The following is a 57671-nucleotide window of genomic DNA, read 5'->3' as shown; positions in this document are numbered from 1 at the left end:
TCGTTACCGTCGCCGCCATCGACGCTGTCATCGCCGGAGCCGGCCTTCAGCGTATCGTTGCCGATGCCGCCGGACACCACGTCGTCACCGGAACCACCGTCGATCGCGTCGTCACCCACGCCGCCGCTGAGTGCATCGTCACCCGCACCGCCATTGATGGTGTCGTTGCCGGCACCGCCGTCGAAGGTGTCGTCACCGTTGCCGCCGGTGATCTGATCATTCCCCGTACCGAACAGGATCGACTCGATGCCGGTGAAATGATCGGTCCCGATCCCGGCACCCGTCACCGTTCCGGCCGCGTAGTTGACCGTCAACGCTCCGGTCGCATCCGACAGGTCGAGCACATCATAGCCCGCTCCGCCGTCGATCGTGTCGTTGCCGGCACCGCCGCGCAGGACGTCGTCGCCGTCGCCGCCGTTCAGAACGTCGTTGCCCGCGCCACCAATCAGCGTGTTGGCACCGCTGGTTCCGATCAGAAGATCGTCATAGCCGGTCCCGATCGCATTCTCGATATTGCTGAAGTGATCGGCGCCGGCAAGATAGCCGGGGTAGTAAGCGAGCCCGGAGGCAAGATCGACCGTCACCTTGAATGTGATCTGGCTGTAGTCGATCGTGTCGGCGCCGTCGCCGCCGTCATAGGTATCCAGCCCGCCGGTACCGAGGAAAGTATCATTTCCGCTGCCGCCGAACACGAGATCATTGCCGGCAGAACCGGTGATCGCGTCGTCGCCGTTGGTGCCGACCACTAGCTTCCAGGCCCCATCGACAAAATTGAGCTGCTCGACATTACGCAGCGTGTCGAGCCCGTCCGGCGCACCATTGCGCAGGTCGGTGACCTTGATGGAGCCGTCCGTGTTCAACGCGTAGCCGTGGTTGTTGAACGTTCCCGTGTAGAAGACGGTATCGTTCCCTTCGCCACCATCGATGCTGTCATTGCCGCCATCACCATGAATGGTGTCAGCTCCAATGCCGCCGGCGATATCGTCATTGCCAGATCCGCCCTTGATCAGGTCATCGCCGTCATTGCCATAGAGCGTATCGTCGTCAGCTCCGCCATCGACCTGATCGTTGCCTGCACCGGCATAGATGTAGTCGTTGCCGTTTCCGCCGCTGAGGATGTCAGCACCGCCATATGCGTAGTCCATGGCCATCGTATCGCTGCCGTCGCCGCCATCGATCTCGAAGCCGCCAGCCGAGGTCGAGAGAGCGACGTCGTCACCGGTCCCGAGCAGGATCTTGCCGGTCACCGACGCACCGACATAGAGGTTCACCTGGTCGTTGCCGGCGCCCATGTCGATCGCCGATCCACCGGTCGCAACGATCGAACCGGAGTTGTTCAGGGTGTCCCTGGCTCCGCCCATCGATACGCCGCCGATGATCCGGCCCGTGCTGTTGTTGCCGACGAAATCCTCATAGTCACCGACCAGATTGATCGCCTCGTTGCCGCGCAGGTCGAAACGAGCGGCATCAGCTGGAGCCACGCCTTCCGGACCGTGCCCGTCGCCCTTGATGAGACCATCATTGACAATCGTGCTGGCGCCGAACGCGGCGGCATTGCCGGAATTGTCCACCTGGATGGCGCGACCGTAACCGTAGATCTCGCCCGTGGCGCTGTTGACGACAGAGCCTCCACCCATGGCGATGGCCTCGGAGACGTTCGGCTCGCCGTCATGATACCCTTCGGCACCGAGACCGGAGATACGGCCGTAATTGAGGACCTGCACCAGACCATCGACATCGATGGCGTCGCCATCGGAGTCGGTGAGTTCGGCAGAGCGGCCTTCCATAATGCCGTGATTGGTGATGAAGACCTTCTCGGCCTCGGAGCCGCCATTGTCGATGTTCACCGCCGAGCCGTTGCGACCGATCATCGTGCCTGAGTTGACAACGGTCACGGCATTGTCGCCGGTCACGACATGGCGCGAGCCCTCCATCAGACCACCGGCATAGTTGTTGACCTTGCCGCCGGTATCGCTCTGGAAGTCGATCAGGTCGCCTCCGCCGACGAAGGTCGGATCGGTCGTGATCGTGCCCCAGTTGTTGACAACCCCGTCATTGCCGGGGCGGATCACATCGGTGTCGCTGCCGTACTGGCGGATGATGCCGCCGGCAAGGTTGTTGATGACCGCCGAGGCTCCGGCGCCATCGAAGTTGCGGAAGTCCAGGACACGACCGCCCGCTTCCATGACGCCGGCATTGTTGATGGTGATGGTCGCATCGGCGTGTCCCGCCTGTTGCGGGTTCAGCGCTCCGCGCACGGTGCCGCCCGTTGCGTTGTTGAAGACCAGCGACCCCGTCGCACCGGACGTGGTGTTGAGCACGCGGCTCGATCCTTCGATCAGGCCGGCATTGTCGACCACAGCGGCGCCGCCACCCGACCAGAGGATGGCGGTACCGGCGATCAGCTTACCGCCTGCGGCGATCACCAGCGTGTCGGCACCGTTGCGCGTCACGCCGGATTCCAGCGTCGCTCCGTCTTCCACAGTGACATGGTCGTAACTGACCGTGGAGCCCACGGTCCAGGCGCCACCATGGACCAGCAGATTCTCGACATTGATCACCGTCGAGCCATCCAGCGAACCGGTGCCGCCGCCGACCAGCTTGACCGTGTCGTTGCCTGCACCGCCATCGATCGATGCCGGCGCGTAATCGTCGGTCGAGACTTCGATGACGTCGTCGCCGTCGCCGCCGGACGCGATATCGCCGGCTCCGGCAATCAACCGGTCGTTGCCTGCGCCGCCATCCAGCGTATCGTACCCCTCGCCGCCGTCGAGAACGTCGTCACCGGCGCCACCAGAAAGCGTGTCGTCACCTTCGCCGCCTGCGAGAACATCGTTGCCAGCATCGCCGCTGAGGGCGTCGTCACCCTCGCCACCGGCGAGCGTATCATTCCCCGCACCGCCGAGCAGCGTATCGTCGCCTTCGCCGCCCTCGAGGTTATCATCACCGCCAAGACCTGTCAGCGTGTCATCGCCCTCGCCGCCGGAGATCGTATCGTTGCCGAGTGCGCCGGTGAGGATGTTGTCATCGTCGTCGCCGACCAGCACGATCGGCTGCACGGAGAGCACCGTATCCGACCGATAGTCGAGGTTTTGGATCCGTGTGTCATGCGCGCGGTCGGTATCGAGGACATCGTAGGCCGTTTCGGAATAGTGCGCCGCGAGATATTCGGCGAACGCGTCCTGTTCGGTGCCTTCAGCCGCGAAGTTGGCCACCTGACCGGCATCGGGCACGAGATTCGGAGACAGGTTCACAACATTGGCAAAGGCCGGATTCGCCGCAATGAAGCTCGCGAACGGATAGCCGTCGCCGCCCGTGAGCAGGAAGCTCAGCGTCACGACCCGGATCGCCATATTGGCATCGACAACGAGCTCACCGTTCTCGACCAGAGCAAGAACGGGATTGCCGTTCTCGTCGATCAGCGCGGCCGACTGAATACGGTTGCCGGCCGGGCTATCCTTGTCGAAGGAGTAAGCGATCCCGCCGACCTGTGCGAACTGACCGGGGGTGGCGCCATTCGCAGTCGCGGCCACCGCATGCTCCAGCACTGTCAGCAACTGCGTTGCCGTCACGGTCACCATGGACAGGGCATTGTTGAAGCGCAGCGAGTTGGCGATGTCGAGCTGCGAGATGTCGCCCTCTTCCTTGCCGACACCGGGATTGGCCGATGGCGGATTCTCTTGGGCGACGCCGCCCACTGCGGAGACGCTGCCGATCGAATCGCGGACACCGCCGCCATTCTTGATCGAGACCATCACCGTCGCATCGGCCTTCTGGGCGTACCAGAGATTGGCGTCGGCCGTGAGGTCGCCCAGATTGGTCTCCTCGGTGCGGACCTCGCCGCGACGGCCTTCCAGATAGACATTGGTGCTGCCAAACAGATTGCCGTCCTGAGCGTCGATCACATTGCCGACGCCCTGGGCGATGTCGTTGACGAGATCACCCTTGCTGCCCTCGGCAAACGGATTGGCATCCGCCGCATCGATATCGCCGTCGCCGTCGACATCGATGACGTCGTCATAGAGATCGGCGACCCGTCCGTCGGTGGTCGCATAGGCACCGCTGACATTCGGATCGACGCTGCCCGCGATGACATTGCCATTGGCGTCGAAATCGACCACCAGGCGGCCGACATAGGAGTATTCGCCATCGGTATTGACAATCAGCGTGGTGTTGCCATCGGCATTGTGGGTCACGATCGGGTAAGTGCCATCGGCGGTGTCGCCTGGACGCAGCGTATCCTGTGCATCGGCAAGCAGCGTGTTCGATCCGCCCGAGATGATGATGTCGACGCCGTGCAGCAACGGTGCAAGCGCCTGCTCGAACGCGATCTGCTGGAGATGGCTGACCAGGATGATCTTGTTGATACCCTGGGCGATCAGACTGTCGATGGTCGGCTGCAGGATCGCAGCAAGTGCGACCATGTCGTCAACATCGTCGCCGATCACTTCGACGCCGCCCGTCGAGGAAATGCTTTCGACGATCTGGGTGGTGGCACCCACCACGCCGATCTTTTCGCCGCCCTCCTCGATGATGGTCGCAGGCGCGATCTTCTTGCCGATACCGACGGCCGGCGGGAAGCCGGAATAGTTGTCAGCGTTCTGGATGAGACTGGTGTAGAGGCCGGCGAGATTGGGATCGCCCGAGAAATCCAGATTGGCAGATAGAAACGGGAACTGTGCGCCCGGGAAGCCGGCAGTCTGCCGCATGATCGCTGCGAGCGGGTTGGTGCCGGCGTCGAATTCGTGATTGCCGATCGCCGAGGCCTGCACGCCGATGATGTTCAGCATCGAGATGTCGGCGCTGCCGAAGCCGGGCGTGATGTTCAGCGTGCCGCTGGCAAGACCGTAATAGGTCTCGAGGGCGGTCTCATATACTTCCTTCAGCGAAGCGTCGCTGCCAGCACTGAAGAACGGGCTGGGGATGAAGTTGTCGCCCGACGACAGCGTGATCGAATTCGCCTGTGTCTCTTCGAGGTAATCGACGATGGCGGCAAAATTGCCGGCACGATCGACCGCATCGAGACCGGCCTCGAAATCCGACGCATGCAATATCTGCAGCCTGTAGGTCGACGGCGTCTGGTTCTGGTTCAGATCGAGGCCAACGATGACCGGATCGTGGTCGGAAACGCGGACATTCGTATCGGCATCGAAGATCGCCGGATCGCGCGAAAAGTCGGTGTTATAGTCGAGGGCATCGGCCTCATCGGCATTGATGTGCCAGGTAGTCACGCCAGTAACCTGCGACGACAGGCTGTCATTCGCGAAAGCATAGTCTAGGGTGCCGGTCTGACCGTCGAAGACATAAGAATAAGCATCACCCTCGCGATCATGCAGGTTCTCATAGCCTGCATTCTCGATGATGCCCGTTGCCTGCTCCTTGGCGTAGCTGTTGAAATCGCCGAGCATCAGCACGTCGCTGTCGCCGGAACCGGTCGGGTCGCTATTGGCCCAAGCGGTGAGCGCAGTCGCCGCGAGTTCGCGCTGGTTCTGCCAGTTACCCTGACCGTCACCCTGGTCAGCGTCGAGGCCGGTGCCGGTGCCGCTCTTGGATTTGAGGTGGTTAGCGATTGCGGTGAAAGTTTCTCCGGTGGCGATCTGCTCGAACGTCACCGCAAGCGCATTGCGGCTGGTATTCGCGCCGTCGAAGATATGCCCGACGGAGCTCTGGCTCAGCAGGCCAGAAAGCCCGAGTCCAGGCAAATCGGCATCGTTGAGGATCGCGACCGTCGTCCCGTCCGCGATTTTCACATCCGCGGTCTTGTAGATGAAGCCGACAGCGATGGCATCGCCACCAACAAATTGCTGACCGGGATTGACCCAGGCATAGGTGCCGGGACCCGCAGCGGCATTGAGCTGGCCGACCAGATATTCGATCGCATTGCCAGACGAACCCGGCAGAAAATCGTTCTCAAGCTCGGTCAGCGCCAACACGTCGACATCCATTGCAAGAATGGTATCGACGAGCTTGCCAGTCTGGCGGGAGAATTCGACGGCGTCGTTGGCGCCGCGCGGCTCCTGGCCGATGGCGGTGCTGGCGCCATTATCCAGCGTCTTGAAGAAATTCAGGACGTTGAAGCTTGCGACCTGGAGCGTACCGCCGACGTCATCGGGCGCAGCAGTCCGCGGCGCGGCGCCGTCTTCGAACGTATTAATGCCGTTCTCGACCGAGCGGACCCGCCAGGTCGCGCCCGATGCGGCATTGCCAGCCCACTGATAGTCCAGCACGCCAGTCAGCCCGGTGATCGTGTCTCCCATCCGCGGCGCAGTGGCGGTGTTGTAGGTCGAGCCGAAACCATCGAGATTGCTGATGGCCGCGTTCTGCGCGTTCAGGCCGTCATCGTAGGTGATGGTGCGCGAGCCGAGTTCGGCCAGATAGGCCTGGTAGGCTGCAGCGTCCGGCGCATTTTCCTGAGTGAACTGGGCCGGGCGATCGCCTGCTACCAGCTTGATTTCATTGAAGCGATCGAGGTTGAACTGCTCGGTGATCACGAGCGTCTCTGGCAGCGTGACCAGCATACCCTCATAGGCTTCGAGGTTCGGCTGATAGTCGCCGTCCTGGCTCAGCGTGGTGTCGGCACCCGGCAGATCGATCACGGTCGCCATCGTGCTGATATCGGCAACTGCCCCCGCTTCAACCACGGAAATGTTGGTCGCGGTGAGTTCGGTGAGACCGAAATACTCGCTGATCGAGCCGGTGACACGGACACGGTCGCCGACGGCCACGTCGCCGTTGCCGCCGAATACGAAGATGGCTTCGGAGGTCAGGACATTACCGTCGGAGTCGGTCACCTCTTCCTGAACATAGAAGCCGTTCAGGTTGCGGCTGTTATCGCCGTCCCCGTTCTGGAAATCGCCAACGACGATGGCTTCGACGGTGACCGTCTGGCCGACCATTCCGCTGGTGGCGCCCGCGCCCTGGATGGCGCTGATCTTGGTAATCGCAACATCATCATTGACGATGGTGCCGGTGGCTTGTGCAATGCCAATCGTGGTCGCCACGGCGGCGGAATTGGAAGCGCTCTGAAGCGTCAGCGTGAAATTTTCATTCGGCTCGCTGGTGGTGTCACCGGCGACCACAACGGTCACCGTTGCCGAGCCCTGCCCAGCCGGAATCACGCCGCTAAAGCTACTCGGCACGCTTCCGACGAAGTCCGATGCGTCGGTCTGCGCGGAGGCGATGGTTCCGGAGAACGAGACATCGCCATCGGCGCCACCGCTGCGCTCCACGGTGAATTGATAGACGGTCGAGCCGTTATTGCCCTCGTCATGCGAGACCGACACCGTGCCTGCGGAAAAGCCGACAGTCTGGCCTACGACCGGGGTGCTGGCATTGCTCGTAACGCGGATATCGTCGATCCCGACCCACTCGTCATTGCCACCGGCATTGGTGGTGAGAATCCGGACCTGCAAGTCCGCGTGCCCATTGACTTCGGACGGCAGCAGCAAATTGAAAGGCGTCACTTGAGTAGCGGCATTCGCGGTAGTCACGTCGGCAGCGTAGCCACCCGGCACATTCGTCCAGGTCCCGGTGGAACCCATCCGGTACTGCACCGCAATTGGCTGGGACGCATCGTCTGCGCTGCCGTCGAGATCGCGCGCATTGAAAGTCAGCCGCACATTATCGCGGCCGCTCGCATCGAGATAAAGCACGAGGCTCGGCGCGTCGGCAGTACCCGAGCCGTTCAGCGCAATGGTCGGATTGGCAACAGCGAATTCCGCAACGCCGCCATTGGTAAGAGAATTCGGGGCGGTCTGATTGGCGATCACATCGACGGCGCCGAGCCCAGCGCCGGTCAATGTCCGCGGATCGGTGCCAGTTGGCGAACCAGCGTTGATGTCACCGAGATAGCCGACGATCGATGGAACGGAAGACCAATTGTCATCGGCGTTGATCGCGCCGGCATTGGACCAATCCTGCACGAGATCGCTAACGGCAAGAGCGTGATATGTCGTTGACATGAAATCTGCTTCCATCATTGAGGCGCGCGTCGAACATCGCTCGCTCCGCAAATGCGAAGGCGCGCGACCGACCGCCTGTTGGTTAACGAAAAGTTAATGCGCCGGATGTAGCCACGTCGATTTAACAGCCGCGTGACTGGTTTCTAACGTCGCAGTGAAGCCCCGCGCCGACAGCTCTTTTTGCTCGACTCTACAAAGGCGACACAGAAAATCGCGACATCGTGCCACACCAGCAAAAGTGCAAAGCGTTGCGCATTGCTCCACCTCGGATTGGTAGCAGCTCGCATCGAAGGACGATGGAACTGATCGAGCGACACTGAATTCGAAATCTCCAACGATCACGCGACAGACAACGGTCGAAGTTCACGCACACGATGCGCAAGAACAAATATGTTTGCTGTTGCAGTGTCTTGCCGCGCAACATCGCTCGTAATTCGTGTGGCCGATCGAGCGACTGCATCGTCGCACGCGCACGCAGTCCACGCGCTGTCACGTAGTTGACGCTGAAGCCAGATAACGAACTCGATCGGCGCGCATCGCTGTCGCTTACTGGCCCAGGTGAAATATGACCACAGCATTTTCGGCAGACAGAGCAGCCGGATCGAGACACCGAGACCTTCCGAGCGCTGCTCTCGCTTCTTGTCGCAGCGCATTCCTGTCTGTCGGGTTGTTCTCCGCCGTGGTCAACATCCTGATGCTGACCGGATCCATCTACATGCTGCAGGTCTATGACCGCGTCATTCCCTCACGCAGCATTCCTACTCTCGTATCGCTGTCGGTTATCGTAATTGCGATCTACGCCGTGCAGGGCGTATTCGACTGGCTGCGCCAGCGGATCCTCACACGCATCGGAGCTGCACTTGATGGTGCACTGTGGGAGCCAGTGAATTCCGCCATTCTGCGATCACCGTTGAAGTCCAGCCGCGGCGGCGGTGTTCAACTCGCGCATGATCTGGATTCAGTGCGCGGGTTCCTGTCCGGCCTCGGGCCGACAACGCTGTTCGATCTGCCATGGATGCCGCTATATCTCGCCGGGTGCTTCCTACTGCATCCGTATCTTGGATGGACCCTGGTCGGCGGCGCAACCATTCTGTTCGGCATTGCTCTTCTCACGGAAATTCTGACGCGGAAGCCCACGCGAGAAGCATCCCGAAATGCCGCCATACGCAACATCCAGCTGGAGGCCGGACGCCGCAATGCCGAGGTCGTCGCCGCCCTCGGCATGGAGCGACGCGTCATCTCACGCATCGGCGCAGCCAATGCCGATCAGATCGCCGCTCAGCAGAACGGTTCCGACATTGCTGGTGCACTTGGCACGCTGTCGAAGACCCTGCGGTTCATCTTGCAATCGGCATTGCTCGGATTAGGCGCTTGGCTGGTAATCGAAGGACAGGCCAGCAGTGGTGTCATGATTGCCTCCTCGATCATGGGCAGCCGTGCGCTGGCTCCCGTCGAACTGGCGATCTCGGTTTGGCGTCCTTTCGTCGGCGCCCGCCAGGCCTGGCAGCGGCTACGCGAAGCGCTGTCGTCTCAAGACGAGAGCCCTTCTGCCGTTGCGCCGGAACGTGCTCAACACATTCTCACGGTCGATCAGGTTTTCGTCGCCGCGCCGGGTGGCACCAAGGCCATCGTTCAGAATGCCACGTTCCAGCTCAAGGCCGGCCAGGCTGTTGGAATCATCGGACCGTCAGCGTCAGGCAAATCCACGTTGGCGCGTGCGCTGGTCGGGATCTGGCCTGCTGCGCGCGGCGAGATCCGCCTCGATGGCGCAACCCTCGACCAGTGGCCCGCGGAAGTTCGGGGCGGCTTGATGGGCTACTTGCCGCAAGATGTCGAACTGTTCGACGGCACGGTGGCTGAGAACATTGCCCGTTTCGATCCGGAGATGGATGGACCGACTGTCATTGCCGCCGCGAAAGCCGCCGGCGCCTATGACATGATCCTCAACCTGCCAAAGGGCTTCGAAATGCGGATCGGCGAAGCCGGCGCTGCCCTCTCTGGTGGGCAGCGGCAACGGGTAGCGCTTGCACGCGCGCTCTATAGGGACCCGTTCATGGTGGTGCTCGACGAACCGAATGCTAATCTCGACGTCGAAGGCGACGCTGCTTTGACTCAGGCAATCAAGGGCGTACGTGAGCGCGGCGGAATCGCCATCATCGTCGCGCACCGCCCGGCGGCTCTCGCAGGGGTCGATCTCGTGATGACGCTCGCCAATGGCCAGGTCCAGGCATTTGGTCCGAAAGATGAAGTCCTGCGCAAGGCGCTTGCTTCGCAACACCCTGCAAACCAGGTGGCGCCACAGCCGGTGCACGAAGTTCGCATGACCGCTGACGGCCGAAGCTGAGGAAACCTGATGCCAAATTCTGCAGCGTCCAACCCAAGCCGCCCTGATCCCTTCCGCGATATCCGGCGCACTACATATGCGGGGCTGGCTATACTCGCCGTGGCGATCTCCACCGCTGGCGTCTGGGCGGCAACCGCGCCACTCGCGAGCGCGGTGATAGCGCCCGCACAGATCGTCGTCGATAGCAACGTGCGCAGGATTCAGCATCCGACCGGCGGGGTGGTCGCCGAAATTCTTGTCAATGACGGGGACCGCGTGCGCGCAGGCGACGTTCTGGTCCGGCTTGACGAGACCATGACGCGAGCCAACCTGGCGCTGATCAAAAACCAGCTCAACCAGTTCTGGACGCGCCGAGCGCGGCTGCGCGCGGAACAGGATGGCCGCGACGCTTTCGTGATACCGGGCGAGCTTGCGGACCGTATCGAGTTGCCTGCGATCGCCGAGATCGTCGCCGGTGAGACAAGCCTGTTGCTCAGACGACGCGAAGCCGTCAGCGGCCAACAGTCGCAACTGCGCGAGCGCACGTCGCAGATCGGTGAGGAGATCCATGGCCTTGCCGCTCAGATCGAGTCGAAGCGCGAACAGATCCGGCTGATCCAACGCGAACTCGAAGGGGTTCGCCAGCTCTTCGAGAAAAACCTAATTCCCTACGCACGGCTGACCACACTCGAACGCGAGGCTGCGCGATTGATCGGCGAGGAAGGGCAATTGATCGCCGAAACGGCGCGGGCCAAAGGCCGCATCACCGAGACAGAACTACAGACCTTGCAGGTCGTGCAGGATCAGCGACGCGAGATCGCGACCGAGCTACGCGAGGTGGAGATCAAGATAGCCGATCTCTCCGAGCGCCGGATCGCGGCGGTCGATCAACTCGCGCGCGTGATGCTGCGGGCGCCACAGGACGGGATGGTTCACCAGAAGACGATTCATACGGTGGGCGGCGTTATTACCGCGGGCGAGCAGTTGATGCTCATCGTTCCGGAGAAAGATTCTCTCGTGGTCGAGGCGCGGGTCGATCCGCAAATGATTGACCGCCTCCGATTAGGTCAATCCGCGAAGCTGCGTTTCACCGCATTCGATTCCGCTGTCACGCCGGATCTCAACGGAAGACTTACCCGCATAGCGGCCGATCTCACAAAAGACCCGCAGTCCGGTGTGTCCTATTATGTCGCGCGTATTGCCCTCGTCGACGGAGAACTCGCCAAGCTCGGCCAGAAGGCACTTGTCCCGGGTATGCCGGTCGAAGCCTATATTCAGAATGGCTCCCGTACGGCATTCGCCTATCTCCGCAAGCCAATCGAGGACCAACTGGCTCGCTCGTTCCGTCACGACTAAATCGAATCGCATCGGCCTCAACGCGGAAGCATCGAAGAACTGGCGAATGGTTGGCGGACTTGCTCTCGTTTTCATCGTCGCGACCGCATTCCTTCTCATTCGCTGACGCCCGCTTTGGCGAAGACAAGCTGAAGTCGCCGCTTTCGCCGGCGATCGTCGCCGCGGCCAGGTATTTGCGGGGATATCACGAGGGACCGAGGCCGATGCAGATCGAGGAGCTGCGCACTGTCGTCGAAGTGTTCGGCAAGATGCAGTCCGCCCTGCGTCGCAGGCAACTGGGTGACGATCAGATCGCCACCGACTGCACAACTGGCAACGACAAGCCAAGAATGATGAAGGCCGCCTGACAGCCTAATCCACCGCTCTTGCTGCTCTACTGAACCCAAGCCGCGCTATCTGCGACTAATCGGCATGCCACATGCCCTGACACGCGCCTGGACGAGATTGATGGACTGGATCGAAAATGCCGTCCACTTCGTGGACTGGCTGACGGACGACCCATCCCCGACCAACAAATTTCTGGAAGAGCCGCCAATCAAGGAACGAGCCACCCTCGACAAACGCTCGACGCGCTAGCGCGCGATGTCACACGGATTTCAGTTGACCGAGACCGATCGCCGGCCACGGGAGCCGCGCCAGCTTGCTGGCGCATAGGGTAGCGCCGTGTATGACGATGAGCGCCTCACCGCTGCGGCACCACGCGACACGCGGTTCTTCGGCGCAAACATCCATCCGATCAGGCCAAGCGTCGTTTTGCACGCCGCAGGCGCGGACGCTGCCATCGGTGTCGCCTTCAGTCCAAATTGTCTGGGCATTCAAACCTCCATCCCTAGATTCCGATTACGCCAAAAGGGCGTTCCGAATCCCAGCCGAGATTGAATTTATACACCGCGAATCTTGTGGCGCACTTGCGCTGCATCAAGTCACCAATCAGTGCAGAACGGCGTGCACCATCTGGTCATCGGACGGACGTGCGGCCATCTGCGCGCGCAGCTCGGCCAGTTCGGTCTCGAGCTGCTGGTTGACGAGAATGAGCGCAGCAACGGTGCCACGGGTGTCGCCGTGGCAGGCGGCGATGAGATCGTCGACTTCTGCGTCCAGCTTGGTCATTGAAAAAATCTCCTGCCGCGCTTTCGGTTGCCTTCAATAATCGGCTAAGCGTTGCGTCAATATTAAACGATACCGGAGTCCTCGGCGTCATCGCCAACGTGCATGAGTACCGGTTAAGAGCGCCTTTCCGGGCTCAAAGAATCCACAGGCGACTTTCTGCAATCGGTTTCAGCGATCCGCTTCAATCACCGCGCTGCAACCGCGCGTTGATCGCAAAATCACCTGTTTCTGATTAGTCATAGTCCGCCGAAGCGGCTACCGCCGTCAGGCCGATCACGATGCAAATTCAAGGACATGCCAATGATGAACGATGGTCGCCCGTTCGGGCTTTATATCGATGGCCGGTTTCAACCAGCCTCGACCGGCCGCACCATCAGGATCGAGAACCCGAAGGACCGCAGCCATCTGGCCGATGTCGCCGAGGGCCACGAGAAGGATATCGACCTGGCCATCGACGCCGCCGAACGCGCCGGCAAAATCTGGGCGGCGACGCCTGGCGCAGTCCGCGGCGACATCATGCACCGGGCCGGCGAGCTGCTGGCCAAGAAGCTCCCTGAACTGGTGACCATCGAGGTCGACCAGATCGGCCGCGCCCGCCGCGAGATGAGCGCGCAACTTGGCCGGCTGCCGGAATGGTTTCGCTATTTCGGCGCGCTGGCGCGCACCCATGAGGACACCGTCCCGCCCTTCGGCGGCAACTTCCTGAACTATACCCGCCGTGTCCCGCTGGGCGTCGTCGGCCATGTGACGCCATGGAATCATCCGCTCCTGATCCTCACCAAGAAGATCGCGCCGTCGATGGCAGCCGGCAATACGATGGTGGTGAAGCCGAGCGAACTGGCACCGATCACGCCTCTGCTGCTGGGCGACATCTTCAAGGAAGCCGGCGTGCCCGACGGCGTCTATAATGTCGTGCCCGGCTACGGCGCCACCGCCGGCAAGGCGCTGACCACCAGCAAACGCATCAAGAAGATCGACCTCACCGGCGGCACCGAGACCGGCAAGATGGTGGCATCACTGGCCGGCGCCAACCTCACCAAGGTGGCGGCCGAGCTCGGCGGCAAGGCCGCGGTCATCCTGTTCGACGATACGCCCATCGAGCGCGGCGTCGCGGCTGCACTGTTCGCGTCCTTCATCGCTACCGGCCAAACCTGCGTGCAAGGTGCTCGCCTGTTGGTGCAACGCTCCGTGCATGACGCCGTCGTCGCAGAGCTGGTGAAGCGCACCAATGCGATCCGCATCGGCGATCCGCAGGACATGGCGACGCAGATGGGACCGCTGGTCTCAGCCAAGCAGCGCGAGCTGACCGAACGCTACGTCAAGATCGGTCTGGAAGAAGGCGCGACGCTCGCCGCCGGCGGCAAGCGACCGGACGGCAAGGCCTTCGAGAGCGGCTACTATCATCAACCGACCATCTTCACTGGCGTGACCGGCAATATGCGGATCGCGCAGGAAGAGATCTTCGGACCGGTGGTCGTCGTCATTCCGTTCGATACCGAGGAGGAAGCGATTGCGCTGTCCAACGGCACCGAATTCGGGCTGGCGACCTCGATCTGGACCCGCGACGTCACCCGCGCCCACCGTGTGGCGCATCAGCTCGAGAGTGGCATCGTCTGGATCAACGACCACCACCGCATCGACCCCTGCTCGCCCTGGGGCGGCTTCAAGATGAGCGGCATCGGCCGCGAAAACGGCATCGTCGCCTATGAGGAATACACCCAGATCCAGAACGTGATCGTCAATCTCTCGGATGAGACCTTCGACTGGTATGCCGATGACGGGCAGGAGAAGCGGTATAGCTGAGCGATGCCCGCGCAGCTTCGACACACATAAATAAATGTCGTCACCCGGCTTGACCGGGTGACCCAGTACACACTGCCATCAACAGGGACACGACGCCGTACACGACCGGCGCCATCGCTTACTGGATCGCCCGGTCCAAGCGCGCAATCGCGCGCCAGGCCGGGCGACGACAGCCGGTGTGAGTGGCGACGACGATACGCTCGTCTAACCGAACCCCGCCACCCCATGCGGCACATAGGGCGCTTCGAGCGCCGCGATCTCCTCACTCGTCAGCTTCAACGACAGCGCCGCCACCGCATCGGTCAGATGCCCCGGCTTCGATGCACCGATGATCGGTGACGTGATGCCCTTTTTCTGCAGCAGCCAGGCCATCGCGACCTGCGCCTGCGGAACGCCGCGCGCCTTGGCGACGGCAGCAACCTGCTCGACGATCTTGCGATCGGAAGCCTCGGACTGCACATAGAGCGTCTTGCCGAACTCGTCCGTCTTCTGGCGCTCGCTCACCTCATCCCACGCGCGCGTCAGACGCCCGCGGGCGAGCGGGCTCCACGGCATCACAGCGATCTTCTGATCGGCGCAGAGCGGCAGCATCTCGCGCTCTTCCTCGCGATTCAGTAGATTGACGTGGTTCTGCATACTAACGAATTCGGTCCAGCCGTTCAGGCGCGACGTATAGAGCGACTTGGAGAATTGCCACGCATACATGCTGGACGCACCGATATAGCGGACCTTGCCGGCTTTCACGACGTCGTGCAGCGCCTCCAGCGTCTCCTCGATGGGTGTGGTCTTGTCCAGACGATGGATCTGATAGAGATCGATATAGTCGGTGCCAAGCCGGCGCAGGCTGTGATCAACCTCGGACATGATCGCTTTGCGCGACAGGCCTGCCCCGTTCGGCCCCGGCCGCATCCGGTTGAAGACCTTGGTCGCCAGCACCACATCGTCACGGCGCGTGAAATCCTTCAGCGCACGGCCGACGATTTCCTCCGACGTGCCATCCGAATAGACATTCGCCGTGTCGAAGAAATTGATGCCGAGCTCAATAGCCTGCTTGATCAGCAGCCGGCTCTTCTCTTCATCGAGCGTCCATGCATGCGCGCCGCGATCGGAGATGCCATAGGTCATGCACCCCAGACACAGACGCGAGACATCCAGACCGGTATTTCCAAATTTGACGTAGTCCACGGCGTTTCTCCCTCGTTGTTTTATTTGCGTTTCACGAATTCGGCGAAGGCATCGGCATAATCGGGATGCCAGCGCGATAGCGCCGGCCTGTTCTCGACGACATCGCCGATGGCCCACAACATGCGGCGCTCGTCGAGCGCGCGCGGCACGTCGTTGTCCGGGCACAGGATATAGAAGTCGCCGGCTTCGAGCCGTTGCATCATGAAGTCCACGGTCTGCTCGGCTGTCCACGCTGCCTCCGGCTTCTCGCTGCGCCCGCCAGCCGCGAGCGGCGTGAAGACAAAGCCGGGGATCAGCAGATGCGCGGAGACCTGACAGCCATCGGTGTTGCGCAGCTCGTGCGCCAGCGCCTCGGTATAGGCCTTCACGCCGGCCTTGGAGACATTGTAGGCGGGATTGCCCGGCGGCGTGGTGATCCCCTGCTTCGAGCCGGTATTGATGATCAGGCTCGGCCGCTTGCGCGCAATCATCTCCGCCGCGAAGGCCTGACAGCCATTGACGACGCCCCACAGATTGACGCCGATGAGCCGCTCCCAATTGTCGCGCGGGCCGAGCGCCGAGGTCGGCACCTGGATGCCGGCATTGTTCATCAACACGTCGCAGCCACCGAAGTGCGCCTGAACATCGGCGGCTAGTCTGGTCATCGCGCCGACGTCACTGACATCGACAGCGGCCGTCATCACATCGTCACGCCCGCCGCGCGCCACACCGGCGATCTTGCCAGCCGCATCAACCAGACGATCTTCGCCCAAATCTATGATGCAGATGCGCAGGCCGAGCCGCGCAAACGCAATTGCTGCGGCAAGGCCGATGCCGGAGGCGCCTCCCGTAATGACGGCAACAGAACCGGGGGACAGAGCAGCGTGGGGCATGGTGCACTCCAGCAATTCGGGATTTTAGAAGGCGTCCAATCGATCGGGATCGTGATCGGGACAAATGAGCGTGGCGCTCTCAATATCACGCACGACACTAATCCGCATTCACGACACCGCGAACGAATTCACGATCATGAATTGGTCGCGAAGACCTCCCATGCAAGTCGTTTCGGGTTCCCCGCCTTTACCCGTTTCGCGAAAACGATATATTCCGCGCGCTACAACGGCACTTCAAACAAACGTCCGGGAGGATCACAATGGGCTTGATGCAGCCAATCTCTGCCACCGCGCACCCTTACGCGAACGGCTCCTACAAGCAGATGCTGATCGACGGCAAATGGCAGGACGCCCAATCCGGCAAGAAGTTCGAAACGCATAATCCCGCCACCGGCGAACTGCTTGCCACCGTCGCCGAAGGCGATGCTGGGGATATCGACCTTGCGGTCGCCGCCGCCCGCCGCGCCTTCGAAGGCCCATGGAGCAAGGCCAAGCCTTACGAGCGCCAGGCGCTGCTGCTGAAATTCGCCGAGCTTGTCGAGAAGCATTTCGATGAACTCGCAATGCTCGATACGCTCGACATGGGCGCGCCGGTCATGCGCACTTTCGCTGGCAAGCAGCGCATCCTCGGCATGCTACGCTTCTATGCCGGTCAGGCCACGCTGATCTACGGCGAAACCATCGAGAATTCGCTGCCGGGCGAGATCTTCTCCTACACGCTGAAGGAGCCCGTCGGCGTCGTCGGCGCAATCATTCCGTGGAACTCGCCGCTGTCAGCCAGCATCTGGAAGATCGGCCCTGCCATTGCCACCGGCTGCACCATTGTGCTGAAGCCGGCGGAAGAAGCGCCGCTGACCTCGCTACGCCTCGGTGAGCTGGCATTGGAAGCCGGCTTCCCGGCCGGCGTCATCAACGTCGTGCCAGGCTATGGCGAAACCGCCGGTGCCGCGCTGGCCTCGCATATGGACGTCAACAAGGTCGCCTTCACCGGTTCCCACTTCACCGGCCAGTCGATCATCCGCGCCTCGGCCGGCAATCTCAAGCGCGTGTCGCTCGAGCTCGGCGGCAAGTCGCCGAACATCGTGTTTTCGGATGCCGACCTCGATGCCGCCGTTCCCGGCGCCGCCATGGCGGTGTTCGCGAATTCGGGCCAGATCTGCAGCGCCGGCACCCGCCTGTTCGTCGAAAAGAAGATCTATGACGAATTCGTCGGCCGCGTCGCCGAATTCGCCAAGAAGCTGAAAGTCGGTAATGGTGCCAATCCCGACACTCAGCTCGGGCCATTGGTCTCCAAGGAACAGCTCGATCGCGTCACCGGTTATCTCACCACCGGAAGCGGCGAAGGCGCCAAGGCGCTGTCCGGCGGTGGCCGCCTGATGGACGGCGAACTGTCGAAGGGCTTCTTCGTGCAGCCGACCGTGTTCGCCAATGTCCAGGACACCATGAAGATCGCGCAGGAAGAGATCTTCGGGCCGGTGATTTCGGCGATCTCCTTCACCGACATGGACGAACTGGTGCAGCGCGCCAACAACACGACATTCGGTCTCGGCAGCGGCGTCTGGACGAGGGATGTCAGCAAGGCGCATCGCCTCGCGAAATCCCTGCAGGCAGGCTCGGTCTGGATCAATTGCTATCAGGCGATGGATCCCGCGGTGCCGTTCGGCGGCTACAAGATGAGCGGCTATGGCCGCGAGTCCGGCGTCCATCACATCGACGAATATCTCAACATCAAGGCGGTCTGGATCAACACCTGATCGCCGCTGTCATCGAAAGAGAAAAGGCGCCGAGCAACGAGCTCGGCGCCTTCTTTTGCGCCGGCATTGCAAGGAGCCCTTGCAACGACCATTGGCGATTAAGCGACCGGCGCGGCACCGTATCGATCGCGCAGCTTGCGCTTGAAGATCTTGCCGGTCGACTCGCGCGGCAACGCAGTGTGGAAGTGGATTTCCTTCGGCACCTTGAAGTTGGCAAGCCGCTGCTTGAGATAGGCTTGGATCTCGGACGAGGAGAGCTGCGCATCATCATCGAGTTCGACGCAACCCACCAGTCGTTCGCCGAATTCGTCGTCGGGCACGCCGAACACCGCGCAGTCCCGCACGCCATCCATGCCGATCAACGTGTTCTCGATCTCGGCGGGATAGATGTTGACGCCGCCGGAGATGACCATGTCGCGCTTGCGATCGCACATGAACAGATAGCCGTCCTCGTCGAGATAGCCGACGTCGCCAACGCTAATCAGGCCCTCACGACCGGCTTCCGCCCGTGCGTCGGGGCGGCCTTGATAGTCGAAATCCGGCACAGAGGTCTGCCGCATGAAGATTTCACCGGGCACGTTGACCGGACATTCCTTGCCATCGGCGTCGAAGATCTTGACCACGCCGCCCTCGATGGTGCGGCCGACCGTGCCCGGCTTCCTCAGAGCTTCCTCCGACGAATGCCAGATCGGCACGCCGGTCTCGGTGGAACCAAGATATTCGTTGATGACCGGTCCCCACCAACTGATCATTGCCTGCTTCACATGGATCGGGCACGGCGCCGCGCCGTGGATGATGAAGCGCAGCGATGACAGATCGTAGCCCGACTTCACTTCGTCCGGCAGCCGTAGCAGCCGCACAAACATGGTCGGCACCATATGCATGTTGGTGATGCGGTGTTGCTCGGTCAGTTGCAGCAGATCTTCGGGATCGAAGCGCGGTTCGAGAACGATCGTGCTACCATGGCGGAAGGCCATCAGCCCGTAGGAACTCGGCGCCGAGTGATACATTGGCCCGTTCATCAGGATGATCTGATTCTCGTTCGGCTTCAGTCCATAGGCGATGCCACCGACGCGTTCGGAAGCCGCCGCCTGTTCGGGCGTCATCGGCGCACGCGTCACGCCCTTCGGACGACCGGTCGTGCCCGACGTGTAGAACATGGTCAGGGCGCGCTTCGGCACATTGTCCATCGGCGCGTATTGGTCGCGCCACGCATCGAAGTCCGTATGACCGGCAGGCACCTGCGTCGCGGCTTCGCTAATACCATAGGCCGCTGCGATTTCCGCCGGCGTGCGAACGATCAGAAGCGGCAATCCCTTCGGCAGACTTTCCGCGATCTGCGGCAGCAAGTCGGCGTGGCAGACCAGCAGCTTCGCGCCGCTGTCAGCAAGAATATAGCTAACCTCTTCACCTTTCAGATGCCAGTTGATCGGCACCACACGTGCGCCGAGCGCGCCAGCGCCAAAAGCCGTCTCGAACAGGGCGAAATCGTTACGCAGCATCATGCCAACCGGCGCATCGGCGCCCGCACCGAGGCTCTTGAAGCCGGTGGCCACCCTGGCGATGCGCTGCATGATGTCCGGATAGCCGATCGCCCGATCGCCGCTGATAATCATAGTCCGCCCTTACTCTGTTCTTCGACGAAGCCATTGCCGGCTTCGATCTCTTTTCTGTCGATGTGATGGCACGGTCGCTCACTGATCGTCGAGCAATTCGCCAAAGCCTTCCCAGTTCTTGCCGTTGAAACGGCGCAGCCGCAGCTGCTGGAACGAAAGATAGTCGTCCTTGTCAGTATTGACTGTGACACCTGACAACAGCAGCGGCAGCTTGACGTTCTTCATTGATGTCGCTTGACGCAGAATGTTCTCCCGGCTGACATCGTCGCCACACGCCTTGAGGATGTGCGTGATAAGGTGCGCGTTCAGGAACCCCGTCGCATAGTTGGTATTGCGCGGGTCAGCCGACGGCAGGCTTTCCTTCATGAAAGCGAAATAGGCCTTCACGTCCTCGTCGTTGGCCCATGAAGCGTCGTTGATGTCTTTCTGATAACTCGACGTGATCAGGCCGGTGGCGTTGTCCAGACCTGCCGGTTCCAGAAAGGTGATCGACGAAGCGGACGTGGGGACGAACATCAGGTCAGGCTTCCAGCCGATCTCGGCGACGCCCTTGATCATCTGCGACGAGAATTTTCCGACGACCGCGCCGAACAACACATTCGCACCGGACGACTTGAGCGCCGCGAGCTGCGATGAGATCGTCGGCGCGCTGGTCTCGTAGGTCGCCTCGGACACGATCATCTTCGCGGCCTTGTCGCCTAAGGCCCGTTTGAAGCCGGCCACATAGTCTTTTCCGAGATCGTCGTTCTGCGCGAGAATGGCGATCTTCGCATCCGGCTGGGTTTTCAGAACGTGCTTGGCATAGACGACGCCTTCCGATTCATAGGCGGCCATGCCCGGCATGGTCCACGGGAACGCCTTCGGGTCGGCCCATTTGGTCGCGCCTGATAGCACGAACAGTTGCGGAATCTTCTTGCTGTTGAGATAGCGATGCACCGCATTGTTGGTCGCGGTGCCGAGCGTCCCGAACATCATCAGGACCTCATCCTGCTCGACCAGCTTGCGGGTCTGCTCCACGGTCTTCGGCGGCGAATAGGCGTCATCGAGGCTGATGAACTTGATCTTGCGCCCATTGATGCCGCCGTCCGCATTCAGCTTGGCGAAATAGGCCTCCTGCGCGCGGCCGATCACGCCGAAGCCCGACAGCGGACCGCTATAGGGAAGCGTCTGCCCGATTTTTATTTCTTCCTTGGTGTTGGCGGTCGCCTGCGTCGTTGCATGCAGACCTATGGCAAGAGCAAACAGCCCAAGCGTCTTCAGCATCACTGATGCCATGATTGCTCACTCCCGTTTTGTTTTTATCGGGCCGCGCTTATGCGCGTGCTCGTCTCGCAAAGTCCGAGGTCGCCTCCGCATATTCGTTCTTCAGACGGTCGACGAGTTCAGCCACCGACGGTGCATCGGTAATCTGGCCGATGCCCTGGCCACAGCCCCAGATATCCTTCCAGGCCTTGACCTTCATGTTGCCGCCGGAACCGAAATTCATCTTGGTCTTGTCGGCCACCGGCAGATTATCGGGATCGAGACCGGCGGCTGCGATGGACGGGCCGAGATAGTTGCCGTGAATACCGGTGAACAGGTTGGTGTAGACCGTGTCATGCGCGGCGAATTCGGTCAGCGCCCTCTTGTAGGCCGGGTCGGCATTGGCTTCTTCGGTCGCAATGAAGCGCGTACCCATATATGCGAGGTCCGCGCCGAGCGCGAGCGCCGATGCAATCCCGTAACCGTCCGAGATTGCACCAGATACCAGCACAGTCCCCTTGAACCACTGCTTCACTTCGCGCACCAGCGCAAAGGGCGACAGCGTGCCGGCATGGCCACCCGCACCGGCGCAGACCAGGATCAGTCCATCGACGCCCTGCTCGGCTGCCTTGCGCGCATGCTTGACGTTGATAACGTCATGAAACACGACGCCGCCATAGGAATGCGCGGCCTCGACGATTTCTGACGGCGGGCGCAACGAGGTGATAATGATCGGAACCTTGTGCTTCACACAGGTCTCCATGTCCTTCATCAGCCGATCGTTGGACGCGTGGCAGATCTGGTTCACCGCATAGGGCGCAACCTTCTTGCCCGGATTCTTCGCCTTGTAATCGGCCAGTTCGTCCTCGATCCGCGTCAGCCACTGGTCGAGCATTTCGACCGGCCGCGCATTCAGCGCCGGGAACGAGCCGACGATGCCGGCCTTGCATTGCGCGATGACGAGTTCGGGGCCGGAGACGATGAACAGCGGCGAGCCGAGCACGGGCAACTCGAGGGTGCCATCGAGAGCTTTGGGGAGCGACATAGGCGTTTCCTTATATTTTTATGGCCGAACTATAGGGGTTGACCGGCTGCGCGTGTTGTTCGACTTTGAACAATGGACATAGCGGATTTGATCACATGGACTGGGACCTCTGCCGCACATTCAACGCCGTCGTCGATGCCGGAAGCTATCTCGGCGCGTCCAGGCAATTGCGCACCAGCCACCCGACCGTCAGCCGCGAGGTCGCTGCGCTGGAGAAGCAGCTCGGAACCAAACTGTTCGTGCGCTCCGACGAAGGGCTGGTGCTGACTGCGCGTGGCCGGCGCTTTCATGAGAGCACCAAAGCGATGGCCGAGGCTGCGCTGAAGGCCGAGGCTGTTGCCGGCGCGTCGGGCCAGAGCGCACGCGGCGTGGTCAAAGTGTCGATCGGACCGACGCTGGCGAATTTCTGGTTGATGCCGCATATCGGTGCCTTCATCCGCCAGCATCCGCATGTCGAGATCCAGTTGGTGACGCATCCCTTCCCGGTCAGCGTGCGCAAGCGCGAGGCTGACATCGTGCTGCGGCTGTATCAGACTGGTGAAGAAAATCTCACCGGACGGAAAATCGCCAAGCTCGGCGTCGGCTTCTATGCCTCACGCGACTATGCCACGCGATACCCGCTGCCGGAGCAACGCGGTGCGTGGAAAGACCACACCGTCATTGGCTTCGCGGACAAATCCTCGAATTCCGAATTGGGCCGCTGGAGCGATCACGTCACCAAGGACGCCACCGTCGCCATCCGCTGCTCGTCGCAAGCGGATATGCTCGCAGCTGTCCGCGCAGGAATCGGCATCTGCGTGCTGTCATGCATTGTCGGCGACGCCCATGCGGATCTGATCCGCGTGGCACCGCAGAAGCTGGCCAGCTTGTCCGATATCTGGCTGTTGGCCCATCCGGACCTCGTCGATCAGCCGTCGGTGCGCGCCGTGCTGGAATTCATCACTGCCTGCGCGCGCGACGACCGCGCGCTGTTACGCGGCCGATGATGTCGCGCCCTTGCCGGGAAATGGCGCGGTACGGCTGACATAGCGTCCCTCGCCTTTTCCGCCGACGAGCTTGCCGTCGCGCGTAATGAATTTCCCGCGCAGCATCGTTGCCACCGGCCAGCCCGTAATCTGCAGACCTTCATAAGGTGTGTAATCGGCGCCGTGATGCAGGTTCGCCTGGGTAAGCGTTGCTTGGCGTTTCGGATCCCACAGCGCGATATCGGCATCGTAGCCGATGGCGATGGAGCCCTTGCTGGTGAGGCCATAGGTCTTCGCATGATTGGTCGATGTCAGCGCCACGAACTGATTGAGCGTGATGCGGCCCTTGCTGACACCTTCCGAGAACAGGATCGGAAGGCGCGTCTCGACACCGGGAATGCCGTTCGGAATCCAGCGGAAGCTGGTACGTGCGCTGGGTGGTTGCTTACCCTGCACGTCGTCATAGCGAAACGGGCAATGATCCGACGAGAACAGTGTGAATACGCCCTGCTGCAGACCTTCCCAGCACGCCTGCTGGCTGGCGAGATCGCGCGGTGGCGGCGAGCAGACATATTTCGCCCCCTCCATACCCAGATCCTTCAGATCCTCTTCGGTCAGCACGAGATATTGCGGGCAGGTCTCGCCATGGATCGTCAACCCGCGCATCTGAGCGCGGCGGATCTCTTCCATGGACTCCCGATTGGAGACATGAACCACCACCATCGACACGTCGACCAATTCCGCCAGCGAGATGGCCCGGTGCGTGGCTTCGCGCTCAACCACGATAGGCCGCGACTTGGCGTGAAAATACGGGCCGACATTGCCGTCGCGTTCGAGCTTGTCGACCAGAAAGCGGATGGCGTCGTAATTCTCCGCATGAACCTGAACCAATGCACCGGATTCACGCGCCACGGCCAGCACCTGCAGGATCTGCAGATCGCTCAACGCAAGGTCTTCATAGGTCATGAAGACCTTGAGCGAGGTGTAGCCGTCGGCGATCAAGGCTGGCAGCTCCTGCCCGAGTACCGCTTCACTGGGATCGGCGATGATTAGGTGAAAGGAATGATCGATATGGCAATTCTGATCGGCAAGCGTGTGATAATTCTTCAACGCCTCGCGGATCGGTTGGCCCTTCGTCTGCAGACAGTAAGGCATCACGAAGGTGTTGCCACCGAAGGCCGCCGCGCGCGTCGCGCTCTCGAAATCATCGGCCATGACAATGCCCGGACCGGACGGCTGCGCAATATGAACGTGGCTGTCGATACCGCCGGGCAGCACCAGCAGACCGGTTGCATCGACCGTCTCGTTCGCGTCGGTCAGCGCTTCGCCGATGGCAACGATGCGGCCGTTCCTGATGCCGACATCGGCTTTGTAGGTTTCGCTCGCGGTTGCAATGGTGCCATGACGAATGACGGTATCGAAAGCGGTCATGAGCAAAACCTCATCAATTCAGCAACGCAGGGTGCATACAGACAAGTATTAGACTTTCTGAAACAGCGATCCCCATTGGGTGACGCGTTTGGTATCGACGCCAGCCAACTTCAGGCATTTCCAGACCACGGTGGCGATGGTGTCATAGACCGGAATGCCCGTTTCCCTTTCCAGTTTCGCCGTGGATGGTGCAACTCTCAAATTGGTGCAGATGATCGTGATAGCGTCTGGCTTTTCCTTGGCCACGTCTCGCGTCATATCCTCGAGTTGCACAACGGGCACTTCGGAGAACGAGAAGTTATCCTGCAGGCCGAGATGGCGTTCACTCTGGCACGCAAAGCCCAGCTTTTCATAATTCTCCAGAATCTTGGCCTGAACGTCGTCCAGATATGGCGTCACGTAACCCAGACGCTTCACCTTTTGATGTTCAAGAATCTCATTGAGAGCCAACATCGACGTCGTCGCAGGAATCCCGGTCGCTGCGGTGATCTGCTCACACAGGCGGACATCCGCCTCAAAGCCGAGCCAACCAGAGGATGTTCCATTCCAGCCGATGACATCGACCTTCGCATGAGCCAGCAATTCTGCGGCCCGCAGGATTTCCGAATTGTCGAACTGGGCGAGCGCCTTGTTCGACAGCGCGATCTCCGTGACCTTGAAACGCGAGAAATGCGCCGAGACCTCGGGCAATTCGCCAAGCATGGCAGTCGTGATCGGCTCCAGCGCCGTGTTCGACGAAGGCGTCAGCATTCCGAGAAGCACACGTTTGGTCATGGATGATCCAGAGTTTCGAGGGATGGTTTCGTGCGTTCAGATCGAAGCAGATCGAGAACGTGACGTTTGATTTCGTTGAACTGCGGGCTGGTGATGTCGCGTGGCCGCGGCAGGGATGATTTCGCGGATACGCCCCGGGCGGGCGCTCATCACGGCAACATGCGTGCCCAGCGTCAGTGCTTCGTCGATGCCGTGCGTTACGAAAACGATCGTGCCCTGGTGTTCCTGCCAGATCCGGACGAGTTCATTCTGCATATCCATCCGGGTCTGCTCATCGAGCGCGCCGAACGGCTCATCCATCAGGATGACCTGCGGATTCATCAGCAATGCACGGGCGATGCCGACACGCTGATTCATGCCGCCTGACAGTTCGGACGGATAATGATTTTCAAATCCCGTGAGTCCGACCATGTCGATATAGCGCTGTGCTGTTTCGCGGCGCACGGCCTTCTGGCCGCCGCGCAGCAGCAGGTGGAAGCCGACATTCTCCCAGACCGGGAGCCACGGCATCAGGTTGGCCTGCTGAAACACCACGCCGCGCTCCGAACCGGGCGCCGTGATCAATTGACCATCGACGGTGACGGTGCCGGATGACGGCTTCTCGAAGCCTGCGATCATATTGAGAAGCGTGGACTTGCCGCATCCGCTGGGGCCGAGCAGACAGAGAAACTGGTTCTTCTCCACCTTGATATTGATGTCGTCGAGAGCCGTGACATCGGCCTTGCGTTTCGCGTCCTTGAAGACCTTGGAGACACCGGAGATTTCGATCGTCGCCATGACCTAGCTCTCCCCGCTCTGGATCGTCGTGTTGCGCTGCCAGTGCAGGACGCGCGCCATCACGAGACGGATGCCGAAATCGCTGAGAAAACCGAGCAGGCCGATACTGGCCATCGCAGCCAGCACAAGGTCGTAGCGTAGGAAGTAATAGGAATCCCACAGCACATAGCCAAGGCCGCTTTTCACAGCGACCATCTCCGCCGTCACTGTCAGCATCCAGGCCGAACCGATACCGATCCGCAGACCGGCAAAGATGCTGGGCAGCGCGGCCGGCAGCACGATAAAGCGCAGCAATTGGCGATTGCCGCCGCCCACCATCGCGCCGGCGCGGATCAGATTGCGATCGCAGGTCTTCACGCCATGAATCGTATTGAGCAGGATCGGAAAGAACGCACCGAGGAACACCAGGAAAATCGCCGGCTTGTTGGCGATGCCGAACCAGATGATGGCGAGCGGAATCCACGATACCGGCGGGATCGGCCGCAGCGTCTGCAGCGTCGGCTCGATGATCACCTCGACGGTGCGGGACCATCCGATGGCGACTCCGATCGACACGGCCAGGGCCGTGGCGATGGCGAAGCCCGCGAGAACGCGCGACAGACTAGCGAGCATGTCGAACAGCCAGTGGCCGCTATAGGTCAGGGTATTGCCGTCGGTGCCGAACACCCAATCCGCCCAGGCCCACGTCACGGTCGATGGGGCCGGCAGCAATGCTGCCGGCAGCGCACCCGATCGGGAAAAGGCTTCCCAGCCGGCGAGGATCAGGACCGGCACGATATACCGATCCAGTCGTCTGAACATTACGAGGGCCGGGTGCATGACCGGGCTCAGTAGCCGAGTTCGGATTTCGGCTTGCCGGTGGCAGCCTCCAGGAAGCGGTAGTCCATGTTCTTCTCAACCGCGGCGGTGACATCGGAATTGATGTATTTCAGGTCGCGCATCATTGCTGCGATGGCGAGCGCCGATGCGCGGTACATCTTCGGATCTGGATCGAGGTTTTCGACAGCGCCTGTGGCGATGGCCTTGTCGAGGCCGGGGATCTTGGAAATCACGTCGATCAGGGCACCCTTGTCCGCCGCGACGAATTCATCGACTTTCACAACCGCACGCACGGTCTCTTCGAGCTGTTTCGGTTTGTCCTTGACGACATCCGACCGCGTCAGAATCAGGTTGGTGAGCTTTCCCGCCGCTTGATCATAGGGAAGGCCGAACATCTTGGCGGCCTTGGCCTGAAGGATCTGGGTGGCGAAGGGCTCCACGGTGCAGATCAGCTCGATTTCACCGCGACGCAGCGCCTGAAGGTGATCGGAGGGATTGGGAATGTTGACGAACTGCACATCCTTGTTGATGTCGATGCCCTGCTTGGCAAAGGCGCCGCGCATATGAATGTCCTGCGCGTTGCCGCGGGACGCCGCGACGCGGAATGGCTTTCCCGCTGTCTTGTAGTCAGCGATGACTTTCTTGAGCGAAGCCCAGTCATTCGGAACGATCGACAGATCATTACCGACCAACATTGCCGAACCGCCATTGACCTGCCCGGAAATAGCAACCACGTCGAAACCCTTGTCGAGCGCGATCGCATAATGAAGATAGGTCACCTGCGCGACGTCGATGTTCTTCGAGACAAGCGCAGTCAGCGCATCCGTGCCTGTGTTAAATCCAACCGCATCGATCTGAACGCCCTTGGCATATTGCGGGGTGAGTGACATCGGTGTGCAATGCGCACATTTCGCATAGCCGAGCTTGATCACCGACTCGGACTGGGCCACCGAGGCCGGGGCAATCGATGCCAAACAAAGCGCAATCAGAATGCCGAGCAGATTTTTCTTCATCGTCGCAATCTCCGGAGCGGGTGGCGGTGAATTCACGATACGTCCACCACTCAGCAAGCCTCATGCCAATCCGGATACGATATCCAATCGTAAAATTATGTAGTAATATCAAATACTATGAATTATTATTATCTTGACTTCGGTGCTGCATTTTTGGGCGAAGGATGTCGTTTGGAGGCAGCCTCGCCACCCGAGAGACTGAACCATGAGTGAGATTGCCCCACGCGCGAAGCTTCGGACGCGCTTCAAGCCGACACGGCTGAAGCTCTCCTCGGATCATTCGAAACGGCCGCTGGACCGTATGTCGCTGCACGATCAACTCGTCGCGAAGGTGCGCGAAATGATTGTCGATGGCGAACTCCAGGCCGGAGCCCCTTTGCCAGAAAAGATGTTGTGCGAAACGTTCGGCGTATCGCGCACACCCTTGCGCGAAGCATTCAAGATACTGGCCTCCGAAGGGCTGATCGAACTGCGCCCTCACCGCACCCCTGTCGTCACCCCGGTCGACAGGGAAGAAATCGCAAACAGCTTTGCAATCATGGTCGCACTGGACGGCGTTGCAGGCGCCGACGCCGCAATGCGCGCGACGGATGAAGATATTGCCCGGCTCAGTGCGATGCACGACCAGCTTGTTACCCTTCATCGCGAAGCATCGCGCCCGGCCTATTTCAGGCTGAACCAGGACATCCATATCGAGATTACCAGGCTCGCCAAAAATCCCGTGCTCCTCAATATCTGGACGACGTTGAACGCGAATATCTATCGGGCACGGGCCACCGCCAATTATGATGCGGCACGGTGGACGGAATCCGTAAGGGAACACGAGGCTTTCATGGCTCTGCTTCGCGCGCGCGACGCGCAAGGATTTGCGGCCTCCCTCAGTGCGCATACGCGCAAGACAGGCGATGCCGTTCTTGCGACATTGAAGATTGCAACCGACGCGAAGACCTAGCAGGCCTCTATCACGACGAATAAAGCCTGAGCCCGTATCGCTGCACACCGCATAATCGCCAAGCGCCTGCAAAACGTGCTTTGGGCATGGAGCGCGATGGTCCAAACAGGGGCGAAGGACCGCCCCGCGGTTCATAGGCTGATCGATGAAGATTCTCGTTTTTGGCGGCACCGGCTTTGTCGGATTGAATATCGCAAAAGCCCTGTTGAAGCGCGGCCATGTGGTGACCCTGTTCGACCGTTCGGGCCTGCCACCGGCGGCGCAGCCTGCCTTCGCTGACTATGGCGACAGGCTTTCAGTGATCATCGGCGATGTGCTCGACCGGACATTGATCGACAGTGTCATCACCACCGGCGTCGATGCCATCATTCTCGGCGCCGCGATCACCGCAAGCACCGAGCGCGATGCCGCCGACCCCGAAAGTATTCTGCAGGTCAATCTGATGGCGCAAACGCCGATCCTCGCGGCAGCACGCCGCCATGGCGTCAAACGCGTGATCAATCTGTCATCTGCCGGCGCCTACGGCGCCTCGGCATTCAAATATCCCCTGCTCGATGAAGAGCTGCCCTGCGATCCCGTCTCGCTCTACGCCATCACCAAATTTGCATCCGAGAAGGTCGCGGCTCGCCTCGCCGCGCTCTGGCAAACCGACTTCATCAGCGTGCGGCTGAGCGCCGTGTTCGGACCATGGGAGCGCGCCACAGGCGTACGCGATACGCTCAGCCCGCTGATGCAGGTTTTCACGGCGCACGCGAAGCAGAGCGAAGCCATTCTGGCGCGCTCGGGGGTGCGGGACTGGATCTATGCGCCTGATGTCGCTGATGCGATTGCTCTGCTGATCGAAGCGCCCACAACGCGACACTGTCTCTACAATATTTCGAATGCTGCCTCTTGGTCAGCGCTGGAGTGGGGTCAACAATTGGCAGAAATCCATCCGGGCTTTGTTTGCCGCCTGGCCGGCGTCGGTGAAACCCCGACTATCGATCTGCACAGTGACAGCGACAGGGCACCGCTATCGGTCGCGCGATTGGAGCAGGAATTCGGATGGCGCGCCAAATTCGGCTGCGCCGACTCAGCCGCGGATCTGATCGACTGGTCAGCGCGGCACAGCATAGGGTGATGACATGAGGCTTCAGGGACGTACGGCAATCATCACCGGCGGAGGCTCCGGGATCGGCCAGGCCAGTGCCAGGCTGTTCGCGCAGGAAGGCGCGTTTGTCACACTGGTCGATCGCGACGAGGCCGCATTGAAAGAAACATTGGCAATGCTGCCTAATGCAAACGAGGCGTCGATGCATCTCGGCGATGTCGGCAACGGCGATTTTGCGCAGACAGTAACCAGCGAGATCATTGCGCTGCGCGGTCAGCTCGACGTGTTGATGACCTCGGCCGGGTTCTCCTGTGGCGGCACCGTCTTGACCACGGCTCCCGAGGACTGGGACGCCGTGTTTCGCACCAATGTCGGCGGCACCTGGCTGTGGGCCCGGGCCGCGATCCCGCAGATGCAGAAGCAGGGCAAGGGATCGATCATCACGCTGGCCTCCCAGCTTGCCATCGCCGGCGGCAAGGGCAACAGCGCCTATATCGCGGCGAAAGGCGCGATTATCAGCCTGACGCGCACCATGGCCGTGGATTTCGCCACCGACGGCATTCGCGTCAATGCCATCGCGCCGGGTGCCATCGACACGCCATTGCTGCGCCGCAGCTTTGCGCGCCATGCCGATCCGGAGCCCGTGCGCGACGCTTCGCGCAACCGTCATGCCATGAAGCGCTTTGGGCTCGCCGAGGAAGTCGCGCAGACCGCGCTGCATCTGGCGAGCGATGCATCCTCCTTCACCACCGGCACCGTGCTGCCGGTCGATGGCGGATGGCTTGCAGCATGAATGACACGCTCAAGGCGCTGGAAGCGCAGGTCCGCGACGATCTCCACAAGATCGCCCATCCGAACATGCCATGGCTGCAGCCGAAATCCGCGCCGGATGGCACACCCGCGCTGGATGTGCTCATCGTCGGCGCAGGCCAGGGCGGTGTGACCGCGGCCTTTGGCCTGCTGCGGTCGCAGGTCACCAATATACTCGTTGTCGACAAAAGCGCCGAAGGCCGCGAAGGCCCCTGGCTCACCTACGCCCGCATGCCGACGCTGCGCAGCCCCAAGCACTTCACCGGCCCTGATCTGGATATCCCCGCCCTCACCTATCAGTCATGGCACGAAGCCATGTTCGGGAAGGATCACTGGCAGGCGCTCGATCGCATCCCACGCGGACACTGGGCGGACTATCTGCTGTGGTTCAGGCGCATTACCGGCGTGCCTGTACGCAATGGCTGCGAAATCCTGGACATTGGGCCTGCCGCGAACGGCTTGCTTGCAGCGACCGTACAGAGCGCCGACGGTATTGAAGTCATTCATGCGCGCAAGATCGTTCTGGCCACTGGCCAGGAAGGCATGGGCGACTGGATGATTCCGGAGCAGCTCCGGCACCTGCCATCGTCGCTTTGCGTGAATGCATCCGCGGATATCGATTTCGAAGCCCTGCGCGGCAAGACCATTGCCGTGATCGGCGCCGGCGCATCCGCCTTCGACAATGCGGCAACCGCGCTCGAAGCCGGCGCTGAGGTGCACCTGTTGTGCCGTCGCGCGGAAATCCAGATCGTGCAGCCCTACCACTGGCTAACCTTCCGCGGGCTGCTCCGTCACTTTAGCGAGCTCGACGATGTCTGGCGCTGGCGCTTCATGCGCCGGCTGATGGACTTGCGCGAAGGCTTCCCGCAGCCGACCTGGGATCGCTGTGCGCGACATGCAGGCTTTCACCTGCATGAGAACGCGCCCGTTCAGTCGGCACAAAAAATAGGCAACCAAGTTACATTGCAGACGCCACAGGGTACCTTCACGGCGGACTTCGTGATCTGCGGAACCGGCATCGACATGGATTTTGCGACTCGCCAAGAATTGCAGAACTGCGCGGGCAATATCGCGATCTGGTCTGATCGCTTCCAGCCGCCGGACACCGAGCTCAGCCCACGCCTCGGTCGTTTCCCCTATCTCGGCGACGATTACGCGCTGATGGAACGTGTTCCCGGCACCACGCCGTGGATCGCCGACATCCATCTTTTCGCAATTGCGTCCACCATGAGCTTCGGCCCGTCGGGTTCATCGATCAATGCGATGACCACCGCGATCCCGAAACTGGTGCATGGCCTGACGCGCGGCTTGTTCCGCGCAGATATCGAGCGATACTGGACCGCGTTCGAGGCCTACGACGTTCCACAAGTGACCATTGCAAGGGCGACGGAAGCTGCGGCAAAAAGCTAAAGGACCAAATTATCCCGGGCGGGGAAAGTTGTCCGCTCGGCACCTATCGACCATCGTTTGGCGCGTTCCTTGCTTCAGTGGATGGGTCGCTCGACAGGTCAGGCACTGACGAGTCCGTTCAGAGTTTCCGTCGAATTCAGAGGATAGGGTTATGGGACTGATCTATTCCAAGCAGATGCTCGGCGCCGCCGCAGCGCTGGCATTTTTCACCGTCGCGGTTCCTGCCAATGCGCAAACCCGTGCAGAAACCTTGCGCTACGTGACCGGCGCCGCCGTCAACACGCTCGATCCCAACATTCCCGGCTCAACCCGCGAAGCGTTCGCTGTCAGCCTCTCGACCTATGATCGTCTGGTGTCGTTCGGCCGCAAGCAACTGAATGGCAAATGGGTGTTCGATCTGGACACCATTCGCGGCGAACTCGCAGAGTCCTACACGGTCAGCCCGGATGGCCTGAAGATCACCTTCAAACTGCGTAGCGATGCGAAATTCCAGGACGGCTCGCCTGTCACTGCCGAAGACGTGAAGTGGTCGCTCGACCGCGCCGTCACCGCCAAGATCCTTGGCAAGGCGCAGCTGCTGACCGGTTCGCTCACCGATGCCAGCCAGTTCAAGGTGATCGATCCCACGACATTCGAAGTAACACTGCCGCAGCCGGACAAACTGGCGCTGCCGAACCTCGCCACGGTCTATCCGATCATCATCAATTCGAAAGTCGCCAAGGCCCACGCCACCGAGGAAGATCCGTGGGCACAGGCCTGGCTCAAGGAAAACACCGCCGGATCCGGCGCCTATATCGTCGAGACCTTCAAGCCCGGCGAGCAAGTCATCCTCAAGCGCAACGACGCATGGAATCGTGCCGCCGGCGACAAGCAGGCCTTTTTCAAGCGCCTGATCATCCAGTCGGTGCCGGAGCCGGCAACGCGCGCCAATCTGGTGGAAAAGGGTGACGCCGATATCGTCATCGATCTGCAGGCCAGCGATGCGCAGGCGTTAGAGGCCAAGGGCAAGCTGCAGGTGATCTCGACGCCGCAGTATAACGCCATCACTTTCATCTCGATGAACAACCAGATGGCCCCGTTCGACAAGCCGGACGTGCGCCGTGCCGTGGCCTATGCGCTACCTTATGACGATATGTTCAAGGCGGCACTGTTCAGCCGCGGTGATTTGCTGGCCGGCGCGACCTGGGCCGACGGCAAGCCGCCATCGGGCGCGTTCCCGATCAAGCAGCCGATCAAACTCGATATCGAAAAAGCCAAGGCCTATCTGAAGGCCGCAGGCTATCCGGACGGTTTCTCGACCACGTTCAGCTTCAATGTCGGCCAGTCGGCCACGGCTGAGCCGATGGCTGCGCTGCTGAAGGAATCGCTCGCCAAGATCGGCATCAAGGTCGATATCCAGAAGCTGCCGGATGCGCAGATGTCGACGCAGATCACCGAGAAGAAGCTGCCCTTCTTTACCGAGGGCATCGTCGCCTGGCTGCCGTCGACCGACTACTTCTACCGCAACTTCTACACCGGCAATCAGCGCTGGAACTACAGCTCTATCGACAATGCCGAGCTGACCGCGGTCGCGCAGAAGGCCCGTTTCGAGGCTGACAAGGCCAAGTACGAAGCCGACGGCAAGGTGCTGAACGCGATGAACTTCGACCTGATGCCCCAGATTCCGCTGTGGCAGCCGAGCCAGGACGCCGTGATGGCCTCGAACCTGACGGGCTACACCTATCAGTTCCATCGCCAGGTCGATTACCGCGACCTCAGCCGGAAGTGATTTTCCGAGCACCATGCGAGCGAATCCCGAAGCGCCCCTCAGCGGCGCTTCGGATCTACGCAGCTTGCGAACTTAACTGCAGCGAGCTGCCCTTGGCTTCGAGTAACCGATCATGACGACACTGGGCGCAACGGCCATCCGCGCAGCGCGACGCTTCGCATCCTCTTTGCCTGCGTTGTTCGGCGTGCTGATCTTCACCTTCTTGCTGATGCGCGTATTGCCGGGCGATCCCGCCGTGTTCTTTGCCTCCGGACCCAACTCCGGCAAGGAAGAGATCGAGACCATCCGCAAACAGATGGGTCTCGACAAGCCCGTGCCACAGCAACTGTTCCTGTATCTCTACGACGTCGGCCGCGGCAATCTTGGCCGTTCGCTGATGACAGGCCAGAACGTCACCAAGGACTTGCGTGAGCGCCTGCCCGCCTCCCTCGAACTGACCTTCTCAGCACTTCTGATCGCACTTGTTCTCGCAATCCCGCTGGGTGTCCTTGCAGCGCTTAAACCAGGATCGCTGGTCGATCACAGCGTGAGGCTATTCTGCGCGCTCGGGGTCTGTGTCCCGACCTTCGTGTCGGGACTATTGCTGATCTACATCTTCTATTATCTGTTCGGCGTGTCGCCCGATCCGACCGGGCGCGTCGATATCTTTACTACGCTGCCGCCCGCACATACCGGCTTCCTGTTGATCGACTTTGCGCTCGCCGGCGACTTCGATGGCTGGTGGGCCGCATTCAAGCAATTGATCCTGCCGGCCTGCACGATGGCGCTGTTCGTTATCGCGCCATTGGCGCGTATCACCCGCGCATCGATGCTGGCCTCGCTCGGCAGCGACTTCGTCCGCACCGCCCGTTCCGTCGGCCTGTCGTGGTGGCGCATCATCGTTACCTATGCGCTGCGCAACGCCATCCTGCCGGTCATCACCATTGCCGGCATCGTGTTCTCGACCATGCTCGGCGCCAATGTGCTGGTGGAGAAGGTGTTCTCCTGGCCCGGCGTCGCCTCCTACGCGCTCGACGCGCTGCTGTCGTCGGACTATGCCCCGGTGCAAGGCTTCGTGCTGCTGATGGCTTCGGTCTTCGTTATCGTCAATCTCGTCGTCGATGTGCTCTATGGCATCGCCGATCCCAGGATTTCCATCGGATGAGCAGCGCAACACTTCAACACGCCGCGTTCATCCTCCGCGGCAATCCCATCACCGGCATCGCAGCCGTCGGCGCGTCTTTGTTGATCTTTGTCGGCATTTTCGGCCCGTGGATCGTGCCCTATGATCCCATCGCATCGAACGTTCAAAACGCGCTGATGCCGCCGAGTGCTGCGCATTGGGCCGGCACCGATCAGCTTGGCCGCGATGTGTTCAGCCGCATCATCGTCGCCGCACAGCTCGACCTCGCCATTGCCGTCTCTGCGGTCGGCATCTCCTTCGCGCTGGGCGCCGTCATCGGTGCCCTCTGCGGCTATTCGGGCGGCAAGCTCGATCGCGCCGTTGGCCGCTTTGTCGATGTGCTGATGGCGTTCCCGCTGTTCGTGCTGGCCATGGCCATGGTCGCTGCCCTCGGCAATCGCGTCGAGAACATCGTCATCGCCACCGCCATCATCAACCTGCCGTTCTACATCCGCTTTGCACGTGCCGAAGTGAACGTCCGCCGCAACCTCGGCTGGGTCGAGGCCGCGCGCGCCTGCGGCGACAGCCATGTCTCGGTCGTGCTGCGCTTTCTATTGCCGAACGTCCTGCCGGCGATGGTGGTGCAGATGTCACTCAATCTCGGCTGGGCCATCATCAATGCTGCTGGCCTCTCATTCATCGGGCTCGGCGTGAAACCGCCAACGCCGGAATGGGGCATCATGGTCGCCGAAGGCGCGCGCTTCATCTCCACCGGCAAATGGTGGCTTGTGGCATTTCCCGGCCTTGCTTTGATGCTGGCCGTGCTGTGCTTCAATCTGCTCGGCGACGGGCTGCGTGACATTCTCGATCCAAGACAACGTACATGATCGCAGCGAACGTAATGACGACACCAAAGCCGCTGCTCGATATCGAAAACCTTGAGGTCACGTTCTCGACACGCCGCGGCCCGGTCGAGGCTGTGCGCGGAATCTCGCTATCGCTGGCCGAAGGCGAGACGCTCGGCATCGTCGGCGAAAGCGGCTCCGGAAAATCCGTCACCGGCTTTGCGATGACGCGCCTGCTGGACGCGTCGGGTAAGATCTCCGGCGGCCGCGTCAGTTTCCGTGACCGCGACATCACCAAGATGACCAGCGCCAGCCTGCGTGAGATGCACGGCTCGGCGATGGCGATGATCTTCCAGAATCCACGCGGGGCGCTCAATCCGATCCGCGCCATCGGCCAGCAGATCGCCGACGCCATTCTGGCGCATCGCAAGATCTCCGCCGCCGAAGCACGTGCGCAGTCGCTGGAATTGTTGCACGCCGTGAAAATCCGTGATCCCGAAAAGCGGATGAACGCCTATCCGCACGAACTCTCCGGCGGCATGTGCCAGCGTGTGATGATCGCCATGGCGATCTCCAGCAATCCGGCCCTGCTGATTGCCGATGAGCCGACCACCGGCCTCGACGTCACCACGCAGAAAGTGGTGATGGACCTCCTCGCCAGCATCGCCGCCGAGCGGGGCATGGCGACGATCCTCATCACCCACGATCTCGGCCTCGCCGCCCGCTATTGTCGCCGCGTCGTCGTGATGGAACAGGGCAGACTGGTCGAGGAAGCCGACGCCCTGACGCTGTTCCGCTCGCCGCAGCATCCCTACACCAAGCGGCTCGTCGCAGCGTCGCCGACCGCGACCTCGCGGGTCGAGGATCTCGTGACCGACGACGAGAAACTGCTGGTGCCGGCCATCCCCCTCGCTCCGCCCCCAAAGCCGGAGCATGGCACGCCGCCGCTGCTGGAAGTTCTCGATCTCGTCAAACGCTTCGACGACGGCACTGTCGGTGTCGCGAATTTCTCGATGGCCATCGCGGCCGGCGAAAGCGTCGGCCTGGTTGGCGAGTCCGGCTCCGGCAAGAGCACGACCTCGCGCATGATTTGCCGCCTGCTCGACCAGAGCGAAGGCATCATCAATTTCAATGGGCAGTCGATCAGCCATATTCCGGCACGCGACTTCCACCGTGCGCCGCAGCGCCGCGAGATCCAGATCGTCTTCCAGGATCCGAACGACAGCCTCAATCCGCGTTTCAACGCCTTCGATTGTATCGCGCATCCGCTGATCCGCCTGCTCGGCATGCGCAATGGGGCGGCGCTGCGCCAGCGCGTCGGCGAATGCGCTCACCGCGTCGGCCTGCCTGCCAATCTGCTGGAACGGTTTCCGCATCAGTTGTCGGGCGGCCAGAAGGCCCGTATCGGCATCGCCCGCGCGATTGCCTGCCGGCCGAAGCTTCTGGTGCTGGACGAACCGACGGCCGCGCTCGACGTCTCCGTTCAGGCCGTGGTGTTGCAGCTGCTCGATCGGCTCCGGCGCGAAGACAACCTCGCCTTCCTGTTCGTCAGCCACGACCTCAACGTCGTCCGCATGATGTGCCAGCGGACCATTGTGCTGCGCAACGGCGCCATCGTCGAGCAAGGCGAGAGCCATCAGTTGTTCGACAATCCGCAGACCGACTACACCCGCGAACTCGTCGCTGCGGTTCCACATATCGAGATGATTGCCGCGGAAAAGGTAGCGGCCGGCGCCTAGCCGCAGCACGCCAGCGGCGAAACGCCTCAACGGGCGGCCTTGTCCGGTTCCGTCTGCGGGATCATACCGACTATAGTGTGAGTTGTACCGGCGCCGGATACCTTGCATCCGCGGCGCATCTCGCCGAACATAAGACCAAGCGTCGCCAACGACGCAGCAAAATCGGGAGGATTCCGTGCGGATCAAAGCCGTTCACGTTGCTTTGCTCGCCGTTATGGCGAGCTGTTCGGCCATTACCAACGGCGCTCACGCCCAGGCATGGCCTCAGAAACAAGTCACCTTCATCGTCCCCTTCGCTGCGGGTGGCGGCACCGATGCCTTTGCACGGCCCTTGGCCGCACAGCTCGATATCCAGCTCGGCAAGCGCGTGATCATCGAGAACCGGGCCGGCGCCGGCGGCACGGTCGGCGCCTCGGCGGCCGCCAAGGCCGCACCGGACGGCTACACCTTCTTCATGGGCGCCGCGCATCACGCGATTGCGCCGTCGCTCTATCCCACCCTCGATTACGACATCGAGAAAGACTTCATCCCGGTCGCGCTGATCGCACGGCCGCCACAGGTCATCGTGGTCAATCCCGACAAGGTCTCCGCCAAGACGCTCGGTGAATTCATCGCCTATGCGAAGGCCAATCCGGACAAGCTCTCCTATGGTTCGGCCGGCGCCGGCACGACGCATCATCTGGCCGGCGAGCTGTTCAAGATCCTGACCCAGACCAAGATCCAGCACGTGCCCTATCGTGGTGCGGGCCCGGCGATGCAGGACCTCATCGCCGGCCACGTGCCGGTGGTGTTCGACGGTCTCGGCTCGTCGGCTGCGCCAATCCGCGCCGGACAACTGCGCGCGCTGGCGATTGCCGCTCCGAAGCGCGTGGCAGCCTTCCCCGATCTGCCGACCGCGGCGGAAGCCGGTTTGCCGAATTATGAAGTCGCCACCTGGTACGGGCTGTTCGCCCCCAAGGGCACGCCGCCCGACGTGGTCGAGCGCATGGCCAAGGAGCTGAAGGCTGCGCTGCAAGTCCCTGCGATCAAGGAAGCCTGGGAGCGCAACGGCTCCGATGTGCCGGATGTCGCCGGCGCTGACTTCGGCAAGATGGTGTCGGCCGAGGTGGCGCGCTGGCGCAAGGTCGTGACCGAGGCCAACGTCAAGCTAGATTGATCTGGCAGAATTACGAGGCCTGCCAGACGCAGAGTCTGGCGGGCCTGATTTTATACTGAAGCGACTTCCGCCTGCCTGGCGCCCGGACCGGCGAACATCGCGCGGCCGGGGATCGCATCCAGCAGCGCGCGCGTATAGGCGTCGGTGGGATTCTGGAAGATATTCTGCGTCTCGCCCTGCTCGACGATCTCGCCGCGCCGCATCACCACGATGCGATCAGCGATTTCAGCGGCGACGCGCAAGTCATGAGTGATGAAGATCATGGCCAGGTTCATCTCCTCGCGCAGTTCGGCGAGGAGCTGCAACACCTGCGCCTGCACCGACACGTCGAGCGCCGAGACCGCCTCGTCCGCCACCAGCACCGAGGGCTTCAGGGCCAGCGCGCGTGCAATACAGATGCGCTGCCGCTGACCGCCGGAGAATTCGTGCGGATAGCGGTTGGCGGCGCTCTCCTGAAGGCCGACGCGGGCCAGCAGACGCTTCGCATCGGCCATGGCTTCCTTGGAGGGCGTGCCATAGGCAATCGGGCCGCCGGCAATCGCGTCGCCGACCTTCTGCCGCGGATCGAGCGCCGCGAAGGGATCCTGGAACACGATCTGAATCTTGCGGCGCATCTGGCGGAGCCGCTCGCCGCGCTGTGACAGCAGATCCTTGCCATCGAAATGCACCGAGCCCGTGTCAGGCTCGATCAGCCGCATGATCAACCGACCCAGCGTGGACTTGCCCGACCCGGACTCGCCGACGATGGCCACGGTCTCGCGCGCCTTCAGACCAAGCGAGATGTTCTGCACTGCATCGGTCCGGCGCGGCGGCAGGAACATGCCCTGCTTGGTGATGAAGGTCTTGTTCAGGCCGACCGCATCCAGCAATGGCTCGCCCGTGATCTTGCGATCAGCTTTGGTCAGCGAGCGGGCGCCAGGAACGGCGGCGATGAGGCTCTTGGTGTAGTCGTCCTTCGGATTGCGCAGCACCTCATCGACGGTGCCCTGCTCAACCACGCGGCCATTGCGCATCACCACGACGCGATCGGCGACGTCAGCAACGACGCCAAAATCGTGGGTGATCAGCAGCACACCCATGCCGCGTTCCGACTGCAGCTTCTTCACCAGCGCCAGAATCTGCTTCTGCGTGGTCACGTCGAGCGCCGTGGTCGGCTCGTCAGCCAGGAGCAGCGCTGGATTGTTGGCCATCGCCATAGCGATCATGATGCGCTGGCGCTGCCCACCGGAGAGCTGGAACGGGAAGCTGCGCGCGAGCGCCACCGGATCCGGCAGGCCAACGTCCCGGATCAGCTCCTGCACGCGTGCATCCACCGCCTCTTTGGACGGCATCGGCTTGGTGTGCGTGATGATCGATTCCGCAATCTGCTGGCCGACACGGGCCAGCGGATTGAGCGCGCTGAGTGGCTCCTGGAAAATCATCGAGATGGCGCCGCCACGCAGCTTGCGCATCGTGGGCTCGTCCGCCTTGGCGATGTCATTGCCATTGAAGCTGATGCTGCCCTGCGCAACGCCAGTTCGGTCGGGCAGCAGTCGCAGGATCGCATGCGCAGTCATCGACTTGCCGGAGCCGGACTCACCGACCAGACACACGATCTCGTTGCGGTTGACGGTGAGCGACACGTCTTCGATTGCGAAAGGACGATCAGCGCCCGGCGGCAAGCTGATGGAGACGTTCTCAATGGCAAGCAGTGTTTTGTCGGTCATGAATACTATCGCTTGCGTGAGATACGGGGGTTTAACGTGTCATTGAGACCTTCGCCCACCAGATTGATGGCGAGCACGGTGAGCAGGATGGCGAGACCAGGAAACACGCTCATCCACCAGGCCTGACGGATCACGGTGCGCGCAGCACCGATCATGAAGCCCCACGACATCAGATTGGGATCGCCGAGACCCATGAAGCTCAATGCGCTCTCGATCAGGATGGCGCTGGCGACCGCAAGCGATCCGGTGACGATGATCGGAGAGATCGCATTGGGCAGGATACGGCGCAGCACTACGGTCAGCGGACGCTGGCCCTGGCAGACCGCAGCTTGAACGAATTCGCGCCCGCGCAGCCGCATGAACTCCGCACGCGTCAAGCGTGCCAGCGGCGGCCAGCTGACAATGCCGATAGCGAAGATGATGTTGGAGATCTTCGGCCCGATGGTCGCGACCAGCAAGATGGCGAGAATGAAGCCCGGGATGGTCTGGAACAGCTCGGTGATACGCATCATCACCTCATCGACCTTGCCGCCGAAATAGCCGGCGGTTGCGCCGATAGTGACGCCGATGACCAGGGAGGTTAGCGTCGAGATGACGCCGATGATCAGCGAAATCCGCGCGCCATGCGCGATGCCGGCGGCCACGTCACGGCCGAGCATGTCGGAGCCGAGCCAGAGCCCTTCGCTGAACGGCGGCTGGAACGGCGCGCCGACCATGTCCCAGGGGTCGTCAGGAAACAGCCACGGCGCCGATACCGCGAGGAGGACCACCGCGAGGAGGACGAACAGACCAATCATCCCGGTGGGATGGCGGAGAAACGATTTGAGCGTAGACATCATATAATCCCGTTCACGATGCTGCACGCACGGAGACGCGCGGATCGATCACCCGGTAGATCGCATCAGTGAGAAGATTGAGCGCAATCACGATCACCGACATCACCAGGAACACACCCAGCAACACCGGATAATCGCGCTGCAACAGCGCGTCATAGATGAGACGGCCGAGACCCGGCCAGGCGAACACGGTCTCGATCACCACCGCACCACCCACCAGCGCACCAGCCTGCATGCCGGCAACGGTTACGATGGGCAGCATCGCATTGCGCAGGATATGTCGAATGATGATGCGGCCCTGCTTCAGGCCCTTGGCCTTGGCGGTCTTGATGAAATCCTGATGGGTTACGTCCAGCACCGACGAGCGCATCAGGCGGGTGTAGATCGCGAGATAGACGGCCGCGAGTGACACCGCCGGCAGGATCAAATGCCAACCGATGTCGACCATGCGCTGCAGTGCGGTCATCGGCACACCGATGGTCACGTAACCAAACGCCGGCAGCCAATCGAGTTGCACCGAAAACAGCAAAACCAGCATCAGGCCAAGCCAGAACACCGGCGTTGCATAAAGCAGCAACGACACGACAGTCAGCACCGTGTCGGACCACTTGCCGGCGCGGACACCGGCCAGCGTGCCGAGAATGATGCCTGACAGAAGCGCGAGGCTGAAAGCCGTCGCCGTCAGCAGCAGCGTCGCTGGCAAGCGCTCGAGAATGAGCGACGCCACGGTCCGCTGCTGGCGATAGGAATAGCCTAGGTCCAGCGTCACGACGCGCTTCAGATAGGTGGCGAGCTGAATCGGATAGGGCTTGTCGAGCCCGTATTCAGCGCGCAGCTGCGCCAGAAGCTTTTCGTCGGATGCGCCGCTCTGGCCGGCGATGACCTGCGCGGGATCGCCGGGTGCGGCGTGCACCAGAATGAAGTTGAAGGTCGCAATGACCAGAACGACCGCAACGAATTTGACAACCCATCCCGCGAGCGCGAGGGCGACCGCGAAAACGCGACCGCCTTTTGCATCGACCGATACCGCCGTCATCCGAAGCTCACGTCGCTGAACGATTCATGCACGCCGATCGCTGTTGCAGTCACGTTCTTGAGGCGCTTGTCGATGAAGGTGGGATAGGCCTGCTCGAACATCCAGACCACCGGCACGTCCTCGACCAGGATCTTCTGCACCTGGCTGTAGAGTTCCTGACGCTTGGCCTCGGATGTAGAGGTTGCGGCTTCCTCGAACAGACGGTCGACTTCCGGATTGGAATAGCCTGCGGTGTTCGAGAACAGGATGCCCTTCTTGATGTTCGACGAAATATAGGTGCGCGATACGCCGAGCGCGGGATCGCCGAACTGATAGACCAGGTTGCCGGTCATCTCGTAGTCCCAGTTGCTGAACTTCTCGGCCCAGCCACCGACATCGGTATTCTCGATCTGCACATCGATGCCGACGCGGCCGAGCGACTGACGAATGAATTCGGCAGCGCGCTGATAGATTTCGCCGTATGGCGGGGTCAAATACTTGATCGTCACCCGCTTGCCGCCGGCACCCGGCTTCAGACCCATCTCGTCGAGCAGCGCCTTCGCCTTATCGAGCGAGTAGTCGTAACGCTTGACGTCCTTCTCGTAGAACCTGGTCGCCGATGACACCGGACCGGTCGCAACCTTGGGCAGACCGAAGTAAACGCGCTGTGCCATCGATTTCAAATCGAGCGCATAGGCAATGGCCTGACGGAAACGCTTGTCGTCCATCGGCTTGATGCGGTTGTTGAGCTCGAGCCACTGATGCGGTGCGAAATATTCGTAGCCCTTGGTGGTCATCTCGAAATTCGGCAGCTTCGACAGCCGTGCCACATCGAACATTTCGATGTCGTTCCACTGCGTCAGCTGGATCTTGCCCTGCTCCAGCGCGACGGCGCGCGATGCCGAGTCGGGAATGATGCGGTAGATGATTTCGTCGAGATACGGCTGATCCTTGCGGTAGTAGCCTTCGTGTTTGACGAGATGAACATGCGAGCCCTTCACCCATTCCTTGAGCTTGAACGGGCCTGAGCCGATCGCCTGCGCATTCGCCGGGTTCTTGCGATATTCGGTGCCGTCATAGATATGCTTGGGCACGATTGGACCGGTGGTGCAGTCGAGCGCCGTCAGGAACGGGGCAAAGGTCGACTTCAGCTTGAATACCACGGTGAGCGGATCCGGCGCGTCTGCTTTTTCGATACGCGAGTAGATCCCGCGCGCACGCGCATGGGTCTCCGGCAGCAGCTTGGTCATCGAGAAGATGACGTCGTCAGCCGTCAGCGGCTTGCCGTCATGAAAGGTAATGCCGGGGAACAATTTGAACGTATAGGTCAGGCCGTCCTGCGAGACTTCCCACGACTGTGCGAGGCCCGGCATCGGCTTGAGGTCAGGGCTGTAGCGCAGCAGGCTCTCATAAATCTTGCCGCCCAGTGTCAGCGTCGGCTGCTGCTGGTTCAGCGCCGTGACGAGAATCGGAGGTTCAGGCTGAATGATCGTGTTCAGCGTGCCGCCCTTGGTTTGGCCAGCGGCACGGGTGATGCCGAGGGGGATACCCGAGAGCGCAACCGCGCTCACGCCCATCAGCTTCGCGAATTCACGTCTATTCATAGCCTCTTCCTTTAACATTGACACCTGAAAGTGGCGGTAGCCGGACGCTTGCACGTCCGGCTACCGCCAAGCCATCAAGTGACTTTCAGTAACTTCGACTTCAACCGAGCGTCACGGCTCCAAAAGTCTCGTGCACACCGATGCCGGTGGTGATGACGTTCTTCAACCGCTTGTCGATGAAGTTGGGGAAGTCTTGCTCGACCATCCATGCGATCGGGACTTCTTCTACGACGATTTTCTGCACGGCCGTGTAGAGTTCCTGACGTTTTGCGTCAGATGTCGCCACGGCGGCTTCCTCGAATAGCCGGTCTACTTCCGGATTGGAATAGCCCGCGATATTTGAGAACAGGATACCCTTGCGGATATTCGCCGTGATGTAACTGCGCGACACGCCCAGCGCCGGATCGCCGAACTGGTAAAGCAGATTACAGGTCATCTCGTAATTCCAGTTGCTGGTGCGCTCGGCCCAGCCGGCAAGATCGAGATTTTCCAGTTGCAGATCGATGCCGACACGGCCGAGCGACTGCTTGAAATATTCAGCCGAGCGCTGCCAGATTTCGCCGTAAGGCGGAACCAGGAATTTGATGCTGACACGCTTGCCGTCGGCGCCAGGCTTCAAGCCCATCTCGTCGAGCAGGGCTTTCGCCTTGTCCAGCGAGTAATCGTACTGCTTGACATCCTTTTCGTAGAAACGCGTCTTCGATGAAACCGGTCCTGTCGCCACCTTGCCGAGATTGAAGAACACGCGCTGCAGCAGCGCCTTGCGATCGACCGCGAACATGACAGCCTGACGGAAGCGCTTGTCGTCCATCGGCTTGACGCGAAGATTGAACTCCAGCCAGAAATGCGGCGCGAAGAACTCGTAGCCCTTGGTGGTCATTTCGACATTGGGCAGCTTTGAGAGACGCGCGACATCGAACAGTTCGACGTCAGTCCACTGCGTCAATTGGACCTTGCCCTGTTCGAGCGCGACGGCGCGCGATGCGCCGTCCGGAATGACGCGGTAAATAATCTCGTCGAGGTGCGGCTCGCCCTTGCGGTAATAGCCCTCGTGCTTGACGAGATGAACGTGCGAGCCCTTGACCCATTCTTTGAGCTTGAACGGACCTGAGCCGATCGCCTGCGCGTTGGCAGGGTTCTTGCGAAAATCGGTGCCGTCATAGACGTGTTTCGGCACGATCGGCGCGGTGGTGCAATCGAATGAATTGAGGAACGGCGCGAACGGCGCCTTCAGCGTGAACACCACCGTGAGTGGATCGGGCGCTTCGGCCTTGTCGATGCGCAGGAAGGTGCCGCGCGCACGCGCGTGGGTTTCGACGAGGACCTTGGTGACCGAGAACACCACGTCTTCCGACGTCAACGGCTTGCCGTCATGGAAGGTGATGCCCGGAAACAGCTTGAACGTATAGACGAGGCCGTCGGGCGAAACGGTCCACGATTCAGCGAGACCAGGCAGCGGCTTGAGATCGGAGCCATAGCGGAGCAGGCTCTCGTAGATCTTGCCACCAAGCGTCAGCGTCGGCTGCTGCTGGTTGAGCGCCGTCACCAGGATCGGCGGCTCAGGCTGGATGATCGTGTTGAGCGTGCCGCCCTTGGTCTGACCGACGGCGCGGGTGACGCCGAGGGGAATTCCCGAAAGCGCCGTCGCACTCAAACCCAATAGCTTCGCGAATTCACGTCTGTTCATCTTAATTCCTTTGTAGCAAAGATATTTGAAGCGTTCAACGTCATCCGAAGCTCACCGCCCCGAACGTCTCGTGCACCCCGATCGCCGTCGACAGCACGTTCTTCAGCCGCTTGTCGATGAAGTTCGGATAGTCCTGCTCGAACGTCCAGACCACTGGAACGTCCTCAACGAGAATTCTCTGGACCTGACTATAAAGCTCCTGCCGCTTGTCATCGGATGTCGCCACGGCTGCTTCTTCGAACAGGCGATCAACTTCCGGATTGGAATAGCCGGCGGTGTTCGAGAACAGGATGCCCTTCTTGATATTCGACGTGATGTAGGTGCGCGCCACACCGAGCGCGGGATCGCCGAACTGGTAGACCAGGTTGGCGGTCATATCGTAATCCCAATCGGCGAACTTTTGCGCCCAGCCGGCGATATCGGTGGTCTGCAATTGCAGATCGATACCGACGCGTCCGAGCGACTGACGCAGGAATTCGGCGGCCCGCGTATTGGCCTCGCTGACCGGCGAAATCAGAAAGCGCAACGTGACGCGCTTGCCATCCGGACCCGGCTTCAGCCCCATCTCGTCGAGCAGCGCCTTCGCCTTGTCAACGGAGTAGTCATAGCTCTTGACGTTCTTGTCGTAGAACCGTGTCTTCGACGAGATCGGGCCGGTCGCCAGCTTGCCGAGCCCGAAATAGATTCGCTGCAGCATCGCCTTGCGGTCGATCGCATGCATCACGGCCTGACGAAAACGCTTGTCGTCCATCGGCTTGATGCGATTATTAAGTTCGATCCATTGATGCGGTGCGAAGAATTCGTAGCCCTTGGTGGACACCTCGTAATTCGGCAGTTTCGACAGCCGCGGCACCTCGAAGAATTCGATATCGCCCCACTGCGTCAGCTGCACCTTGCCCTGCTCGACCGCCACGGTACGCGACGCACCATCGGGGATCGCGCGGTAGATGATCTCGTCGAGATAGGGTTCGCCGGGCCGATGATAACCTTCGTGCCGGACAAAATGAATGTGCGATCCCTTGACCCATTCCTTGAGCTTGAACGGACCGCAGCCGATTGCCTGCGCGTTGGCGGGATTCTTGCGATAGTCGGTCCCCTCATAGATGTGCTTCGGCAGGATCGGCGCCGTTGTGCAATCCAGCGACGTCAGGAACGGCGCGAAGGGCGACTTCAGCGTGAAGATCACCGTCAGCGGATCGGGCGCTTCGGCCTTCGCGATGCGCGCAAATGTCACGCGACCGCGCGCATGGGTTTCCATCAGCACCTTGGTCATGGTGAAGATCACGTCCTCCGACGTCAGCGGCTTGCCGTCGTGAAACGTGATGTTCGGGAACAGCTTGAAAGTGTAGGTCAGCCCGTCCGGCGAAACCTCCCAGGATTTGGCGAGGCCGGGAATCGGTTTGAGATCGAAATCGTAACGCAGCAGACTCTCATAGAGTTTGCCGCCAACGGTGAGGGTCGGCTGTTGCTGATTGATCGCCGTGACCAGGATCGGCGGTTCGGGCTGGATGATCGTATTGAGCGTACCGCCTCTGGTCTGCCCCGTGGCGCGGGTGATGCCGAGCGGGATGCCCGACAGTGCCGTAGCGCTCAGACCAAGCAATTTCGCAAACTCACGTCGATTCATTCAGCTCTCCCGATGCACAGAGGGTTGAACGTCAGGGTTGCACTGACGCGCAAGGATGAGCTTGCAAAATTCAAGCCGCCGCCGTCGCCGGGCCGATCATCATCGCGATCGGGCCGGCCTTGCCTGAGAACCGAGCTTGTTCCGTGAATGAGCAGGCATTCAGTATCCCAGTGCCGGATCGACGCGGTTGAGTAGAACCTCTCCAGCCTCGAGACGGCGGATATTCTCGGCAATCTGGTCGGCGATGACGCGCGGCTTGGCCAATCCGGCCATGTGGGGCGTCACCAGAATACCCGGCTCTGTCCACAGCGGATTGTCCGGCTGCAGCGGCTCCTTGCCGAACACATCAAGAACTGCGCCGCGCAGATGGCCCGAACGCAATGATGCAACCAGATCCGGCACGTTCAGATGCTCGCCCCGGCTGCAGAGAATAAGCGCCGCCCCTTTCGGCAGGCGGGCGAAGCGATCAGCATTCAGGATTCCTACCGTGCTCGGCGTTAGCGGCAGCAGACAGACCAGAATGTCGGTCTGCGCCAGGAAATCGCCGAGCGCGGCATCGCCGACGAAGACCTCCACACCCTCGACCTGTTTTGCGGAGCGCGACCAGCCGGAGACCCTGTAGCCGACCGATTTCAGCAGCGTGGCAGCCTGGATTCCGAGGGTGCCGAGACCGAGAATGCCGACGCGCTTGTCGGCAGCAGCGACCTGATCGTAGCGATGCCAGTGCCCATTGCGGGCATTGGTGGAGACGCGATCAAATTCGCGATGAAAATACAGCGTACCCCACAGCACATATTCGGCCATCGCCTTGCCCAGCAGCGGATCGACGATCCGGCAAAGCGGCCGGTCCGGCAGCGCGGTGTCGGACAACACATTGTCCACACCGGCGGCGATGGAATGGATCAGCCGCAAATTCGGCATGGTCGCCATCACACCCGCGGGTGGTTTCCAGCAGACCACAACCTCCCCGTCCAGCGCGCCCTCTTCCGGCCAAGTGGTCACGACAGCGCCGCGAACCGACCGTTTCAAGTGGTCTTCCAGAAAGCCCATGGTGTTGGACAGGGTTGTCATGAGAGTAATCCGCGTCATCGAATTCCTGCGTTTGTTTCTGCCATTGGCATGAAGCCTGCTTTGAGAATGGCAACGTTGGGAACGATGCGCTCAAAACCTCTATCCTAGGGTACGATGTCAGCGCATCATCTCCGTCTTCACAGGGTCAGGATTTGTCGCGTATGGGCCATATCTCTTCAATTTCATGCAACACGCCGCGCCAGCGCGTCGCGCCGCCGGCCATGGTGAGTTTTTCCGGTTTCGAGGCCAGCGGCCGCCGCGCCGACGCACTCCAGGCCGCACAGCGCCCGGTGGTTGCGATGGCCGCCGAATTCTCCTCGGGCGGTGTTGGAGTCCGGCACAGCCACCGCCGTGCGCAGTTTCTACATGGTCTCACAGGGGTCATGACCGTGATTACCGAGACCGGCAGCTGGACCGTATCGCCGCAGCATGCGCTGTGGATCCCGCCCGGCGTCGTCCATCAAAGCCGCTGCTGGGGCACCGTGCAGCTCCGCACCCTCTATGTCGAACCCGAAGCAGCCAACGGCCTGCCGACCTCGTGTCAGTTGATGGAAGTCTCCTCGCTGGTGCGCGCATTGCTCAACGAGGCCGTCACCTTCCCGACCGAATACGACATGGCGGGCCGCGAAGGGCAGATCATGAATTTGATGCTCGCGGAAATTGGCCGCATGCCCGCGGTGCCGCTGCGCGCGCCGATGCCGCAGGACCGCCGCCTCGCGCGAATCTGTGAAGCGATCCTGCGCGAGCCCGGCAACAATCAGGATCTGGAATCCTGGTCGCAGATCGGCGGCCTCGGCCGACGGACGCTGACACGGCTGTTTCGCCGCGAGACCGGCATGAGCTTCGCCGAATGGCGCCAGCAGGTGCGATTGATGGAAGCGCTGTCGCGTCTGACCATGCGTGAGCCGGTGACCAATGTCGCGCTCGATCTCGGCTATGATAGTCCGAGTGCCTTCAGCGCCATGTTCCGCCGCTCCATGGGGATTTCACCGCGCGACTATCTGCGCTGGAGCGAACAGACGGCGGACTTGGCAACGTAACCGACGCGCACCACCTCAGGATTCGACCGCTGGCCGCGCTTCCATCGTAGCGCGCAATCGGCGAATGCCGGCTTCGATCTCGCGGATGTCGTCGTCGAGTTGCCCGAGCAGCACGCCGAAATTGAAGTCGATTCTGTTGCGGACCGATGCTGCCAGCGTTTCGCGGTGCACCTTGAGATCTTGCAACGCACTCAACTGGTTTGTGTCGACATAGCCGGCAACGACCAGCTCAATCGCGCTTTTCACTGCGACGCTTTCTTCTCGGCTTCATCGAACTGGGCCTTCAACCGCGCTTTAGTCGCTCGAACACCGGGGAACGGTGCTCCCAGTCGGCGCGCCTGGATCTGTACGGAACTCTGCGGTCGTTTCATAATCACCGCAGCTCTCGCCAGCGATATTTTACGAGCGATAAGCCCTTTCAGAATTTCAATTTGTTCGTCGTCCCAACGATTTTTCGCCATGTCGTCTTATGAGTGTCGCTACAATAATTTGTCTGCACAGTCGCTGACCTTAGCAACGCAAGCTCACAAATTTTGTTCCCGACACAGGCCTCACCTCGGGTGACGGCGGCGGAAACCAAGTCTGACTCTTAAGGGTTGCTCGTCAGTCCCTGATGAAAAGGCTCCGGAGTACTCCGGAGCCTTTTTGTCTGGCGGCTACCTATTCGGTAGCAAGGTATTTGTCAGCTGCGGTGATACCCGCTGCTTACATCACCACTTCGATCAGCTTCGGCCCCTTCGCAGCGATCGCGTTGGCGAGCGCCTTGTTGAAGTCGTCGACATTGGACACCGAAACGCCGGGGACGCCCATGCCCTTGGCGAGCGACACCCAGTCGAGCGCCGGGCGGTCGAGGTTGAGCATGTCGAGGGCGCGTTGGCCGGGTTCGCCAGCGTCGACGCCGGCGAATTCGCCAAGCAGGATTTGATACTTGCGATTGGCGAACACGATGGTGGTGATGTCGAGCTCTTCGCGGGCCTGAGTCCAAAGCGACTGCAGCGTGTACATCGCGCTGCCGTCACCGACCATGCAGATCACCTTGCGGTCCGGGCAGGCCACGGCGGCGCCGGTGGCGACCGGGGTCGAGAAGCCGATCGAGCCGCCCATGTTCTGCAGCCAGTCATGCGGCGCCGCAGCAGCGGTCGGCGGGAAGAAGCCGCGGCCGGTGGTCAGCGACTCGTCGACCATGATGGCGTTTTCCGGAATCGCATAGGCAATCGCCTGCGCAATCGTTGTGTGGTTCAGCGCGCCGGTCGGCTTCACCAGTTCGGCGAGCTTCTGCGGCTTCACGTCCGATGGCTTGGCGCCGAGCGCGCCGGCCAGCGCTTCGAGCGCAGCGATCGAGTTCTCGCCGCCTGCGGTTATGCGATGCACTTCGCAGCCTTCCGGCTTCAGCATGCTCGGCTTGTTCGGATAGGCGAAGAAGGCCACGGGATCGTTGGCTTCCACCAGCACGATGTTCTTGAAGTCCTTCAGCAGCGGAAGTGCGGCTTCGATCACATAGGGAATGCGATCGATGGAGAAGCGGCCGCGGCCGCGCGCCATGCGCGGATTGTAGGTCTGGCCCATCACCTTGCAGCCGGTCTTGCCGGCGATCTGCTCGGCCAGCGCCAGGCCCTTTTCGGTCAGCCCCTGGCCGGTCATCAGCAGCAGCGTCGAGGCGCCACCGTCTTTCATGATCCTGGCGGCGGTCTCGACGGCCTGTGCCGAATAGCCGGCGCTCTGCTTCTCGGCCGGCACCGGGGCCACGCCGTCGGCCGCGCCCCATGCAGTGTCAGCGGGCAGGATCAGCGTGGCAATCTGGCGATCCTTGGCGGCGGCAATCGCTGCGGCGCCGTCCTTGGCCACCGACTTGGAATCCGGCGAGGTGTGCACCCACTGCGACATCGGACGGGCGAGGCCCTCGATGTCCGAGGTCAGCGGCGCGTTGTATTCGATGTGATAGACGGCGTGCTGGCCGACGATGTTGACGATGCCCGAATTGGCCTTCTTGGCGTTGTGCAGGTTGGCAAGGCCATTGGCGAGGCCGGGGCCGAGATGCAGCAGCGTCGAGGCCGGGGTGCCCTTCATGCGGAAGTAGCCGTCCGCCGCGCCGGTAACGACGCCTTCGAACAGGCCGAGCACGCAGCGCATGCCTTCGACGCGGTCGAGCGCCGCGACGAAATGCATTTCCGACGTTCCCGGATTGGCAAAGCAGACATCCACATTGCCCGCCACCAATGTCCGCACCAGGCTTTCCGCACCGTTCATCGTCTCACTCCGTTTGATTCAGGGTCGTATCTCGGTTTCTTGATCTCGGGGGCTGATGAACCATTGTTCGGAGGGCCCGTCAAAGGGTCCGAACGCAAGGCTTCGTTGTGAACGCCGCGGGGCGGGCTGAACGCCAGTTATTATCGCTCCATCCGGGCTGCCCTCACACGACCGTGGCTTGCGGATCGGGGCGATTTATGGCCTGTCTTGGGCCTCAATTTTTTCTGGCGAGGATCATGATGAAGCGCCTTTTTGCTCTCTTTTTTGCCGCAGCCGCGTTCACCACAATTGCGTTTCCTGCCGATGCACGCGTCCGCAACCAGCCGCCGGCACAGGACTTCGAGGTCGACGACGGCCCGTCGCTCTCCAACTTCTTCTCCAATTTCGGCAATGGCGGCGGCAACAGCTCCGGCCCGATCCAGCGCCAGACCGTGGGCTTCCACAGCAATTACGCCCCGGGGACCATCGTCGTGAACACCGCCGAGCGCCGGCTCTATCTGGTGCAGCCGGGCGGCCAGGCGCTGCGCTACGGCATCGGCGTCGGCCGCGACGGCTTCCGCTGGGGCGGCGTCCACCGCGTCACCGCCAAGAAGGAATGGCCGAGCTGGACCCCGCCGGCCCAGATGCTCGCCCGCCGGCCCGACCTCCCCCGCCACATGCCCGGCGGCATCGACAACCCGCTCGGCGCCCGCGCCATGTATCTCGGCTCGACGCTGTATCGCATCCACGGCTCCAACGAGCCGGAGACCATCGGCCAGGCCGTGTCCTCGGGCTGCTTCCGCATGACCAATGACGATGTGACCGACCTCTATAACCGCGTCTCGGTCGGCGCGACGGTCATCGTCAAGAACTGAGCTTGACCTGAGAACGAAGGCTTCCTGCGGGAAGCCTTCGAATTGTCCGCGGGGGCGGCACTGAACGCTTGCGCAAATACGCGCATTGCGAGAACTTGAGTAATAATGCCCGCCCCGACACCAGATCGATTCATCGTCCGGACGATTGCCGCGCTGCTGGCGCTAGCGTCTTTGACGACCTTCGTGCCACAGCCGTCTTATGCCGGTGCGAATGAACCGCCCGCCGTTACGGCGCGCCAGCGCACCGAGAAGAAGATCTTTACCGACAGCGAGATCATCGACGGTTTTTTCAAGACCGCCTTTGGCGCCGAATATCACCTCGCCGGCCGCGTCGACCGCATCCGAAAATATGAGCTTCCGGTGCGGGTCTTCGCCGAGGGCCGTGCCGACCGCAAGGCTCAAATCGCCAAGGTCGTGACCGACATCGCGCGCCGGGTGCAGCATCTCAACATCGCCATGGCGGACAATCGCGACGACGCCAATGTGCTGGTGAAGCTGGTGCGCGACCGCGATCTCTATCGCACCATCTCGACCTTCTACGGCACCGACCGGGCCAACGAGATCCGCGACTCGCTGGACCCGCAATGCCTGTCCGGCTTCCGCAAGAACGAGGCCTTCGAGATCGAGCGCTCCGACGTGATCCTCACTGTCGACAATGGCGACTTCGTCTTTCTCGATTGCGCCTATGAGGAATTGCTGCAGTCACTGGGCCCGATCAACGATACTAATTCGGTGCCGTGGACGATGTTCAACGACAACGTCCAGATGGGCTTCTTCGACGTCTACGATCAGTACATCCTCAACATCCTCTACGACCCCCGCATCAAGGCCGGCATGACCGTGCAGGAGGTCAAGGACGTGCTGCCGCAGGTGCTCACCGATGTGCGGATCTGGGTAAGCAAGGTGAACGAGCTGCAGGATTAGCGGCGCTTCTCTTATCCCTCCCCCGCGCGAAGCGAAGCTTCGCTAGGCGGGGAGGAATTCCACAAACGCCTGCGCGCCATCGCAGATTCAACTGTCAAACAGCCACTGCGCTTCAGACATGCGTCATCACCCCTGTTGTTTGCGGCGCGGGGGCGCCGTCGTGTCTTGCATTCCCACCCTCCTGTGAGAGGGCGTGCGGAACGCCAGGTGCCCGTTGCACCCTTGGGCCTGATGCGAATGCGGTCTTCCGCAATTGAGCGTGCATCAGGACTTTCGGAGGCGCCGAGCAAGTGCCCGACGTTCCGCATACGGTGTTTTTTCAGCCTGCTTGCACTTTGCCTTGGCGAACGGTCCGATCACCAAAATGATGGTCCCACGGCGGAGGGACAGGGAGCCTCAAGCGAGTAAGCCGGACGCGTTTCGATTTGGTCGTCCGTCACACTGTCCAGGGGTCTTTCCATCTCAAGGCCGGCCGTCTCCTTGCCAGTGGCAGTGCTGGCGCAGATCCGTCCTGCCCGAAGACAGACGTCACCCCATGAACCGCGTAACGCCGCATCTCCGGCGTCCACCGCATCCCACCCCGCGAACGTGACGATCGCGATCGCCCCTCTCGGTGGGGCAGGACAAAGGGGAATATAAACCTGATGGAGATGCTGTCAACGGGAGGTAGGAAAAAATGTTTAAGCACTGTCCTGCCGCCCCATACCCGTCATTCCGGGGCGCGAGGAGGCGCCGAAGGCGGCGTATCGCGAACCCGGAATCTCAGCATGGGAGTCTTCAACCGCCCAAACATGTCGGGATTCCGGGTTCGCGCCGGCCCGCTTCGCGGTCCTTTGCGCCCCGGAATGACGAGAGAGAGAGAGAGAGAGAGAGAGAGAGCCCCCTCACCCCCGCGGCTTCGGCGTGAACGGTCCCTTCGGCGCATTGCCGATCAACGACACGACGATCAGCGCCGCCATCGCGAACCAGAAGGTGAGCCAGAAGCCGTCGATATAGGCCAGCGTATTGGCTTCGCGCTGCACGAGGCTTGCGAGCGTGCCAATGCCGCGCGCTTGTGCGAGACCCTCACCATGGCTGGCGAAACGCCCGGTGAGTTTGGCAAGAATGCCAACGACATCGGCATCGCCGCTGGCGACATGCTGGCCAAGCAGATTCGAATGGATCTGCTCGCGCACGCGCAGCCAGGTGCCCATCAGCGCAATGCCGATCTCGGCGCCGCCGAGCCGCATCACCTGGATATAGGCTGCAAAGGCCGTGGCACGCGAGGGATCGGAATTCGACAATGCGATAATGATGATGGGGAGCAGCGTGAAGCTCTGCCCGAGCGATTGCAGCAACACCATCGGGATGAAATCGCCAAGCGCCCATTCATGGGTGAGTTGCGTGCCCAGCAAGGCCGCGCCGGCGAATGCAGCGAGCCCGATGATCAGCGTCAATTTTACATCGTAGTAGCGAATGAGCCAGATCGAGAGCGGCACCAGCACGATCATCGGCACGACGGCGTAGAGCAGAAACAACATGCCGGACTGTTCAGGCCGGAGTTGCGCGATGTTGGTCAAGAAATTCGGCGCCAGCGACGAATTGGACAGGCTGGTCAAGGTGTAGAGAATGATCGTCAACAGCGCGAGGCCGATATTGCGCGACAGCAGCACTTCGGCATGGGCCCATGGCCGCTTGACCAGCGACTCATTAATGAAGAAGCCGACGGTCAGGACCGTCCCGCCTGACAGCAGCGCCACCACGGTGCCCGAGCCGAGCCAGTCCAGCCGATTGCCCTGATCCAGCCCGGCATAGATCATCGCCATGCCAGTGCCGAGCAAGAGCATGCCGCCCCAATCGGCCTCGCATAGAACGAACCGGTTGACCGGCTCGCGCGGTGTGCCGAGCCAGACGAACAGCGCGAGCAGCGGCGCGATGATGACGTCCTGCCAGAACATCCACTGCCAGCCGAGGTGATCGACATAGAAGCCGACCAGCGCGGTGCCGGAATTGAGCGAGAAGCCGACGCGGATGGCATAGATCGCAATGGCCGGCAGCCACCATTGCATCGGCAGATTGCGAAAGATGATCAGCAGCGTTGCCGGCACAAAGGTGCCGAGCAGCATGCCGTGCACGATGTTCAGCACCAGCAGCAGATTGTAGTCGCGCACCAGCGGGATCACCAGCGAGATCGCCGCATAGACCAGAGCGGGAACGCCAAGCACGCGGCGCAGCCCGAATACGGTAGCCATCCAGGCCACCGCCGGCGCGATGAAGATCTGCGACGCGGTGCCCGCCGTGGACAGCCACGCGCCTTCATCGAAACTCAGCCCCAGCGCCCCGCGCAGATCGGCGAGGCCGATGGAGAAGATACGTGTATCGAAATTGGCGAGGAACGCGCCAAGCAGCACCGCGCCGACCGCAAAGATCGGATGGTGCGAAACGCCCCCGGTCGAGACCGGGCCGCTTTCGATGACCTTACTTTCCGCCATTGCCGGCCGCCGGCGCGTCGGTGTTGATGCTGGCGGTCACCGACATGCCCGGCAGCAACCGGTCGAGCAGCGGCTGCCCCTTGTCGAGCGTGATGCGGACCGGCACGCGCTGCACGACCTTGGTGAAATTGCCGGTGGCGTTGTCCGGTGGCAGCAAGGCGAATTGTGACCCCGACGCCGGCGAGACCCGCTCCACGCGGCCGCGCAAGGTCTCCGCCGAAAACGTATCGACGACGATATCGACGGGCTGGCCGGGCTTGACGCGCGTGAGCTGCGTTTCCTTGAAATTGGCGATCACATAGACCTCGGGCAGCGGCACGATGCTGATCAGGCTCGATCCGATATTGACGTAATCGCCCGGCTGCACCTGACGCTCGCTGACCACGCCATCAAAGGGCGCCACGATCTTCGTATAACCGAGGCGCAGCTTGGCGGCGTCCAGCGTCGCCTTGGCGCCGAGCAGATCGGCGGCGCGCTGCTTGCGCGTGCCGGCGAGCACTTCGAGCTGATGCTTCTGGGCGGCGATCACTGCGCCACTTGCTTTCACATCGGCCTGCGCCTTGGCATAGGCGGCGGTCGCCTGTTCGAAGCGCTGCCGCGTGCCGGCCTCGGTCTGCGTCAGCGAGGCCTGGCGTTCCTTCTCCTGCTGCGCCTGCACTTCGAGCGCTTGCGCAGACACGCGCTGCGCCTCGGCCTGCGCGATGGTGGCGTATTGCAGCTCGACCTGGTTGGCGAGATTGTCCAGCGCCGCCTGTGCGCCGGCGACTCCCGCCTCGGCCTGCGCCACCTGCGCCTCGTAATCCGCGGGATCAATCTGGATCAGCAGATCACCGGCTTTGACGTGCTGGAAGTCGTTCACCGGCACGGCTTTCACGGCACCGGCCACGCGGCTCGACAGCCGCGTCGTCTGCGCGCGGATATAGGCATCGTTGGTGGTCTGCACCGCGCGGTTGCCCATCCAGATGTCCCAGCGTGTGGTGGCCAGAACGATGAAGACAAGCGCAGCAGCAACGGCCAGCAGCGGAATCGCAAGACGACGCCACGCTAGCTGCGCGGGCGTCAGCGCAGCAGGCTGCGCGGGCGGTTGCGTAGCCGGTTGCACCGGTGGCGGCGCAACAGGTTGTGACGGCGCCGGTTGCGGCGTTGGGGATGCATCAAGCTGGGACATGTCTTCCTCGCAGCGACCTGAGTGACATTATGTCTCATGTCGTCGCACCCGATTCAATCGCCCGATATCGGCAATCCATACCGGTGCCGCAGCATTCGGGTTCGATTCATACCAAAGACCGCAGGTTTATATCTTTTTGCGGCGTGCGGGCCTGTCGTCGCCACGCGATGGTGCCGGAGTATCCGGACCACGCGGCTGCAGATAGCGTTGCAGCGCAATGGCGCGCTCGCTGGATTCGACGAGGCGTTCGACGCTCCCCAGCAATTGATGAAATTCGTCCGCGTTGAGACAATCGAATTGCACGTCATTGACCTGACGCTGCGTCGGATTGAGGCTTGCGAGCAACGCATCGCCAGCCTGCGTCACCATGAGACGCAGGCGCCTGCGATCGGCGGGATCCACGAGCTTGTCGAGCAGGCCCATCTGCTGCAGCTTGTTGGACACTGTGGTGACGAAAGCGCCGCTGAGATGCAGATGCGCTGCGAGTTCGCGCACGCTGACAT

At 61.4% G+C, this 57671-nt stretch carries 44 protein-coding genes and 1 pseudogene (2 of these 45 cut by a window edge); 19 read left to right on the top strand and 26 right to left on the bottom strand.

The window, feature by feature from the left end; genetic code table 11:
* Positions 1 to 7961: the 5' portion of an ExeM/NucH family extracellular endonuclease gene (locus tag RSO67_RS25395; RefSeq protein ID WP_315841091.1), read on the bottom strand. 373 nt of this gene lie to the left of the window's left edge; 7961 of the gene's 8334 nt are visible here — the first part of the coding sequence; it begins with the start codon at positions 7959 to 7961; its stop codon lies off the left edge, out of view.
* 565 nt (positions 7962 to 8526) lie between these two features.
* Here RSO67_RS25395 and RSO67_RS25390 point away from each other — a divergent pair.
* From RSO67_RS25390 to RSO67_RS25375, 4 genes are all read left to right on the top strand, one after another.
* A complete protein-coding gene (locus RSO67_RS25390) occupies positions 8527 to 10305 on the top strand; it encodes a type I secretion system permease/ATPase (RefSeq protein WP_315841090.1) in 1779 nt (592 codons plus the stop codon).
* Positions 10306 to 10404: 99 nt separating this feature from the next.
* Positions 10405 to 11640: an HlyD family type I secretion periplasmic adaptor subunit gene (locus RSO67_RS25385; protein WP_315841089.1), complete on the top strand. Its 1236-nt coding sequence runs from the start codon at positions 10405 to 10407 to the stop codon at positions 11638 to 11640.
* A 203-nt stretch (positions 11641 to 11843) separates the two neighbouring features.
* Entirely contained in the window at positions 11844 to 11987 is a 144-nt protein-coding gene (locus RSO67_RS25380) for a hypothetical protein (RefSeq protein ID WP_315841088.1), read from the top strand.
* 100 nt (positions 11988 to 12087) lie between these two features.
* Positions 12088 to 12216, top strand: a complete 129-nt coding sequence (locus RSO67_RS25375; protein ID WP_315841087.1) for a hypothetical protein — start codon at positions 12088 to 12090, stop codon at positions 12214 to 12216.
* Positions 12217 to 12236: 20 nt separating this feature from the next.
* Here RSO67_RS25375 and RSO67_RS25370 read toward each other — a convergent pair whose 3' ends face one another.
* Together RSO67_RS25370 and RSO67_RS25365 are read right to left on the bottom strand one after the other, a co-directional pair.
* Positions 12237 to 12455, bottom strand: a complete 219-nt coding sequence (locus tag RSO67_RS25370) for a hypothetical protein (protein WP_315841086.1) — start codon at positions 12453 to 12455, stop codon at positions 12237 to 12239.
* Positions 12456 to 12570: 115 nt separating this feature from the next.
* Positions 12571 to 12750 (bottom strand): hypothetical protein, encoded by a 180-nt coding sequence (locus RSO67_RS25365; protein ID WP_315841085.1) that lies wholly within the window; start codon positions 12748 to 12750, stop codon positions 12571 to 12573.
* 300 nt (positions 12751 to 13050) lie between these two features.
* Here RSO67_RS25365 and RSO67_RS25360 point away from each other — a divergent pair, with 300 nt between their 5' ends.
* Positions 13051 to 14553, top strand: coding sequence for an aldehyde dehydrogenase (locus RSO67_RS25360; RefSeq protein ID WP_315841084.1), 1503 nt, complete (start codon positions 13051 to 13053; stop codon positions 14551 to 14553).
* A gap of 204 nt (positions 14554 to 14757) precedes the next feature.
* Here RSO67_RS25360 and RSO67_RS25355 read toward each other — a convergent pair whose 3' ends face one another.
* Positions 14758 to 15738: an aldo/keto reductase gene (locus tag RSO67_RS25355; protein WP_315841083.1), complete on the bottom strand. Its 981-nt coding sequence runs from the start codon at positions 15736 to 15738 to the stop codon at positions 14758 to 14760.
* Positions 15739 to 15758: 20 nt separating this feature from the next.
* The gene (locus RSO67_RS25350) at positions 15759 to 16610 is read right to left on the bottom strand and encodes an SDR family oxidoreductase (RefSeq protein ID WP_315841082.1); all 852 of its coding nucleotides are present in this window, start codon (positions 16608 to 16610) and stop codon (positions 15759 to 15761) included.
* A 260-nt stretch (positions 16611 to 16870) separates the two neighbouring features.
* On the opposite strand from RSO67_RS25350, the gene RSO67_RS25345 reads away from it, so the two are divergent.
* On the top strand, positions 16871 to 18364 hold the full coding sequence (locus RSO67_RS25345) for an aldehyde dehydrogenase family protein (RefSeq protein WP_315841081.1): 1494 nt from the start codon (positions 16871 to 16873) through the stop codon (positions 18362 to 18364).
* 98 nt (positions 18365 to 18462) lie between these two features.
* Here the strand turns inward: RSO67_RS25345 and RSO67_RS25340 are convergent, their stop codons facing one another.
* From RSO67_RS25340 to RSO67_RS25330, 3 genes are all read right to left on the bottom strand, one after another.
* Complete coding sequence (locus tag RSO67_RS25340) at positions 18463 to 19980, bottom strand: acyl-CoA synthetase (protein ID WP_315841080.1); 1518 nt, start codon at positions 19978 to 19980, stop codon at positions 18463 to 18465.
* Positions 19981 to 20058: 78 nt separating this feature from the next.
* Positions 20059 to 21255 (bottom strand): ABC transporter substrate-binding protein, encoded by a 1197-nt coding sequence (locus RSO67_RS25335; protein WP_315841079.1) that lies wholly within the window; start codon positions 21253 to 21255, stop codon positions 20059 to 20061.
* 37 nt (positions 21256 to 21292) lie between these two features.
* Positions 21293 to 22267 carry a nitronate monooxygenase family protein gene (locus RSO67_RS25330; protein WP_315841078.1) on the bottom strand — a complete coding sequence of 325 codons (975 nt, stop codon included), beginning with the start codon at positions 22265 to 22267 and terminating at the stop codon, positions 21293 to 21295.
* 95 nt (positions 22268 to 22362) lie between these two features.
* Here RSO67_RS25330 and RSO67_RS25325 point away from each other — a divergent pair, with 95 nt between their 5' ends.
* Positions 22363 to 23253 carry a LysR family transcriptional regulator gene (locus RSO67_RS25325; RefSeq protein ID WP_315841077.1) on the top strand — a complete coding sequence of 297 codons (891 nt, stop codon included), beginning with the start codon at positions 22363 to 22365 and terminating at the stop codon, positions 23251 to 23253.
* Here RSO67_RS25325 and hydA read toward each other — a convergent pair.
* The 5 genes and pseudogenes from hydA to RSO67_RS25300 all read right to left on the bottom strand — a co-directional run bounded on the left by hydA (position 23239) and on the right by RSO67_RS25300 (position 28046).
* Entirely contained in the window at positions 23239 to 24663 is a 1425-nt protein-coding gene (gene hydA / locus RSO67_RS25320; protein WP_315841076.1) for a dihydropyrimidinase, read from the bottom strand. The genes RSO67_RS25325 and hydA overlap by 15 nt on opposite strands.
* Before the next feature lie 48 nt (positions 24664 to 24711).
* Entirely contained in the window at positions 24712 to 25437 is a 726-nt protein-coding gene (locus RSO67_RS25315) for an aspartate/glutamate racemase family protein (protein WP_315841075.1), read from the bottom strand.
* Positions 25434 to 26214, bottom strand: a pseudogene (locus RSO67_RS25310) (ABC transporter ATP-binding protein). The gene RSO67_RS25315 and the pseudogene RSO67_RS25310 overlap by 4 nt, the downstream one beginning before the upstream one ends.
* 3 nt (positions 26215 to 26217) lie before the next feature.
* The gene (locus RSO67_RS25305; RefSeq protein ID WP_315841074.1) at positions 26218 to 27033 is read right to left on the bottom strand and encodes an ABC transporter permease; all 816 of its coding nucleotides are present in this window, start codon (positions 27031 to 27033) and stop codon (positions 26218 to 26220) included.
* Between the two features lie 8 nt (positions 27034 to 27041).
* On the bottom strand, positions 27042 to 28046 hold the full coding sequence (locus tag RSO67_RS25300) for an ABC transporter substrate-binding protein (protein WP_315841073.1): 1005 nt from the start codon (positions 28044 to 28046) through the stop codon (positions 27042 to 27044).
* A gap of 205 nt (positions 28047 to 28251) precedes the next feature.
* Between RSO67_RS25300 and RSO67_RS25295 the strand changes: the two genes are divergently transcribed.
* The 9 genes from RSO67_RS25295 to RSO67_RS25255 all read left to right on the top strand — a co-directional run bounded on the left by RSO67_RS25295 (position 28252) and on the right by RSO67_RS25255 (position 38918).
* Positions 28252 to 28998 carry a GntR family transcriptional regulator gene (locus RSO67_RS25295; RefSeq protein ID WP_315841072.1) on the top strand — a complete coding sequence of 249 codons (747 nt, stop codon included), beginning with the start codon at positions 28252 to 28254 and terminating at the stop codon, positions 28996 to 28998.
* Positions 28999 to 29143: 145 nt separating this feature from the next.
* Positions 29144 to 30118 (top strand): NAD(P)-dependent oxidoreductase, encoded by a 975-nt coding sequence (locus RSO67_RS25290; protein WP_315841071.1) that lies wholly within the window; start codon positions 29144 to 29146, stop codon positions 30116 to 30118.
* 4 nt (positions 30119 to 30122) lie between these two features.
* Positions 30123 to 30881, top strand: a complete 759-nt coding sequence (locus RSO67_RS25285; protein ID WP_315841070.1) for an SDR family oxidoreductase — start codon at positions 30123 to 30125, stop codon at positions 30879 to 30881.
* On the top strand, positions 30878 to 32308 hold the full coding sequence (locus RSO67_RS25280; RefSeq protein WP_315841069.1) for an NAD(P)/FAD-dependent oxidoreductase: 1431 nt from the start codon (positions 30878 to 30880) through the stop codon (positions 32306 to 32308). The genes RSO67_RS25285 and RSO67_RS25280 overlap by 4 nt, the downstream gene beginning before the upstream one ends.
* A 175-nt stretch (positions 32309 to 32483) precedes the next feature.
* Positions 32484 to 34076, top strand: coding sequence for an ABC transporter substrate-binding protein (locus RSO67_RS25275; protein ID WP_410001914.1), 1593 nt, complete (start codon positions 32484 to 32486; stop codon positions 34074 to 34076).
* Between the two features lie 112 nt (positions 34077 to 34188).
* On the top strand, positions 34189 to 35220 hold the full coding sequence (locus RSO67_RS25270) for an ABC transporter permease (RefSeq protein ID WP_315841067.1): 1032 nt from the start codon (positions 34189 to 34191) through the stop codon (positions 35218 to 35220).
* On the top strand, positions 35217 to 36065 hold the full coding sequence (locus RSO67_RS25265; RefSeq protein WP_315841066.1) for an ABC transporter permease: 849 nt from the start codon (positions 35217 to 35219) through the stop codon (positions 36063 to 36065). The genes RSO67_RS25270 and RSO67_RS25265 overlap by 4 nt, the downstream gene beginning before the upstream one ends.
* Positions 36062 to 37762, top strand: coding sequence for an ABC transporter ATP-binding protein (nikE, locus tag RSO67_RS25260; protein ID WP_315841065.1), 1701 nt, complete (start codon positions 36062 to 36064; stop codon positions 37760 to 37762). The genes RSO67_RS25265 and nikE overlap by 4 nt, the downstream gene beginning before the upstream one ends.
* Before the next feature lie 175 nt (positions 37763 to 37937).
* Positions 37938 to 38918 carry a tripartite tricarboxylate transporter substrate binding protein gene (locus tag RSO67_RS25255; protein ID WP_315841064.1) on the top strand — a complete coding sequence of 327 codons (981 nt, stop codon included), beginning with the start codon at positions 37938 to 37940 and terminating at the stop codon, positions 38916 to 38918.
* A 50-nt stretch (positions 38919 to 38968) separates the two neighbouring features.
* On the opposite strand, the gene RSO67_RS25250 is transcribed toward RSO67_RS25255, so the two are convergent.
* From RSO67_RS25250 to RSO67_RS25220, 7 genes are all read right to left on the bottom strand, one after another.
* On the bottom strand, positions 38969 to 40624 hold the full coding sequence (locus RSO67_RS25250; RefSeq protein WP_315841063.1) for an ABC transporter ATP-binding protein: 1656 nt from the start codon (positions 40622 to 40624) through the stop codon (positions 38969 to 38971).
* A 5-nt stretch (positions 40625 to 40629) separates the two neighbouring features.
* Positions 40630 to 41460: an ABC transporter permease gene (locus RSO67_RS25245; protein ID WP_315841062.1), complete on the bottom strand. Its 831-nt coding sequence runs from the start codon at positions 41458 to 41460 to the stop codon at positions 40630 to 40632.
* A 13-nt stretch (positions 41461 to 41473) separates the two neighbouring features.
* Complete coding sequence (locus RSO67_RS25240; RefSeq protein WP_315841061.1) at positions 41474 to 42496, bottom strand: ABC transporter permease; 1023 nt, start codon at positions 42494 to 42496, stop codon at positions 41474 to 41476.
* Positions 42493 to 44079 (bottom strand): ABC transporter substrate-binding protein, encoded by a 1587-nt coding sequence (locus RSO67_RS25235; protein ID WP_315841060.1) that lies wholly within the window; start codon positions 44077 to 44079, stop codon positions 42493 to 42495. The genes RSO67_RS25240 and RSO67_RS25235 overlap by 4 nt, the downstream gene beginning before the upstream one ends.
* 100 nt (positions 44080 to 44179) lie before the next feature.
* Entirely contained in the window at positions 44180 to 45766 is a 1587-nt protein-coding gene (locus tag RSO67_RS25230; RefSeq protein WP_315841059.1) for an ABC transporter substrate-binding protein, read from the bottom strand.
* Between the two features lie 40 nt (positions 45767 to 45806).
* Complete coding sequence (locus RSO67_RS25225; protein ID WP_315841058.1) at positions 45807 to 47393, bottom strand: ABC transporter substrate-binding protein; 1587 nt, start codon at positions 47391 to 47393, stop codon at positions 45807 to 45809.
* A 159-nt stretch (positions 47394 to 47552) separates the two neighbouring features.
* The gene (locus tag RSO67_RS25220; protein WP_315841057.1) at positions 47553 to 48464 is read right to left on the bottom strand and encodes a glyoxylate/hydroxypyruvate reductase A; all 912 of its coding nucleotides are present in this window, start codon (positions 48462 to 48464) and stop codon (positions 47553 to 47555) included.
* A 161-nt stretch (positions 48465 to 48625) separates the two neighbouring features.
* Here RSO67_RS25220 and RSO67_RS25215 point away from each other — a divergent pair, with 161 nt between their 5' ends.
* Positions 48626 to 49504 carry a helix-turn-helix transcriptional regulator gene (locus RSO67_RS25215; protein ID WP_315841056.1) on the top strand — a complete coding sequence of 293 codons (879 nt, stop codon included), beginning with the start codon at positions 48626 to 48628 and terminating at the stop codon, positions 49502 to 49504.
* A gap of 15 nt (positions 49505 to 49519) precedes the next feature.
* Here RSO67_RS25215 and RSO67_RS25210 read toward each other — a convergent pair whose 3' ends face one another.
* From RSO67_RS25210 to RSO67_RS25200, 3 genes are all read right to left on the bottom strand, one after another.
* A complete protein-coding gene (locus RSO67_RS25210; protein ID WP_315841055.1) occupies positions 49520 to 49750 on the bottom strand; it encodes a hypothetical protein in 231 nt (76 codons plus the stop codon).
* A complete protein-coding gene (locus tag RSO67_RS25205) occupies positions 49747 to 49965 on the bottom strand; it encodes a hypothetical protein (protein ID WP_315841054.1) in 219 nt (72 codons plus the stop codon). The genes RSO67_RS25210 and RSO67_RS25205 overlap by 4 nt, the downstream gene beginning before the upstream one ends.
* A 244-nt stretch (positions 49966 to 50209) precedes the next feature.
* Complete coding sequence (locus tag RSO67_RS25200) at positions 50210 to 51751, bottom strand: acetolactate synthase large subunit (RefSeq protein ID WP_093761088.1); 1542 nt, start codon at positions 51749 to 51751, stop codon at positions 50210 to 50212.
* 239 nt (positions 51752 to 51990) lie between these two features.
* On the opposite strand from RSO67_RS25200, the gene RSO67_RS25195 reads away from it, so the two are divergent.
* Together RSO67_RS25195 and RSO67_RS25190 are read left to right on the top strand one after the other, a co-directional pair.
* Positions 51991 to 52605 (top strand): L,D-transpeptidase, encoded by a 615-nt coding sequence (locus tag RSO67_RS25195; protein WP_081422064.1) that lies wholly within the window; start codon positions 51991 to 51993, stop codon positions 52603 to 52605.
* A gap of 105 nt (positions 52606 to 52710) precedes the next feature.
* On the top strand, positions 52711 to 53529 hold the full coding sequence (locus RSO67_RS25190) for a DUF2927 domain-containing protein (RefSeq protein WP_315841053.1): 819 nt from the start codon (positions 52711 to 52713) through the stop codon (positions 53527 to 53529).
* 884 nt (positions 53530 to 54413) lie between these two features.
* Here the strand turns inward: RSO67_RS25190 and RSO67_RS25185 are convergent.
* The 3 genes from RSO67_RS25185 to RSO67_RS25175 form a co-directional block, all read right to left on the bottom strand.
* Positions 54414 to 56000, bottom strand: a complete 1587-nt coding sequence (locus RSO67_RS25185; protein WP_315841052.1) for an MFS transporter — start codon at positions 55998 to 56000, stop codon at positions 54414 to 54416.
* On the bottom strand, positions 55987 to 57168 hold the full coding sequence (locus RSO67_RS25180) for an HlyD family secretion protein (protein WP_315841051.1): 1182 nt from the start codon (positions 57166 to 57168) through the stop codon (positions 55987 to 55989). The genes RSO67_RS25185 and RSO67_RS25180 overlap by 14 nt, the downstream gene beginning before the upstream one ends.
* Before the next feature lie 126 nt (positions 57169 to 57294).
* A protein-coding gene (locus RSO67_RS25175) for a MarR family winged helix-turn-helix transcriptional regulator (RefSeq protein ID WP_315841050.1) crosses the window boundary here: on the bottom strand, positions 57295 to 57671 show its 3' portion. 304 nt of this gene lie beyond the right edge of the window; the window shows 377 of its 681 coding nt (coding positions 305-681); the start codon falls outside the window, past its right edge — the gene reads right to left on this strand; it ends in the stop codon at positions 57295 to 57297.

The sequence above is a fragment of the Tardiphaga sp. 709 genome (assembly GCF_032401055.1).
Taxonomy (GTDB): Bacteria; Pseudomonadota; Alphaproteobacteria; order Rhizobiales; family Xanthobacteraceae; genus Tardiphaga.
The sequence above is the reverse complement of the archived record's forward strand: the minus strand, read 5'-3'. Positions and strand labels throughout refer to the sequence as shown.

Excerpts from the sequence above, each read along its gene's own strand:
- RSO67_RS25390 (WP_315841090.1), top strand. The coding sequence starts at position 8,527 with ATGACCACAGCATTTTCGGCAGACAGAGCAGCCGGATCGAGACACCGA.
- RSO67_RS25380 (WP_315841088.1), top strand. The coding sequence starts at position 11,844 with ATGCAGATCGAGGAGCTGCGCACTGTCGTCGAAGTGTTCGGCAAGATG.
- RSO67_RS25375 (WP_315841087.1), top strand. The coding sequence starts at position 12,088 with ATGGACTGGATCGAAAATGCCGTCCACTTCGTGGACTGGCTGACGGAC.
- RSO67_RS25370 (WP_315841086.1), bottom strand. The coding sequence starts at position 12,455 with ATGCCCAGACAATTTGGACTGAAGGCGACACCGATGGCAGCGTCCGCG.
- RSO67_RS25365 (WP_315841085.1), bottom strand. The coding sequence starts at position 12,750 with ATGACCAAGCTGGACGCAGAAGTCGACGATCTCATCGCCGCCTGCCAC.
- RSO67_RS25360 (WP_315841084.1), top strand. The coding sequence starts at position 13,051 with ATGATGAACGATGGTCGCCCGTTCGGGCTTTATATCGATGGCCGGTTT.
- RSO67_RS25350 (WP_315841082.1), bottom strand. The coding sequence starts at position 16,610 with ATGCCCCACGCTGCTCTGTCCCCCGGTTCTGTTGCCGTCATTACGGGA.
- RSO67_RS25345 (WP_315841081.1), top strand. The coding sequence starts at position 16,871 with ATGGGCTTGATGCAGCCAATCTCTGCCACCGCGCACCCTTACGCGAAC.
- RSO67_RS25340 (WP_315841080.1), bottom strand. The coding sequence starts at position 19,980 with ATGATTATCAGCGGCGATCGGGCGATCGGCTATCCGGACATCATGCAG.
- RSO67_RS25335 (WP_315841079.1), bottom strand. The coding sequence starts at position 21,255 with ATGGCATCAGTGATGCTGAAGACGCTTGGGCTGTTTGCTCTTGCCATA.
- RSO67_RS25330 (WP_315841078.1), bottom strand. The coding sequence starts at position 22,267 with ATGTCGCTCCCCAAAGCTCTCGATGGCACCCTCGAGTTGCCCGTGCTC.
- RSO67_RS25325 (WP_315841077.1), top strand. The coding sequence starts at position 22,363 with ATGGACTGGGACCTCTGCCGCACATTCAACGCCGTCGTCGATGCCGGA.
- hydA (WP_315841076.1), bottom strand. The coding sequence starts at position 24,663 with ATGACCGCTTTCGATACCGTCATTCGTCATGGCACCATTGCAACCGCG.
- RSO67_RS25315 (WP_315841075.1), bottom strand. The coding sequence starts at position 25,437 with ATGACCAAACGTGTGCTTCTCGGAATGCTGACGCCTTCGTCGAACACG.
- RSO67_RS25305 (WP_315841074.1), bottom strand. The coding sequence starts at position 27,033 with ATGCACCCGGCCCTCGTAATGTTCAGACGACTGGATCGGTATATCGTG.
- RSO67_RS25300 (WP_315841073.1), bottom strand. The coding sequence starts at position 28,046 with ATGAAGAAAAATCTGCTCGGCATTCTGATTGCGCTTTGTTTGGCATCG.
- RSO67_RS25295 (WP_315841072.1), top strand. The coding sequence starts at position 28,252 with ATGAGTGAGATTGCCCCACGCGCGAAGCTTCGGACGCGCTTCAAGCCG.
- RSO67_RS25290 (WP_315841071.1), top strand. The coding sequence starts at position 29,144 with ATGAAGATTCTCGTTTTTGGCGGCACCGGCTTTGTCGGATTGAATATC.
- RSO67_RS25285 (WP_315841070.1), top strand. The coding sequence starts at position 30,123 with ATGAGGCTTCAGGGACGTACGGCAATCATCACCGGCGGAGGCTCCGGG.
- RSO67_RS25280 (WP_315841069.1), top strand. The coding sequence starts at position 30,878 with ATGAATGACACGCTCAAGGCGCTGGAAGCGCAGGTCCGCGACGATCTC.
- RSO67_RS25275 (WP_410001914.1), top strand. The coding sequence starts at position 32,484 with ATGCTCGGCGCCGCCGCAGCGCTGGCATTTTTCACCGTCGCGGTTCCT.
- RSO67_RS25270 (WP_315841067.1), top strand. The coding sequence starts at position 34,189 with ATGACGACACTGGGCGCAACGGCCATCCGCGCAGCGCGACGCTTCGCA.
- RSO67_RS25265 (WP_315841066.1), top strand. The coding sequence starts at position 35,217 with ATGAGCAGCGCAACACTTCAACACGCCGCGTTCATCCTCCGCGGCAAT.
- nikE (WP_315841065.1), top strand. The coding sequence starts at position 36,062 with ATGATCGCAGCGAACGTAATGACGACACCAAAGCCGCTGCTCGATATC.
- RSO67_RS25250 (WP_315841063.1), bottom strand. The coding sequence starts at position 40,624 with ATGACCGACAAAACACTGCTTGCCATTGAGAACGTCTCCATCAGCTTG.
- RSO67_RS25245 (WP_315841062.1), bottom strand. The coding sequence starts at position 41,460 with ATGTCTACGCTCAAATCGTTTCTCCGCCATCCCACCGGGATGATTGGT.
- RSO67_RS25240 (WP_315841061.1), bottom strand. The coding sequence starts at position 42,496 with ATGACGGCGGTATCGGTCGATGCAAAAGGCGGTCGCGTTTTCGCGGTC.
- RSO67_RS25235 (WP_315841060.1), bottom strand. The coding sequence starts at position 44,079 with ATGAATAGACGTGAATTCGCGAAGCTGATGGGCGTGAGCGCGGTTGCG.
- RSO67_RS25230 (WP_315841059.1), bottom strand. The coding sequence starts at position 45,766 with ATGAACAGACGTGAATTCGCGAAGCTATTGGGTTTGAGTGCGACGGCG.
- RSO67_RS25225 (WP_315841058.1), bottom strand. The coding sequence starts at position 47,393 with ATGAATCGACGTGAGTTTGCGAAATTGCTTGGTCTGAGCGCTACGGCA.
- RSO67_RS25220 (WP_315841057.1), bottom strand. The coding sequence starts at position 48,464 with ATGACAACCCTGTCCAACACCATGGGCTTTCTGGAAGACCACTTGAAA.
- RSO67_RS25215 (WP_315841056.1), top strand. The coding sequence starts at position 48,626 with ATGGGCCATATCTCTTCAATTTCATGCAACACGCCGCGCCAGCGCGTC.
- RSO67_RS25205 (WP_315841054.1), bottom strand. The coding sequence starts at position 49,965 with ATGGCGAAAAATCGTTGGGACGACGAACAAATTGAAATTCTGAAAGGG.
- RSO67_RS25200 (WP_093761088.1), bottom strand. The coding sequence starts at position 51,751 with ATGAACGGTGCGGAAAGCCTGGTGCGGACATTGGTGGCGGGCAATGTG.
- RSO67_RS25195 (WP_081422064.1), top strand. The coding sequence starts at position 51,991 with ATGAAGCGCCTTTTTGCTCTCTTTTTTGCCGCAGCCGCGTTCACCACA.
- RSO67_RS25190 (WP_315841053.1), top strand. The coding sequence starts at position 52,711 with ATGCCCGCCCCGACACCAGATCGATTCATCGTCCGGACGATTGCCGCG.
- RSO67_RS25185 (WP_315841052.1), bottom strand. The coding sequence starts at position 56,000 with ATGGCGGAAAGTAAGGTCATCGAAAGCGGCCCGGTCTCGACCGGGGGC.
- RSO67_RS25180 (WP_315841051.1), bottom strand. The coding sequence starts at position 57,168 with ATGTCCCAGCTTGATGCATCCCCAACGCCGCAACCGGCGCCGTCACAA.